Below are 57,671 nucleotides of genomic sequence, written 5' to 3'. Positions count from 1 at the left end.
TTGATGTCTACTTCAACTTCGGCAAAACAACAGCCGGTTGCAATCGTATTTTTCTTTACCTGTTCAGATACTTCTGCTGTCAGTACAGAAGAATTCGTCAGGCTGTAATAACTTTCTTCTGCCAAAGCAGCAAGTGAAATTACCTGTTCTTCGTCTGCCCAGATCCAGTTATCACGAAGACTTAATTCTCTGGTATCTATCTCCGGCAGTAAAGTCTTTGCATAAGCCAGAATCTTGTCTCTTAAAATTTCTGCACAGTGTTTCACTGCGGTTCCGGTTACAAAAGACTGTCTGGAAGCATAGGCTCCCGTATCAAACGGGGATACGTCCGTATCCTGCACAGTCTGGATGTGTACATGAGCCATATCTGTATGAAGTGTTTCTGCAACCATCTGTGAAAATACTGTATCCGCTCCCTGTCCGATCTCCGTTGCACCAAGCTGAAGCTGCACACTGCCATCCTGATTCAGCGAAAGACGTGCCCCTGCGATTTCCAGTGAGATCGGCCATACACCGGTTTTATACGAAAACAGAGCCATACCTACCCCTCTGCGTACCGCTCCTGTCTGCTTTGCATATTTTTTTCTTTTTTCATCCCAATGAATATATTCTGCACCCTTTTTCAAACATTCAAAAATACCGTTCGTATTTGCAGCGATCGGTTTCAGATAACGGTCTTCATAATATCCTTCAATTAAGTTTTTCCTGCGGAATTCCAGTGGATCCATGTGGATTGCCTCTGCCACATCATCCATAAAGCACTCTATTGCGAAGCATACCTGCGGAATGCCGTAACCTCGCATTGCACCGCCTACCGGTGTGTTGGTATAGATCGTATAAGCCTCTCCGCGGATATTAGGACAGGCATATTGCAGTCTCCATGAAGTCAGACCGTTCGCTGCGATCGCATGACCGTGTGATGCATAAGCGCCCTGATTGGAATAAGAGTGCATATCCTTTGCAACAAGCTTTCCTTCTTTATCCACGCCTGCGGCAAGATCAAATTCAATAGCATGACGGGTTCTCGTATTGCAGAAAGTTTCTTCTCTGCTGATATCCAGTTTGACCGGTCTGCCGCCCACCTGCGTTGTCAGGAAAGCATTCAGTGGTTCATATAAGACATCCTGCTTATTTCCGAATCCACCTCCGATATATGGCTTGATCACACGGACATCGCCCCACGGGATTCCCAGCGCCTGACCAATGACACGACGCACGATATGCGGAATCTGCGTAGATGTCACAACCACGATCCGCCCTTTTTCCATATAGGCATACGAAATCGGGTTTTCGATATGACAATGCTGTACGATTGGAGTCTTATATGTGCCTTTTACCATCGTTTCAGCTTCTTCCATACCTTTATCGACATCTCCGATAAAATAATTTGAACGTGCAAGTACGTTATCTTTTTTATCGAAATGAATCGGCGGTTTGCTTCCATACATGGATTTACGCGGATGAATCTCAACCGGATATTCCTCATATTCTACTTTGATCTTTTTCAACGCTCTGGATGCAATAATTTCATCCTCCGCAACAACCGCTGCAATATCATCTCCATAATAGCGCACACGACCGGTCAGCAGATTCCTGTCTGCCACATCCTGATGTGCCAGTTCCACAGACCATGGATGTCCCGGTGTCGGATAGCAATGATCCGGGACATCATGGAACGTCACAACCTTCACCACCCCTTCCATGATCTCGGCCTCACTTGTATCAATAGATTTTACGATTCCATTTCCAATTGTTGCATGCAACACTTTCGCCACCAGACATCTTTTCGGAAGTAGATCTTCTGTAAATTTTGCTCTTCCGGTGACTTTCTCATATGCGTCTACACGCGGAACACTTTTTCCGATCATGATTACTCACCTTCTTCATAAAATTTTCTCAATCAAATCTTTTGAATAGAAAAAAACTTACCTGTTAAAATACTTCTGTCATTTTATTTCTGTATATATTCCGCGCAGATCATAAATTGCATGCTGTGGACATTTCACCGCGCACATCCCACAGCTTAAACACAGTTCTTCATTGATCACGGCATGATTCTCTGTAATCTGAATGGCACCTGCCGTACAGGTCTTTTCGCAGATACCGCAGCCGATACAGCTTACTTCACACTGTTTCTTTGCCGCTGCTCCTTTGCTCTTATTAGAGCATTTTACAACAATATAGTTTGCACACTCGTGAATGTGAATAATCTCCTGTGGACAGACCTTTGCGCATTTCCCACAGGCAATACATTTCTCCTCATCCACTTCTGCCGCACCATATTCATTTAGAAAAATCGCCCCTAATTTACATGCCTGTATGCAGGCGCCACAGCCGATACAGCCATCAGCGCATCCCTGTCCGTCTTTTGCCGTCCGACACCCACCATTACACGCCACAAGGGCTGCACGGTACGGAAATCTTTTTTTCACAGCCATATCACCACTTCCTTTCGTATGGTGTATCTGTAAGCGGCAGACTGTATCTCCGTATTCCGTCATAGCGGAAATATGCGTCTGCAATCGCCGGTGCTGTAGGAATCGACGTGATTTCTCCGATACCGATTGCACCGCACGCTACATTTAATCCCGGCTTATCTACAACAATTGCTTTGATCTTCGGAACTTCATGAGAGCGGAACAAGCCGAGTGACCCATATTTCTGGATTGGCCTGCAGTTTTCGTCAATCGGATATTTTTCTCTGAGTGCATATCCCATCGACATTACAACACCGCCTTCAATCTGACCTTCGCAGGACAGCGGGTTGACTGCTTTACCGACATCATGTGCCGCAACGATATGTTCCAGCTCACCGGTCTTTTTATCCAGTATACACATCTGCGTTGCATATCCATATGCTACATGTGAAACCGGATTCGGTACATTGGCTCCAAGTGGGTCTGTCTTTGCAAGATATTCTCCGTAATACACTTTTCCCTTCATATCACTCAGACTTTTCCCTGATTTTCGGTCTTCCATCAGCTTTTCACAGGCTCTCCGGCATGCTTCTCCGGTGATCAGTGTCTGTCTCGAACCGGACGTCGTACCGGAATCCGGTGCGATCCAGGTATTGCTTCTTTCGTATACAATATCCTGATGTTTCAGATCAGTATTGGTCACAACCATCTGTACAAGAACCGTACCGAGTCCCTGACCGATGCAGGATGCTCCGGAATAGATATGCAGTTTCTCATCGTCTTCCACGATCAGCTTCACACGTCCGGTATCCGGGATGCCAACACCGACACCGGCATTTTTCATTGCACAACCGATTCCGACCGGTTTTCCCTCTGCCAGAGCAGTCTCATAATCCTCCCGAACCGCCTCCAGTGTCTCAATAAGACCGGTAGACTCATCTACAATCTGACCGTTCGGAAGCACTTCTCCCGGACGTATCGCATTACGGTAACGAATTTCCCACGGTGTGATTCCCACTCTATCTGCCATCATATTCAGAAGTGTTTCTGTTGCAAAACAGGTCTGGGTGACACCAAATCCACGAAAAGCACCCGCTGGCGGATTATTTGTATAATAGGCAGTCCCTTCAATTTCGAAATTCTCATAATGATATGGTCCTGCCGCATGCGTGCAGGCACGTTCGAGCACCGGTCCGCCAAGAGATGCATATGCTCCGGTATCAGAAACTACAGTAGCTTTTACTCCCATAATATTTCCATGTTCATCACATCCCATTGTCATATCCATATAGAACGGATGACGTTTCGGATGCACCAGAAGGGACTCTGCCCTGGTCAGTTTTACTTTGACCGGTTTTTTTGTCACATAAGTAAGAAGTGCTGCCAGATGCTGAACCGTCATATCTTCTTTTCCACCGAATCCGCCTCCGACCAGTGCATTCTGCACTTTTACTTTGTCCGTTCCAAGAACAAGGGAACATTCATGCAATGTCTGGTGTGCTGACTGGTCTGTCGAATAAATAAATACATCCCCATCCTCATCATAAAATGCAACCGCGCATTCCGGTTCCAGAAAAGCATGTTCCGTCCACGGTGTCTCAAAGTGATGCGAGATCACATATTTGGAATTCTGAATTGCTTCTTCTGCGTTTCCACGGCTGATATGTTTATGCGCGCAGATATTGTTTTCCTCTTCGTCAAACACCTTGTATGCGTCCGGTGCAGCTGCCTCTTCAATCGTGTGTACAGGTGGCAGTACTTCGTATTCTACTTTTATCAGTTTCTTTGCTTCTTCCGCTGTTTCTCTGTCCTGCGCGGCAACCAGCGCGATCGCATCTCCCAGATAATGTGTAAGGCCACCGACCGGAATCAGCGTATACTGATCATGTTTCAGATGTCCGATTTTGTTTTCTCCCGGTATATCTTCAGCAGTCACAACAGCTTCTACACCCTCAAGTGCTCTGGCTTTGGATGTATCAATGGAAAGGACTCTGGCACGCGCATATTTACTTCGAAGTGCCGTTCCATAAAGCATTCCATCAAGATAAAAATCATCCGGGTATCTGCCTGTTCCAAGCACTTTTTCCTCTACGTCGATCCTCGACACACGGTTTCCAAGTGTCCAGTTCTGATCTCCATCATCCGGAATGACACCGGTATCCAGAATTTTTGCAGCAAGTCGAACTGCATCCATGATCTTTACATAACCGGTACAGCGACAATAGTTATTTCGCAATGCATACCGGATTTCATCATCAGAGGGCGTTTTATTTACGTCCAGAAGCACCTTTGTACACATCACCATTCCCGGGATGCAAAAACCGCACTGTACAGCTCCCGCCTTTCCGTATGCATAGGTGTAAACCTGTTTTTCCCATTCCGTCAGCCCTTCCACCGTGATCACTTCCCTGCCTTCCAGCAAATCCGTATCCGGGACACATGCCTTGCAGGTCTTTCCGTCAATGATCACAGTGCAGGCTCCACATGCCCCTTCACTGCATCCATCCTTTACAGAAGTCAGATGAAGCTCATCCCGCAGAAATCGTAACAGTTTTTGATTTTTTTCAGTCTGAACAGTCCTGCCGTTCACCTTAAATGTTGCCATAGTGGCTCTCCTTTTCACTGCTCATATGATACCTGTGGAGTTTTTGCAATATGCTTTTCCCGCTATCACATAAACAGGTATGTATAGTCGTTTATCACAGTACAGATCAGTTTGCCGAGATCCTCATTAAGAATTTCTGATGGCTGGTCAGCTTTTACTTTTTCCTGTCTGTCTCCGATACGTACCAATACCTCTTTTGTTTCGGCATCAAGTACGGTAAATCCATTATTGGTGCTGTCCTCCATATCTTCTTCTGTTGCAAATAGCGTAAATTTGTCTTTATACGGTGCACCTGCATACTGACAGAAAGAACGACAGTTTCCACATTCGTTGCACATATAATCTATGTGAAGAATCTGCAAAAGTTCCATCTCCGGCACTTCAATCAGCACATTTGCACGGTTTGGACATACGTCTGCACAGTTTCCACAGACACGTTTATGTCTGGTAAATTCTTTTACTTTCGGTGCATCTTTTTTCTTCAGGCAGTCAAGAAGAGGTGATTTTTCCTCAGTTTGTTTAGCTGCCGCTTTTTTGACTGTTTTTTGATAATGTGCATCTGTAAGTGAATCCTCTGCAAGTTTCTTCAGTGTTTCAACCTGAACCTCTCCACATTTTCCGATTTCACAGGTATCTGCTTTCTCGGCAATACGCGTCAGCCATTTGTATCCGCCCGGTTTCAGAAGTACCGTTGCAACTGTAACCGGCCAGATGCCGCAGCCCACGATCTGATCAATGTTTTTCTGATCCGCCCCTCCCGAGAAAGACATCGGAAGTTTTCCGTCAAAGGATTCCGCAAGTCGTGACGCAACTGAAATAGACAGCGGGAACAACGCCTTGCCGGACATGTACATTTCTTCTCCCGGAAGTTCCTGCCTCTTAATATCAACAGGAAATGTATTGGTCAGCTTCACCCCGAAAGAAAGTCCTTCCTGTGAAGCGGTTTCCAGCAGACGTTTCAGCATCGGAACTGCATCCTCATACTGCAGGTCATCTTTGAAATGGAAATCCGTAAATGCCATATAATCATAGCCAAGATCATCCATTGCCTTTCTCACAAATTCATAGCCGAGAAGTGTCGGATTGCATTTTACGTAAGTGTTGATATGTTTTTCTTTCAGAAGATATGTCACAATATTTTCAATTTCCTGTGGCGGACATCCGTGCATTGTGGAAAGTGTGATCGAATTGCAGATTTCTGCAGGGACCGCCTCGATATCTTCTTTTGTCACATGTTCAAAAAGACTGATATGCTCCAGAAGCCACTGTTTGCATTCTTTGAAGATTGCCGTATCTCCGGCATCTTTCAGCCCTTCAATAAAGTCATCAATCTTTTTGTCTTTGATGCCCTCAAGGTTGTAGCCACAGGACATGTTGAACTGGAATCCGTCCGGACTTCCAAGTCCGAATTCTTTTGCGATCACATGAATAAGTATCCAGCCTTTAATATACTCTGCCATTGCCTGCGGTACATAAAGTTCTGTTGACCATTCGCAGTTGTATGCTTCATCTTCCGCCACGATACACGGCTTCGGAATGCATGCAGAAAGCTCCGGTCCATCCATTTTCTGTACAGTTTTTAATTCAAAAAATCTGGCACCTGCGACATATGCAGCCACAAGATTCTGTGCAAGCTGTGTATGTGGACCTGCTGCCGGTCCCACTGGATTTTCAAGTTTTCTTCCGAATATTTCGATTGTTTTTGACTGATCAGCCACATAAGCTTTCTGAATACCAAACACCTGACCTGTTTTTTTATATTCATTCAAGATCCATTCCGTCAGCTGTCCGAATGGAATACTTTTCATAATATCACTCATATTGTATCCTCCCTGAATTCCTGAACTGCTTCCCCATCCGTCAGGAAATTAATTATCCGTTGATATCCTCTGAAAGTTCCCCTGCCGCCTGACGGCAGTCTGCCATAATCTTTTTCTCATCACATACCAGCAATTCACGGTCTTTCATCAGAATTTCTCCGTTACATACGGTTGTCTGTACCATACTTCCATTTACCCCAAACAGGAGATGACTGTTGCAGTTGGACGCATCCATCGGTGTCAGCGGATCATAATCGATCACGATCACATCGGCAGCGGCTCCCACTTTCAGAATACCAAGAGGTTTCTTAAAATAACGATTCGCAATCTTTGCATTTCCCTCAAACAACATCTGCGGAATTTCACTCCATGCTGCTGTCGGATCACAGAGATGGTGTTTATGCAGAATGTTTGCCACTTTCCAGGACTCCATCATATCATGGGTATATCCGTCTGTACCAAGGCCCGTCAGAATGCCCTTGTGTACCAGTTCCATCGTCGGAGGACATCCACAGGCATTCCCCATATTCGATTCCGGATTGTGCACTACCATTGTATCTGTCTCTTTGATCAGATCCATCTCGTGTTCATTGATATAAATACAGTGTCCGAGAAGAGTCTTCGGACCAAGAATATTCCAGTCATAAAGGCGGTCAACAATACGTTTGCTGTGCTCTTTCAGGCACTGATGCAGATCATAAATCCCCTCTGCTACATGGATGTGATAACCGACACCTTCCGGTTTCAGCTCATTACAGAGAGCCATCGTCTCATCAGAGATTGTAAAAGATGCATGCATTCCCATCATGGCAGCCAGCATATCACTGTCATCTTCACTCGCATGCCGGATGAAGTTTACATTCTCCATCACAGATTCCCGTGATTTTTCCATTCCGTCTCTGTCAGAAATTTCATAGCAGAGACAGGTGCGGACTCCAAGATCTTTTGCCGCTTCTTCGATCATATACAGTGAGCCTTCGATATGTCCAAAACTTGCATGATGGTCAAATACCGTTGTCACACCATTCTTTATAGAATCAATGTATGTCGCATACGCAGAAAGCTTCGTCTGCTCCAGCGTCAGATGACGGTCGATGTTCCACCACATCCCATCCAGAATATCAAGAAAGCCTTTCGGACTGTAGCCGTTGACATTTAATCCTCTCGCAAATGCACTGTAAATATGTTCATGTACATTGATAAAAGCCGGCATAATAACTCCGCCATGTGCATCTATAAATTCCGCATCCGGATATGTGTTTTTTACTTCTTCTGTTGTCCCCACCATGGTTATGGTGTTCCCATCCATTGCTACTGCTCCATTTTCATAAAAAGCGTTGGATTCGTCCCGTGTGATCATTCTTCCGTTTCCAATAATCCGCATATGCGCCCTCCCTGCCTTGTGAAATTTTTCCAAACCGCGATGAAATCTTCCATAAGTTTTCGGTATTTTGTACTATATAATGTAACATATTTTCTATCTTATTTCAACTATATTCGCAAGATTAGTTTGGTGTTCAAATTTTTTTTGTACATTCAATATAAAAACAGCGACGGAACCCTGTCTGCTCCGTCGCTGTTTTTACTATATCATATTTTTTTCCTTCTGAAAAGCTATTTTTGCTCTCCCAGAAGCTTCAGATTTCTCCTGTCTTTTTTCCAAAGGACAGGATCAAGTTCCACAAGATAACCGCATCCATTCCCGATATGCCACTCATAAAATTCTTTTTTAGGAAGTGCATATTTTTCCATGATATTCATGATCGTACCCCCATGCACGACCAGTGCTGCCTCTGTAATTTCTTCCCGTATGCATACAGTAACCGCTCTCTGAAAACCTTCCAGATTTCGCGCTGCACACTCCTCTTTGCTTTCGCCTCCCGGGAAGGCCAGAATTCCATTGCTGTCTATCCATGCCTGATATCTCGGATCACCGGAAAGTTCTTTGTAATTTTTATTTTCAAATTCTCCGAAATTACATTCTGCAAGCTGATCAATGATCCGTACCTTCGGATCATCAAACAGAATTGCCGCTGTCTCAAGGCACCTCTTAAGTGGACTTACAAATACCGCCTGCGGCTTTGGATATGTAAACTTTCCGAGCAGTTTCCTGCCTTCCTCACACAAAGGTTCATCAGTCACACCAATATAACGCTGATGGCGGTTTCCCTCCGTCATGCCATGACGGATCAGCCAGATCTTAAGCATCTTTGATCACCGTCCCTATTCCACATACAACTCTCGTCACCTGCGTGCTGTATGCGGCAAGTTTCGTACATACTCTGCCAACTGCTTCACGATATGCCCTATCAAATGCATCAATGGGTACAATGCCATATCCCACTTCATTTGATACAAGAACTACCTGCGGATTGACCTGAATCAGCCGTTCTGCAAGTTCGCTGACATCATTTCCGGTTTGCATCTCTTTTCGGATAAATTCGTGAAAACTAAGGATTCCCTGTGCAGATGCAATCATCTCCCAGTCAGCATCCCCACCGTTTGCCCAGACAATCTCCGGGTATATTTTGTTTGCCAGAAGTGTTTTTCCCTGAAACGCTCCCCCTATGATCATCTTCATATTTTATCCTCACACTTTATAAATCACCATGACAACCGCCAGTACTAAAGGCATCCATGCCTCGCAAAGGCAAAGGAAATATCCCGAAAGATCGCCGGTCGTGCCGCCGAAATATTTCATTGCTTTATATCTGTAAAACGCAAATACAAGCAGGGCCGTCACAAACATGGAAGCGCCCCATACCGGCTGGATCCAAGTCATCACTGCCGTCAGAATCACAAGATAGATCACCAGTGTATTTCGCACTTTTTTATCTTCTGCCTTACGAGAAAACTCTGCAACCGTACCACTTGCATTCGCCTTTGGCAACGTGATCACACCAAGTCCTGAAAGACATCTTGAAACCATATAGTCACATGCAAGAAGGTACATTGCCGGCCGGTTGTCTGCTTCTGTAATCTGCATCATTGTCCCAAACAATACAAAAAAATATACACATGCCGTAATAACTGCAAATGCACCCGCATGTGAATCTTTGAGAATCTCCAGACGTTTTTCCCTGTCACGCCAGGAACTTAAGGCATCCGAAGTATCCAGAAGTCCGTCTATATGAATTCCACCCGTGAGGATCACCGGCACAAGAACCAGTACCATTGCCGTAAATGAATTTCCGAACCCCAGATATCTGCAGATCCATTCTGCCGCCAGAAGTACAATACCGATTGCCGTTCCGATGAACGGAAAAAAGCAAAGCATATATTTCATATTTTCTTCTGTCCATTCTGCCTGAGGCATCGGAATCTTTGAAAACATGGAAAATGCAATTTTAAAACTGTTCCAAAGACTTTTCATCGGATTTCTGACCTCCTGTCCACATCAGAAGCCTTATATTTTTTGTGGTAAACCGGAATTCCGTAAACGACTTCCACCACTTCATCCGCCATATCTGACAGCTTCTGATTGATCATTCCTAAATATTTCTGATAAAGTTTTGTATCACCCTGGTATTCTGCCGCTTCTGAAAAGATCTCATTTGTTACGATCACAAGATTTTCGGTCTGTTTTTGCAGAAACTCCACACCATCAACTACTGCTTTCACTGTATTTTCGTGTGCACCATTTTCCTGAAACATCTCATTTGCCACCAGATTAGACATACACTCCAGAAGTACCGTACTGCCTTCCGGAATCGCAGCCCGGGCAAGTCCGGTGTAACACTCCAGTGTATCAAATCCTTTGCCCTGACGCATAGCCTGATGACGTTTCACACGCTTCCTGCTCTCTTCGTCAAACGGGTACATAGTTGCTATATAAATGCGTCTGGCATTTCCAAAAGCAACAATACAGTCTTCCGCGAAGGCAGATTTTCCACTGCCACTGCCGCCAGTTACAAGTATCATCATTTTTATACAAGCTCCTCATACTGGTCCACATGGATATCCTCAAATGTACTCATCGATTCATAGACGGCAACTCCCATATCAAGGAACGGGAACAGCGCCACGGCTCCGCTTCCCTCTCCCAGACACATTTCTCCATGAAGTACTGCCTCTTTGCCAAGTGCTTCGAGAAGCAGATGCGCTGCCGGTTCTTTCGAAACATGAGACGCGATCATATAATCTCCCGTCTGCGGACAGATACGCTGCGCGATCAGTGCTGCCACACAGGAAATAAATCCATCGATCACGACCGGGACACCAAATGCCGCACCGCCAAGGAACATTCCAGCCATACCGGCAATATCAAATCCCCCGACTTTTGCCAGTACATCAATCGCATCTTCCTGATTCGGCTGATTAATCTCAATTGCTTTTTTGATTGCATGAATCTTACGATTCAGTCCGTCTCCGGAAAGCCCGGCACCACGTCCTGTCATTTCTTCAACCGGACGGTTCAGAAGTACAGATGCCACCGCACTGCTGGTCGTAGTATTACCGATTCCCATTTCTCCCGTTGCCAGAAGTCCATAACCATCTTCTTTCAGACGACATACCATTTCGATACCTGCCTCCAGTGCCTGTACAGCCTGTTCTCTTGTCATTGCCGGACCTTTGGTCATATTTGCAGTCCCACATGCAACTTTCAGATCTGTCGCAACCTTTGTGTCCACTGCCATACCGATGTCAACCGGAATAACTTTGGTTCCGCACTGTCTGCACATCACGCACGCAGAGGTATCGCCGGAAAGGAAATTTTCTGCGACGATTGCCGTCACTTCCTGTCCTGTCTGGGTAACGCCTTCCTCTACCACGCCATTATCTGCGCACATCGGAACCAGTGCCCTTTTGTTTATATGCATATCCGGATTTCCGGTGATTCCTGCAATCTGAATAACCATTTTTTCCATTTTGCCGAGTGAATGCAGAGGTTTTGCAATGCTGTCCCAGCGTTTCGCCGCAGTCTCCATCGCTCTTTCATCTAATGGTTTTATTTGAGCAAGAGTTTCTTCCAGTGTCATTTTTCCATCTCCCTGTTATCTCTGTGTATCCTGTAGTATTTATTTACCTGTAGTAAATACAAAAAATTTGCTGAATATGTAATTCAATGCCAGTACTATAAACTGAGTCACAAATTTTCCAATCATATCACTGAATCCCATTTGGGCTACCAGAAGCCAGACTCCTCCGACTTCAATCACCATAGTCAGCAGTCTTGCACTGACAAATTTACAGAAAGGCTGTACATGGTCCCTCAATGTCTCACATTTATCCAGAAATACAAACTTTGAATTTACTACATATGCAAATATAATCGCTGCAATAATAGAAATGATGTTTGCAATATTTAATCCAAGATTGCATTTACGAAGTACATAGAAACATACCAGATTTACCAGTGTCGTACAGCCTCCGAAAAAAATGTATCTGATCACATCATTTTCATAGAATCGCAGAATCAGATTGATAAGTTTTTTCATTATTTTCTCCTCTTACGCATCATCTCTGACAGAACCTGTCACATCTTTATTCCCATGGATGATCTGAGATACAATATATCTCGGACGACGTTTGACTTCTTCATAAATTTTTGCAAGATAATAGCCGATCACTCCGAGGCTCAGCATGATTGCGCTTCCGATCAGAAGTAGCAGCAAAATTGTCGTTGTATAGCCTTCAATTGCATGTCCCCGAAAATATTGTATCAGTGAATAAATAATCATGACAAGCGAACATACAAAACAAATACCTCCGCCAAACGACACAAACTGAAGTGGAGCAGTCGTAAATGCAACAATATTGGTAAATGCATATTTGATCAGCGACCAGGCAGACCACTTTGATTCACCTCCTTCCCGTTCATGCACTTCAAATTCCACATATGCCGTCTTGTATCCTACCCATGACGAAGTTGCACGAAAAAACATATTTCTTTCCGGCAGAGAAAGAATACTGTTTACCACCTTGCGATCCATCATTTTAAAATCAGAGGTATTTTGCATGTCTACTTTTGTTGCTTTGGACATAATCCCATAAAAAAATCCTGCGCACTTTTTATGAAGAAAGCTTTCATTTCCGCGGCTTTTCTTGATGCCTTCAATGACTTCATAGCCTTCTTCCCATTTCCGGTACATCTCAATCAAAGTTTCTGCCGGATGCTGCAGATCACAGTCCATAACAGCCACCACTTCTCCGGTCGCCTGTGCCATTCCGGCAAAAACAGCTGCCTCTTTACCAAAGTTACGTGAAAAATGCACCCCCAGAATATTCGAATCCTTTCCCCCTGCTTTTAGTATTTCTTCCCATGTATGATCTTTAGATCCATCATCCACAAGAACCAGCTCATACGAAATCCCGGCTTCTGCCAGAACCTCATGAAGAACCCTGCATGTTTTTCCAACCATCAGTTCCTCATTATAAGCCGGAAGTACGACAGATAATCTACTCATGTTTCTTTATTTCCTCTTCTCTTTTTGCAAACTAACACCACACAAATGTAGCACAATATCCCCACACACGTCAAGACAAGCCCTGTCTTCAGATATGGAGTATAGTATGTAATACGGATCTCATGATCCCCCTTCGTGAGTTCCAGTGCCATGTACATGGTGTTTGCCTGTTTTAACTCTGTTTTCTGACCATCTACATATGCCTGAAAGCCTTTGCTGTAAGGCAGTGAAATCACAAGGACTTTATCCTTCGATACAGAAATACTGCCTGTAAGTTCATGATTCTTTATCTTGACATCTTTCAGGCTTTCCGTGCCCAGTCTGCTGGTCTGACTCTCTATATTTTTCATCGGCTGGCATACAACTTTCATATCTTTATATGAGTATACACCTGTATTTTCAAAAGTGAGCGTAATGGATTTTTTCCCCTTTTCACTGTAACCGGTATTGCAAAGGAAATCTGATCGACCACTGTATGCATTGTATTTGTCTGTAAAAATACTGATCGTCTTGTCAAGGAATTGTCCTGTAACATCAATATATGCCTTCTGACTTTCTTTCCAGTATCTCCACTTACTGTTTTCGTATTGAACTTTTTTCTGCTCGTAGAGCGTCATTTTATTCCATTTCTTATCACTGATCAGCTCACGTGGAGAAAGCGCCTCATAGTCAACGCCTTCTGTAATGAGATATGTTTCACATTCATCCAGCCCGTCGAAAACCAGTTTTGCCTGTGCATTTTCCTTTGTAATGATCAGTTTCCCATCTTTTTCTTTGCAGCCTGAACCTGTCACCAGTTTATATGGCACTTCTCTGTCATTAAATTCCGGTGTCGTTTCCGGTACTGCGCTGTCTGCCAGTACCACTCCCTGCAACAGAGCCTGCTGCTTTTCAACAGTCGACATTTTCGCATATTTTTTTTCTGGAATATAGGAATCATAAGTATATCCTATTGGAAGTGCATTTTTGCATTCATATGCGCGATATAATCTATCCTTTTTTTCCGCTTCTGCTGCAAGTGTATCATACCCATACGGCAAATACTCTTCTTCGCCGGCTTTTACTACAAAATATTTTACTGCTGCAAGACGATCCAGAATCGTTCTGCTGTCCAGATTTTCATAATGATAATCCCATGGTGTATTCAGATCAACTTCATTAAAAAAATTTGTAATATCACCACTCGCCACGCTGAAATAATACGATGTACCGTTTGTACCTGTCTGCATGGAAGAATTTTCATAGCTGTGTGTTCCCATCTGGTCATAACGATAAACTGATTTATCTCCTGTTTTCAGTACCGCAAGATCCGTCCCCGTTTCCAGTTTGTCCAGTGCTTCTCCCTGACCTGAAAACTCCGAAAGATAATCTTTTTCGTAAGAATACTGATAATACATATTAAAGAGAACACCCGCAATTAAAAAGCCGCCTGTCATTAACATCAGGTTTTTTCTTTTTGTAAATACTGCGCCAAAAGATAATACAGTAAATGTCGCCAGTACCAGTAAAAGAACCGCCACCAGATTTCTCTGTGTTCTTGCCGCATCCGGCAAAAGTGCCAGTACACAATATCCCATCAGAAAAACAAAAATTGTACGTTTTTCCTTTAATGAAAGATTAAACAACTCCGGATATATCTTCACAAAAATATATGCCATAAGCATACCATATGCCCATATCCAGCGATTGGAAACATAAGAAAATCCATTAAGTACATGCCCCGCAAATGGAAACAGCAAAAAGAGATTTATCAGAATAAATCCTGTTTTTAACGTTCTGTATTTCTTTTTCTTCGCAAACAAAACAAATATTCCAGTCATTGAAACTGCTGAGAATCCGGCAACACCCCACTGGATCATGTTCTCACCGATCAGACAGCTCAGATATTTCTGGTAGTACACTTTGTCATAAAACAATGGTACATAGTTCTCCGCCTTAAAGCGGTCTGTTCCCAATACCGGAAAAATAACCGGAAGCAATATGACTGCCGCAATCAGAACGGCTATTACGGAATATATTGCAAAAACACCCAGCCATTTTCCGACATTTTTTAAAGAATGAACTCCAAACTGTTCAAAATACCGGAACACGGCATACAAAACCATAAAAATGCCCAACATGTAAAAAAAGTAAAAATTAGATAATCCAGCTACCGCCACCGACCAGATAAACAAATATGGTTTTTCTTTTTTGTATATCTTGTCAATTCCCATAAGGATCAACGGCAGATAGATCATCGGGTTTGAAAAATATGGATGTTTCATGGCTGCATAAATTGTCCAGCCCGCAAAGATATAGATCATGCATCCCATAAAAGTTGCCTGTCTGCTGTTTTTGTGATAAAAACAATATCTGCTGAACGCAATCCCAGCCAGATATATTCTCAGAAAGATCAGGAATTCATATAAGATCTCAGTTTTGGAAGAGGGACAAAACACTGCCAGCAACGTCAACGGATCTCCAATGACATAATAATTCAGTGTTGTCAGGATATCCGAACCATAGCCTATATGGAGATCCCACATTGGTATCGAAAAACGATGTTCTACAAATATCGTATATAAAATTCCTCTGAGATATCTTCCATAGTATGCCAGGGAATTCAAATGCTGCGGCACTCCGTCATGGCTCCACACAAGAGACTTTCCATTCAGATAAAATCTCAGATAGAGAAAACAAGCGATCAGCAGAAATGCCACCGTATATACAATATAAAATTCCGTATTTTTGCTATTTGTACTTCTGTTACTTCTTTTGTTTTTTTTGTTTTTTGTATTTTGTATGTTCATATTCTCTCTTATAAATTTTATGTCATATTTAATGCAAAAAGCCGCGGTACAAAAGTACCGCGGCTATATCTCTGAATTATTCCGTCACTGCACGCAGTAAGAATTATTCTTCTTCGCCGTACATTGCTACCAGTTTATTCAGATATGCATATCTAGCTTTTGCTTCAGACTCATTCTTAGCAAACAGTCTTGCAGCTTTTTCAGGATTCTGACGCTGTAAGGAGTTGTAACGAACTTCGCCGTTCAGGAAGTCCATGTAGTTCTCCATATCCGGTGTCTTGGAATCCAGAGCAAATTTCTTGTCTGCTGCCGGGTTGAAGCGGAAGTTGTGCCAGTATCCGCACTTAACTGCCAGTTCTTCTTCTGTCTGAGCTTTTGCCATACCTTTCTTGATACCATGGTTGATACATGGAGCGTATGCAATGATCAGAGACGGTCCCGGATAAGCTTCTGCTTCAGCGATTGCTTTAACAGTCTGGTTGAAGTCGGCACCCATAGAAATCTGTGCTACGTATACATAGCCATAGCTCATTGCGATGGAAGCCATATCTTTCTTCTTGGTTTCTTTACCGCCTGCTGCGAACTGAGCGATCGCACCTGTAGGTGTAGATTTAGAGGACTGTCCGCCTGTATTGGAATAAACCTCTGTATCGAATACCATAACGTTGATGTCACGTCCACTTGCGAGAACGTGGTCAACACCACCGAATCCGATATCATAAGCCCATCCGTCACCACCGAAGATCCACTGGGATTTCTTGGACAGATAATCTTTCTGAGTAAGGATCTCTTTAGCAGCGTCACATCCGCATGCTTCCAGAGCAGCGATGAGTTTGTCTGTTGCTGCACCGTTTGTTGCTCCAACAGAGAATGTATCCAGCCATTCCTGACCAGCTTCTTTAACTGCTTCGTCTTTTCCTTCTGCTACAACAGCTTCAACTTTTGCTTTGAGGCCATCACGGATAGCTCTCTGAGCAAGAAGCATACCATAACCGAACTCAGCGTTGTCTTCGAACAGTGAGTTAGCCCATGCAGGACCCTGTCCTTTAGCGTTGGTTGTGTATGGTGTAGACGGTGAAGAGTTACCCCAGATAGAGGAACATCCTGTAGCATTTGCAATGTACATTCTGTCACCGAACAGCTGTGTGATCAGTTTTGCGTAAGGTGTTTCACCACAACCTGCACATGCTCCGGAGAACTCAAGCAGAGGCTGTTTGAACTGACTTCCCTTAACAGTTGTTTCTTTGAATTTAGCAATAACGTCTTCTTTGATCGGAAGTTCTCTTCCATAATCGAAGAATTTCTGAAGTCCTGCGTTTGCTTCCATGTTTTCCATAGCAAGGGCTTTTGCACCTTTCTTGCCAGGGCATACATTAGCACAGGAACCACATCCTGTACAGTCATAAGCTGATACAGTCATGGTGAATTTGTAATCTTTCATGCCTGTCATCGGAAGTGTAGCCATTCCCTCAGGAGCATTTGCTGCTTCTTCTTCTGTCAGTGCTACCGGACGGATTGCTGCATGCGGGCAGACATATGCACAACGGTTGCACTGGATACAGTTTTCTGGCTGCCATACCGGTACGTTTACTGCGATACCACGTTTTTCGTATGCAGCTGTTCCGGATGGTGTAGTACCATCAACATATTCTGTAAATGCGGATACAGGAAGTGTGTTACCTTCCTGTGCATTGATCTTGCACTGGATGTTGTTTACAAAGTCCTGAGCTTCCTGAGCGCCGTGAGTTGCATGAGCCATGAAGAGGCCTTCATCTTCTGCATCTTTCCAGCTTTCCGGAACTTTAACTTCTACAACCTGTTTTGCACCTGCATCGATAGCTGCCCAGTTCTTCTGAACAACGTCATCACCCTTACGTCCGTAAGTAGCTTTCGCAGCTGCTTTCATCAGTTCGATAGCCTGATCTTCCGGAATGATTCCTGTAAGTTTGAAGAATGCAGACTGAAGGATTGTATTGATACGTGTTGGTCCCATGCCGGTCTCAATACCGATCTTCACACCGTCGATGGTGTAGAATTTGATATTGTGGTTAGCGATGAATGCTTTAACCTGTCCCGGAAGATGTTTTTCAAGACCTTCCATATCCCATGCACAGTTAAGAAGGAATGTACCGCCATCAACAAGTTCCTGAACCATGTTGTACTTATTTACATAAGATGGATTATGACATGCAACAAAGTTTGCTTTGTGGATCAGGTATGTTGATTTGATCGGTTTCTTACCGAAACGAAGGTGAGACATTGTAACACCGCCGGATTTCTTGGAGTCATAATCGAAGTAAGCCTGAGCATACATGTCTGTGTTGTCACCAATGATCTTGATAGAGTTCTTGTTGGCACCTACAGTACCGTCAGCTCCAAGACCCCAGAACTTACAGTTTGTAGTTCCTTCCGGTGTTGTAACAATCGGAGCACCTGTTTCAAGAGAAAGGTTTGTAACATCATCAACGATACCGATTGTGAATTTTTCTTTTGTTGTGTTCTCATATACTGCAACGATCTGTGCCGGTGTAGTATCTTTGGAACCAAGACCATAACGTCCTGTAAAGATCTTAACATCTTTAAACTTGCTGTCTTTTAATGCGGCAACAACGTCAAGATACAGAGGCTCGCCAAGTGCTCCCGGCTCTTTTGTTCTGTCAAGAACGCTGATCTGTTTCACTGTTTCCGGGATAGCATCGATGAGTGCCTGTGCGCAGAACGGTCTGTAAAGACGAACTTTAACAACACCGACTTTTTTACCTGCTGCTGTAAGGTAATCGATAGTCTCCTCGATTGTATCGTTTACGGAACCCATAGCGATGATGATGTGTTCAGCATCTTCTGCTCCGTAGTAGTTGAACAGTTTGTAGTCTGTTCCGATCTTTTCATTTACTTTGTCCATGTATTCCTGAACCACTGCCGGAAGGGCATCGTAGAACGGGTTACATGCTTCTCTTGCCTGGAAGAAGATATCCGGGTTCTGAGCAGAACCTCTCTGACATGGATGGTTCGGGTTCAGAGCATGATCACGGAATGCCTGAATTGCTTCCATATCTGCCATATCTTTCAGATCTTCGTAATCCCATGTCTCAATCTTCTGGATTTCGTGAGATGTACGGAAACCATCGAAGAAGTTGATGAACGGAACTTTACCTTTGATTGCTGCAAGATGAGCAACCGGTGTCAGATCCATAACTTCCTGCACGGATGATTCGCAAAGCATTGCGCATCCGGTCTGACGACAGGCCATAACGTCGGAATGATCTCCGAAAATGGAAAGTGCGTGAGAAGCAAGTGCTCGAGCAGATACGTTGATAACGCCCGGAAGCTGCTCACCAGCGATTTTGTAAAGGTTCGGGATCATCAGAAGAAGACCCTGAGATGCAGTGTAAGTAGTTGTCAGGGCACCAGCTGCCAGAGATCCGTGTACTGCACCTGCAGCACCTGCTTCAGACTGCATCTCTGTAACCTGTACTTCCTGTCCAAAGATGTTCTTTCTTCCCTGTGTTGCCCACTCATCTGTTGCTTCCGCCATAACAGATGAAGGAGTGATCGGGTAGATAGCAGCTACATCTGAATATGCATAAGAAGCATGAGCGGCTGCATGGTTACCATCCATGGTTTTCATCTTTCTTGCCATAGTTTGTTTTCCTCCTTAAAGGTATGATGAAAATTATAATTTATTTCAGGCCAGTGAAAGGGCCTAAAAATCCAATAGTTATTATAGCATAGCTATTTCGGATTGTCCAATCAGGATTATCTATTTCCTGTATCTATTTACATACAAAAAAGTTAGTAATAAGCAAGTTTTATGGGGTTTTCAGGTTTCTCCTCTTCCTAATTATATGTTTTTATGATTTAAGGCTTGCAAATTCCTGACTTTACTGTAAAATGGGAATGAATGGCCAAAACGGCCTGAACCAAAATGACTGAACGAAACCATAACGAAGAAAAGAGGTACCTTATGATTTCAGCAAATAATATTACACTGCGTGTTGGCAAAAAAGCACTTTTTGAAGATGTCAACATCAAATTTACCGAGGGCAACTGCTATGGTCTGATCGGAGCAAACGGTGCCGGTAAATCTACATTCCTTAAAATCCTGTCCGGACAGCTTGAGCCGACTAACGGTGATATCGTCATCACACCGGGACAGCGTCTTTCTTTCCTGCAGCAGGATCACTTCAAATACGATTCATACAATGTTCTGGATACCGTTATTATGGGAAATGCCAGATTGTATGAGATCATGAAAGAAAAAGAAGCCATCTACGCCAAAGAAGACTTCACTGACGAAGATGGTATCCGTGCCAGCGAACTTGAAGGTGAATTCGCTGAGATGAACGGATGGGAGGCAGAGTCCGATGCTGCCACTCTTCTGAACGGACTCGGAATCGAAACCGAACTCCATTATACTCAGATGGCAGACCTGACCGGCAGCCAGAAAGTCAAAGTGCTTCTTGCACAGGCACTTTTCGGAAATCCGGACATTCTGCTCCTCGACGAACCGACCAACCACCTGGATCTGCCGGCTATTGAATGGCTCGAAGAATTCCTGATCAATTTTGACAATACCGTCATCGTTGTATCCCATGACCGTTACTTCCTGAACAAAGTCTGCACACATACCGCAGACATTGATTACGGAAAAATTCAGCTGTATGCCGGAAACTATGACTTCTGGTTCGAATCCAGCCAGCTTCTTATCAAACAGATGAAAGAGGCCAACAAGAAAAAGGAAGAAAAGATCAAAGAACTTCAGGAATTTATTTCCCGATTCAGTGCAAACGCTTCCAAATCCAAACAGGCAACTTCACGTAAACGTGCCCTGGAAAAAATCCAGCTTGATGACATGCGTCCATCCAGCCGTAAATATCCATATATCGATTTCCGTCCGAACCGTGAAATCGGCAATGAAGTACTTATGGTAGAAAACCTTTCCAAAACCATCGACGGTGTAAAAGTTCTCGACAACATCAGTTTTACACTCGGACATGATGATAAAGTTGCCTTTGTCGGTGCAAACGAGCAGGCCATCACTACTTTCTTCCGTATCCTTATCGGAGAGCTCGAACCGGATGAAGGAAATTACAAATGGGGTGTTACAACCTCTCAGGCATATTTCCCGAAGGACAATACACAGGAATTCGATAACGACCTGACCATTACCGACTGGCTGACTCAGTATTCCGAGATCAAAGATGCAACTTATGTACGTGGTTTCCTCGGAAGAATGCTCTTCCCGGGTGAAGACGGAGTCAAGAAAGTCCGCGTTCTCTCCGGTGGTGAAAAAGTTCGTTGTCTGTTATCCAAGATGATGATCTCCGGTGCAAACATCCTGCTCCTTGATGAGCCGACCAACCACCTGGATATGGAATCCATCACCGCACTGAACAACGGTCTGATCAAATTCCCGGGAGTCATCCTTTTTGCTTCCCACGACCATCAGTTCGTACAGACAACTGCCAACCGCATCATGGAAATCCTTCCTGACGGAAGACTGATTGACAAGATCACCACATACGATGAATACCTTGCAAGCGATGAAATGGCGAAAAAACGTCATGTCTTCCAGGTCAATGAAGAAGACGCTGCCGATAACTAAATATGTATGACAAAAGCTCCCGGATTTGACAATTCCGGGAACTTTTCTTATGCGTATCGATAATATTTTGTTTAATTTTTCAGTTTATGTTCAATCTTTCATGGTAATATCTGCCAGTTTTCCATTTGTTACCTTAAGCAGAGACTCCAGATTTACTTTCAGCGTAAGTCCGATTCTTCCACCACTGACATAGATTTCGTCAAAGTTCTCTGCCGAAGCATCAAATACTGTCGGATATAATTTCTTCATCCCCAGTGGACTGCACCCTCCTCTGACATAGCCGGTAATCTTGAGAATGTCTTTTACGTGGATCATATCTACCGTCTTTTCACCGACTGCTTTTGCTGCCGCCTTCCTGTCCACTTCTTTTTCGATCGGTACGACAAACACATAGTAGCCGCCACTTTTTCCTTCCATCACAAGTGTCTTAAATGACTGATCATACGGTGCACCGATCAGGTCCGCACTGTGAAGTCCGTCAATAAATTCATCACATTCATATGTAAATGCTTCGTATTTTACTTTTTGTCGATCCAGCATTCGCATTGCATTTGTTTTTGCTTCTTTTGCCATGTTGTCCTTCTTTCCCGTCTTATCTCGTTGTATGTTTTTCTTTATTTTTGCGGTTTGCTTCACGTCTTGAGATTTTTTTCCAGAGTTCTTCGCCTTCACGGTCATCATCATCCATCATCTCTCTGACAATTTCTTCATCCAGGCGCTCCTCTTCCGCTGCCGACAGTGTTCTTCTGTTTTCCTGTCTTACAGGTCTTCTTTTGATTCTTTTCTGTGGAATGTATTCTTTTGGATCTACATAGTCAGAACTGTTTTCAGCCTCTTCATAAAATTCATCCTCATCTTCAGCCGCATCATCTTCATCCCTTTTACGACGGTTCGTTGCAAACTGAATCAGCATTCCGAGAATTGCAAATCCTGCACTCATCCCCAGTCCATAAGGAAAATCTGCAAGTCCGCCAAGCTTTGCTGCTGAAACACCAGCCATAGCACCACCCAAAAGAGAAGTCCCGACGATCAGAATTTCTCTCGCCTGCCGCATGGCAAGCACACCAAGACCAGCTCCCAAAAGCAGACAGAAGAAGAATACCAGTGAAGAAGTCGGATGAAAAATATAAATTCCAAGCCCGATCCCAATACCGGCTCCAAGAATAAAAATACCAATCTTATAGCTGACAAACGCGATCACCGCAAGCACTACACCAATTCCTACCATAATCACAGCATACATATATTTCTCAGTCACACCGCCAGAATAAGCTACTCCGAATCCAACTCCGGCTCCAATGATAAATCCACAGAGCATCATCCAGAACCGAAGCAGACGATATCCCAGAATACAGTTTATTGCGCCTAAAACGAGCAATACAGCAAACCCGATCATGGAAATATCAGTCAGAGCCGGTATTGTCCTGGTATTTTCAATCATATTCATTAACTGCTGTAACATATCGTTCATAATAGCCTCCTTTTTTAAAAGATAAAATATAATGTTTTCAGATTCTGCAGGATCCCGTAATGATACTGAACCGTGCTGAGGCCATGCAGACTCATATAATATCCTGCCACATCCTGTATTTTTTCTTCCTGTATATATTGCCGACAGGCAGCGTCAAAAGCCTCCTCTGATGCATATTTGAGGCGAATCACTGCTGCCCCGTTATCCAGCCGCATGCAACAGAAATCGTAAAACTCCTGTGCATCATATGTATCAAAACATGCCTGATTCAGCACATAAAAATTGTAATCCGTTGCTGTGCAGGCCGGCAACGAAAATTCATCCGATGCAGTATATATCTTCTCATATTCTTCCGGAAAAGGACACAGATAATCATAAATGATTGTCTTGTGTTCCGCAAGCTGTACGGCATCTCCCTGCAAAAATCCCGGCTGATCACCATTTGTCACATCCACATAATAATACTGTCCATCTATCTCTACAATATCCCAGGCATGACCTTCATCACTGTCTCTGCTGTCACCCTCTACGTAAATACAGGGGACATCCATCCGCTCCAGGAGATATTGTACAGCTCTCGCATAGCCGGCACAAACTGCTCTTTTCTTCCAGAAGATTCCGGCAATATTCTGGTCATCATCTGATGATTCATATTCCGCAAGATCAATAAGATATGAATAGACTATCTTTACTTTATCATATGTATCTGTCCCTTCCGTAATCTGTCCATTCACCTCGGTAAATGCCTGTTCCATTGCCGCCGCAATTTCCGTAATTTCTGCTTCTGTATAAGTATATCCCGGTGAAAAACAGCAGTATGCATTCCCTTTATAACTCGTTGTATATACATTTTCACGGTTATGCACCCAGAACAATTCCGAATGATCTTTCAACACTGCATGATATACCTTGCTGACCAGATTTTCATCCGCAGTGGTAAGATAAATATCCTCCTGTCGCTCCCGGATGCCATCAAGCATCTCCCGATATATTTTCTGCTCTTCTTCATCCAGAAGATGAAAATAGTATTCCTGATGTCCTGCATCCGTCTGCACAGTTTTTTTCTGCCGGAGTGATCTCACCTCTTCCGGCTCCAGATCCAACAGCCCCTTTGGGTTGCTCATACATAAGATGCCGGTAAATACCAAAACTGCAAAAACAAACAGAACTTTTCCTGTTTTTCGATGCCTTTGCCGCTTTCTACTCATCTGACGCTCCTTTGTCCTGCGTTCAAGAATCAAAACACCCGTGACAGGCCACGAAAGACCTGCACGGGCTGAACTTTAATCTTCAAATACGATTTCTATATCGCCGTCATCTGCATCCGGTTTCTTAGGAAGGATTTCAAATTCGCTCTCTGATGAATCAAATACATTCTGATCAAGGATTTCCTGAAGAACATCATTTACCGGAGCTGTCGCCATCGCGCTGCTGTCTGAAGTAAATGTCTCATCTTCGTCATCATCCACAATCGTGATTTCCATTTCATCACTACTGTCATCGGCAGTCTCATCTGCCGCTCCTGTCTCAGATGTAAGTGTTTCATCTGGCGCTGCAGTCAGGTTTTTCTCTGTATCTGCTGTCTCTGCAGCACTGGCTGCCTCAGCATTGCTTGCAGACGCTCCTTCGCTTTCCATCCGTGTAACTTCTTCCTGTGTCGGATAAAAAGATGGCTGTCTGATATAGCGGAAACTTGCACCATATGCTTCACCTACGGTAACTCCGTTCTTACTGGAAGAACAGTGCACTGCAATCCAGTCACCGGCATCGGTTTTTCCACAGATAATACCGACATGATTGTCGCTTCCTGCTTCCGGTCCTTTCTGGAAAACGAGATCGCCAGGCTGTGCATCCTGCTCGCTGACCACATTGGCCTTTTCCCACTGATCGGATGTACCGTCACCAACACTGTCCTGCATTCCCTGATTCAGATAACCATTGATCACAGACCAGGTAACAAATCCGCTGCAGTCAAGCCCGTACGCTCTGACTGTACCGGTGCTGGCACTGCCTGTGACAGAAACCTTCTCAGCTGTTCCCCAGCTCGGGTCTCCGCCGATTGTTGTAGATTTTCCACCCCAGAAATATCCGACTTCTCCCACCAGCGAATATGCAGCAGTGATAACATTTACTCGTTCTTCCGATACATCATCACCAACGCTCTGGCGTACAAACCCTTTTGCATCAGTAACGATCGCACAGAGAAGCTTACAGTCGGTTTCTACATATTTCTTGAGAACACTTCTGTCGTTCTGAGAAATATCATTCTGCTTAATGTAGTTGTTGATGTGATAGTTTCCATAGGAAACATGTGTAATATTGTCTTTGTCTCTGACAATCGGATTCATCTGTGCAAAAATCTTCGCAAGTTCATCCTTACTTGATGCATCCAGTGTAAATTCCTTTACTCCATTCTGACTCTGCTCATATACATATACTGCCAGAATATCCTGCCAGTTTCGTACAAGTAGTGAATCTGCAGAAGTAGTGAGTCCGTCTGATCTGTTGTCGCTCACGTCGGAAAGTTTATTTTTTTCTTTGTATTCTGCCTCGATTTCATTCATGACAGATGCAAAATCATCAGAAAATGTAAGCTGATAATTTCCTTTCAGGCTGTCCAGATAAAATTCCTTACCTGCATGGAGGTTAGAAACATAATAAACCGGTGTTCCGGTCTCACTTGCCTTACTTCCATCTGTAAAGTCTGGTATATCTGCATTCTGCTTCTTCTGAAGCTCGGCAATCTTGCTCTCAAAATCGACCAGTAAATTATAATTTGTCACAAGTTTCTTCTGATCTGCCGAAATACTGTTATATATCTCACGAAGTTCCTGAACCTTCGCGGCCTGATTCAGTGTCAGAGTCTGTCCTGCCAGAGCATTAATATCGTCGATCAGTTTCTGTACAGCCGCCGATTTCGAACCATCATCAAAATCCGGATCCGGTGTCGGTGTATCTGGGTTCGGCGTTGGTGTATCCGGATTCGTTGGTGTCGGATCTATCGGATCCGGATCTGGTGTCGGTGTATCTGTTCCGGGATCCGGTGTCGGTGTATCTGTTCCGGGATCCGGTGTCGGTGTGTCCGTTCCGGGATCCGGTGTCGGTGTATCTGTTCCGGGATCCGGTGTCGGTGTATCCGTTCCCGGATTGGTAATCTCACTGCCATCCCCCAGATTGTCTCCCTCGCTGCTTACCGCAACATCTTCCTCAGCCGCCATGACACTCAGCGGACTGGTCAGAACCATTGCAGATAATATAGTCATGCATAAACATTTGGTCAGATATTTGTTCTTCATTCTGGTAAAAAATTGCTCCCTTCTGTCTAAGAACACATCTTCATTCCTGTAAAATATGTTTCTTCATTCTAACTTACCCACACAATAACTGCCGTAATTTTATCATATTGATCTTCAAAAATCAACCGCCGGAGGAATCCTCCGGCGGTATTTCATACTTTTTTCATATTTTGCTTACATCACCACAGTTGCATATTCTGCCATCGGATCTTTCATACAAAGCTGAAAAAGGCCCTGAAATACTTGATAGCAGACGCTGAGAATATAATGAATGTCCTCCTCTACGCTGCGTTTGCAGTTCATATATCTGCGATGGTGAACTTTAATGTACTCGAGAAGCTGATTCAAGGTCTCAAAATGAATCACATGCTCCGCATAGGCTTCTGCCTTCCCCTCCTGAACAAATGTCTTCAATTCATTTTTCAGGTGTTTCTCATAGGAGTTATGCTGACGAAGCGTTCCGTCAAACGTCTTATTGTGCGGAAATGTAAAATAATCTGCAATATAATGCATAACCTCCCCCGCACGACGCCAGAACACACGGTCATTATAATTTTCTCCCACCTGAACGAGACGTCGGATTTTTCCCTGTACTTCATCGAATGTGCCAAAATATTCATGCCTTTTGGTTATAAATGACGGCTGAATGTCCGGAAGGATATTGCCCAGACAAAATGCTTTTCTATGTGACTGAAGACTTTCATTGGCAGGCATCTGATCTGCCAGATATCTTGCCAGTAATATATGTGACTTTTTTCTCAAACTAAACACTTCTTTCTTTATTCAAAGCACGTTTACCATAACCAACATATACTATAGCAGATTTGTAACTATTCTTCAAATAAAGTTTTTATAAAGTTCTGTTTTATATCCGTACCGGTTACTGTTCCAATTGCCATACTGTGTTGTGCTGCATGCCTTTTTTCCACAAGATCTCTCTCATAACCGATCACGCCATTGTTATCATACGGGTCATTGAAGTAATACTTTTCCTCATCATACCCCACCAGCAGCATACAGTGCTCATTCGAAGTCCAGCAGAAAGTATCTCCAGAATCCAGCAGTTTCCATTCCGGTCCCGGGATTTCTTTTCGCATATTGATGCATGCCCAGAACACCACCGGCATCCCCTGATCAATATATTTTTCCAAAAGTTTCTGTATCGGTGTGCCGGACTCATCTGTAAATTGAAAGTCTTTTCCTGCTGCTTTTTCAAGCGCTTTTAAAAGTCCTTTTGCATAAATCCCGAAAGAATCTTCATCATAAGGACTTCCACAGAAATATTCATTCGGATCCGGTCCATAAAGCTTTCCATCTCTCATTTCCATATCTCTGCATTCCAGACAGTTCTTTATAAATTCATCAACAGTGATCTCATATCCCAGATACTTAAGGAGCATCACCGCCGACACACTCTCACAGCCGGTCGGATATTTTACACTCTGATCAATATACGGTACCTCAATTTTATGCACGTTTTTTCACTCCGTCTTTCTCATCTGAAGTCACTGCTTTTATCACAAACAGTACCACAAGAAGCAATATAGCACTGATACCGAGAACCAGCCACCAGATATGTACGAAACCTGCGATCACATAACCGATTGCAGAAACAACTGCAACAACTACCGCATACTGCATCTGTGTGGTAACATGGTTAATATGGTTACTCTGTGCTCCTGCCGAAGACATAACCGTTGTATCCGAAATCGGTGATACATGATCACCACATACTGCTCCGGAAAGCACAGATGCCACTGCAATGATCATCATCTGCATATTATCCGTACCCGGGAACATTGCGATTGCGATCGGTACAAGAATTGCAAATGTTCCCCAGCTTGTTCCTGTAGAGAAAGAAAGGAAAATTGCTACAAGGAACAGAATTGCCGGAAGCAGAACACTCGCAGAAGCATTGGATCCTACCAGCTTCTCTACGAAAGAAGCAATTTCAAGCGCATCGCCCATTCCTTTCAGTGACCACGCAAAGATAAGAATTCCTATTGCCGGTATCATCATCTTGAAACCTTCCACAAAACTGTCCATAAATCCCTTAAATGTGATAACTTTACGCGGAAGATAGAGCACCAGCATAAACATTACAGTGATCAGTGTTGCAAAAATAAGACTTGTTTCCGCATCACATCCGGCAAAAGCAGTTACCACATCCGTAGCACCGCCAAGAAATCCGGTATAGATCATTGCGCCGATTGCAGTTACGATCAGAACCAACACCGGAAGCACCAGATCAATTACTTTTCCGTTTGAAGAAATTTCCTCTTCTTTTACCTGATCAAATTCTTCACCGCCCGAGGTAAACAGATCACCATTTGCTGCATTCTTTTCATGTTTCTTCATAAGTCCGAAATCAAGGCCCGACAGGATGACTGTAAATACCATAAGCAGTGTCAGGATTGCGTACAGATTATATGGTATCGTCCGAAGAAACAGCTGGAATCCGCTGATTCCCGCATCTTCAGGAACATAAGAGTTTACAGCCGCCGCCCAGCTTGAGATCGGTGCAATAATGCAGACAGGTGCTGCTGTTGCATCGATAATGTAGGCCAGTTTTGCACGGGATACTTTGAAGCGGTCTGTCACAGGACGCATAACAGAGCCAACTGTCAGGCAGTTAAAATAATCATCCACAAAAATCAGCACACCAAGTCCTGTTGTTGCCAGCATTGCACTCTTTTTGCTTTTAATCTTGGTTCCGGCCCATTTACCATACGCAGCTGAACCACCCGATTTCGACATCAGAACAATAATCATTCCCAGCAGCACATCAAATATCAGAATATTTAAGTTCATGCTGTTCTTCATGATATCAAAAAAAGCAACAAATGCATTCCACGGATGGAAACCTGTATAAAGCAGTGCTCCCATTGCAACACCGATAAAAAGTGAGCTGTATACTTCTTTAGTTGCTAATGCCAGCACAATTGCCAGCAACGGCGGCACCAGTGACCACCATGTTCCAATAAACATTGATCCGTCCATTTGAGTTCCCCCTCATATTTTTTAACAATTTAAACTATTATACACCACCTCTATTATCATGTATACAAAAAAATACGAAGTCCGAAATTTAATTTTTCAGACTTCTATTTTTCAGCACCCCCTTTTATGTTATTTTACAGACAGTCAACCAATATTTCAGATGCTTTTTCAAGCATGGCAGAAAAACGTTCCGGTTCTGTTAGGGCTTTTCCCTTATCAGCTTCAATACAGTTAAGAAGTTCACAATATGTTTTATTATCAGGGTCATTATTGCATATAATCCGACACAGTCTGGAAGCAGCTTCAGTAAGTCTGATTGAGCCGTAACTTGCCGGCTCTTCAGGAAGCGCTCTGGCACTGGTGATCAGATATACCAGTAATTCGAATTCAGGATTATTCATCAATTCTCTCCTCTTCCTCAATATGATCAAAATAGCATATCTGTTCTACCGGAGGACGCTTCGGGCAACGAGGGGTGCCATCCGGATAACCTATGGAGATAAGCATCTCAATACGATATCTGTCTGGAAGCTCCAATATTTTACGAACCGCTGTATCATTGTATGATTTGACCGCACATGTTCCAAGTCCTAATTCAGCAGCTTTTAGCATGAGATTCTCAGCAGCCATTGATGCATCCATAAGGCATCCGTACACTTCAGAATTTTTACCACCCTTTCTTGATGCCTTCTCCATATCTGAGCAGACTACAAGGATGACTGGCGGTTTGCCAGAAAGCCCCGGACTAAAAAGATCTACTTTTTCTTTAAGCTGTGGATCTGTAATAAACAGAAATCTCCAGGCCTGCAGATTACTGGCCGAAGGTGCCTGTTGAGCCGCATCTGCCAAAGTAAACAGCAACGCTCTGTCTACAGGATCAGGACGGAAAGACCGTGTGCTGTGACGGCTCAGAATAGCTTCATTTAATAACATATCTTTGCTACCTTTCTGACAGCATATAGCTGATCGTTATGAACTTGTATTATTATTTTTTTCTGAGATATTCGAAATAAGCGAACAATCCTTCTGCCATAACCGGATCAATAACAGGAAGCCCTGTTTCTTTTTCCAGATCTTTGGCTATACCAATCGTTGCAAGACCAGTGCAGGCAAGTGCAATTACTTCTGCGCCTTGTTCTTTTAACTTCAGGCCAAGTTTCAGTACACTTTCTTTTCCTTCTGGTGTCATCAGATCCAGTGTGCTGTGTACACCTTCAGGTCTGCCTAGTATCATCTGATCAGGAATCATTCTCCTATATGCCTGAGGTGCATAGTCTGTGATTCCAAGCACACCAATCCTGCTGCCATATTTAAGAGCCAGTGCTACAGTTGTCTCACCGCCGCCAGTAACAGGAATATCCGGGAGAACCTTACGAATCTCCGCAACACCCGGATCATCCGCACAGCTTACGATAATCATATCAACATCTGTGAAAGATTGAGCTGTTTTGACAATTTTGGGGATAGCCAGTTCACCGAGTTCAGGACTGTGTATTCCTTCATACTGATCCGGTATACATTTAGTTTCAACCTGAAGTTCAGGGAAATATGACATAATCTGTTTGCCATGTGCGGAAAGCACTTCTTCATCTTCTGTTGTAAGGACTCTAATCAGACCTATTTTAAATTTTTTATCCATTTTCAATTCCTCCTTTATCGAAAAAAATCAGATAAGAAAAACGCCATTTTCGATAACTTTAATATCATCCAGATATAATGTCGGACGCAGAACAATTCCGTCCATATGACATTCCGCTTTATTTACACCGCCAAATGACGTATTGGTTCCGAAAGCAATGTGTACGGTTCCATATACTTTTTCATCTTCAAGGATGATTCCATTCAGTATAGCTGCTTCGTTAGTTCCGATTCCAAGTTCACAGAGTGTTCCGTTGGTCTCGTTTTTAAGAAGGATATCAAGATTTTCGCTCTTATCTCCTTTTACTGAACGAAGCTTTCCTCCTGAAATTGTCATATGTAAAGGACTTGCAAGTTTTCCAATACCGACCATAGATCCATCAATGATCATCTCACCATCGGAACCATCTTCCAGCGGAGCAATGTAAGCTTCACCAGAGGGAAGATTTCCACATTTTCCGGCCTCCTTGTATACTCCGGGACTTGGAACTCCATTTCTGCCATCAAGATTGATTGTAAGAACATTTCCCTCTTTTTCGATCCGTGCTTTTGAAGCCTTAGTGAGCATTTCTGTTACTTTTGCAGTTAATTCTTCTACTTTACTGTAGTCGGCAGTCATGGCACCCTGTGAAAACATTTCGCTGGTAATACCTGGCATTGTTGCTACTCTTGTGCCTGCTTTCGCCGCCTCAATTCTGGCATTAGTATGAGTGAGTGACTGAGCTGTCGGAGCAATCACAACATCAGCCGCTTTCATGGCTTCAGCAATTACCTTAGGTGGCTCCTGCCCACTTACTTCTCTTTCTTTCATAACCATAAGGATTTTTTCGCATCCAAGATTTCCAGCTGCTTCATAGATTGCTTCACCGATTTCTTTTCGGCTGTCATCTGTAATAACCAGAATTTCCTCGCCAGGTTTTACAGCCAGACATGAAGTAAGAACTCCCTCTGCTATTTTAACTAAATTTTCCATTATTGCTTCCTCTTTTCGTTAATTTTTTTATTTTGTAAAAAACGGACATTCCGCCGGACTTTGATGGACCTGCGAAATGTCCGGAAAATACTGAACATATATAACTTATATGTCTATTCAGATGTCAGTTAATTCAGAGACAACTCTGGCCAGAAGTGTTCTTGGAAGAACAACTTTCTTACCGGTTTTTTCTGCAAACATTTTTTTCATTTCCTGTGTATAACCTATACAGTCAAGAACAATCAGATCCGCATCAAGATCTTTAATCTCTTCAGCTGCCTTTTCGAGTGCATCCCAGTCGCCATATGGTGAAGCCGCAATTGCTGTTACATGATCAACATAGTTTTTCCATTTTTCTTCACATTGTTCTGTCTGAAGTGGTGATGGAGTCATGCAGATTATGCTTGATTTCTTAGTCATCAGCGGAACAAGGCGATTGAGCAGCTCACATGGATAGATCATAGGAATATTCTTGGCTGAAAGTGTCTCCGGAAAACTTCCTGTACAGAACATCATGATAAGACTGCATCCCTCATCTTCCATGTGGTTAATAGCATCCTGAAGTCTTGGCAGGATATGACGCTCGGCAAATGTCACAGAACTCCCATCTGTCAATCTGGAGACAAGGACATAATCATCCTTGCCGGGAGCAAACTCAGCAATCTCTTCTTTTGTAAGTCCATCCAGACCGCCTGCCTGGACAAGTTCCAGTGAATCATCAAAGATTCTTAGAATGTCTGCTGTTACATCAGTTCGCGGAGCCTGACCGATGGTAATTGCACCTATTTTCATACCAAAACCTCCTTATTCGTTTCCGAGAGTCTGAAGATGTTTCATGCTTCCATATAATTTCTGGAGACGTGCATATTCATCAGCATCATAGAAACTACACTGTTTTCTTCCATATGCTTTGGCAACTTCTAACATAAATCTTGCAGCTTCCTCTACGTCTGTAGCATGAGTAGCGCCTGTAGCGCATCCAGGTACCATTGTCTCTGCTGTGATAGCTACACCAACAACAGGTGCATCTGTAGCTGTACATGGCTGAAGAATACTATTTAAGTGGTGCACATCATTTCCGTAAGGTGTGATATCCTGGGTAGCCAGTGGGAATACATATGGAAGACGTCCTGTAGTGATCTGCATCAGATCAAGAAGATCTTCAGAAGTTCTTAATACATATCCCTCTTTTACTGTTGGAGAAATTGCAAAACCTCTTGTATTGATAACGCGGTTTCCTTTTGTTGTATCAACAACAAGCAGAGCATCAAGGTCAGGAGATACTTCTTCTTTGTTTACCTGTGCCATTTCTACTGGTGAACCCATGAAAGGAACCGGATCATGCGGAGCTGTCGGAGCGTGTGGACAGATATGTGTGGAAATAAATACATCACCATCAAGATAGTCTCCTTTGTTTTGCATATCAAGCAGTTTTGCAGCGAGAGCTACCGCGCAGAGTGCGCCATCACCGTCAGATACAAAGCCAATACGTTCCGGACGTGCGCCAATTCCGCCAAGTCTGCCAAGGAGTCCGATTGTAGGAGCATCTCCACCATTTGTCTTGCCGTTTTTACCAGGAATACGCACTTTAAGCATATCTGTGCTTCCCTTAGGACCTACCAGTTCATAGACTTCTACATTGGCATCGGCTTTGATCCCGAGAAGATATTTTTTAACTTCTTCTCCTGTTACAAACGAACTGTCAAGTACATCATAAGCAGCAATAATTTCTTTCATTAACATGTTATTATTCCTCCCGACTATTTACTCAGATGACTGATTAAGTCTTTTTTAATTACATCTTCGGTTGCTTTCAGCAATTCCGGCGCATACATGGTCGGCGAAAGCTTCAGATTCTTTTTGTCTGTGGCAATTACATAAACATCAAGTCCCTCTTCCATCATGGCAGTTGTAACAGGCTCTCCTGTTTTGGCATTGATCGTCATAATTAGATCCGGGAAAGTTGCAAGACGCTCGCCATCTTTTTCGGCAGTAGCATATTCATTCCAGAATGTCATTTCACAGCCGTCAACAGCAGCATAACCTACATCGAAGCCACCAGTTGTCTCGATAGAAAAATTCTGTACAGGTCCTCTTGCAAGAACACGGCCATTCAGGAAAGTACATACACTGTTGACTGCATCCTCAACAGAAGATTCCAATCCTTTTAAGAACGCTTTTCCTGTATCGATTGCATAACTTACACCACCAAGGGCACAGTTTTCACGTGCATAAGACACTTTTACCGGATTTCGTGCTACTGCGACCAGTCCACCTGCTTCAATAGAAGCAAGACGCACCATCTTGGACGTATGATCGATCGTTCCTTCAAAGAAGCATTCGATATGATTTCCAGTATCTGGATTACCGCCAACACAGGCCTGTACTGTTGTATAATCTGCAAGTCTGTGAAGATTCATGCTTCCCATTACACCTGTTGGATGAGCTCGTCCGTTACAAGGGGCATCAACAACCGGAAGTCCTGTAACAGCAGCCTGAAGCCAGCCATTTACTGTTGCTTCTCCGCCCTGTTCGTTTGTAATAATTCCGCCAATATTAAAATCACAGTTTTTCTGAAGGATTTCAACAGTTTTTGCGATATCCTTCGGAGTCATGAACTGGGCTGGCGCATTTGGTGCACCTACCAGAGAAGCTGTCAATAGTACATCATTTTCATCCAGTTCATCGATTGTAATAAGTCTGAGATCGGTATAATCAACTGCAATCTCAGCGTATTTTCTGCCTTTTTTCGGATCGCCGCCACCACCGCCGCCGAGGATGGTTCCTCCGGCGAGTGCGGCATCAAGGACATCTTTTGTAAGACGGATTCCTTTAGTTTTCATTTTATTAGTCATCTCCCGTTATTATTTCTTTTTACCAAGTGATAATGTAGCTGTAAAGAAACTGTACAGAGCTGCTCCGGCAAGTGAACCGGCACCCAGAATATTGAGGGTCTGCTCGTTTTCTTTGTCCTTTTTAACAAGAATGTAGCGAATAAGCAATGCGATCAGAATTGTCAGACCGTTAATAGTGGAACCAACAAGAAGACCAGTTGCAAAAAGAATACCAATCTGTCTGGATCCGCCAAGGAACTGGATGATTGCTCCCGGAATTGCCCAGATAAGCAGCCATTTAGCTACATCTCCGCCGGCGCCAGCTTCAATCGTTGCTGCAAAAGTAGCATCAACCGGAGCAAAGAGTCCCTGCGCAAAGTACTGTTTTGCCATAATTGCCACAAGTATAAAAGCTACCACAAAACCTACAATTTCACTGATGTACTGCTGTTTTCTTCCTTCAAGCTCAAGTTCCTGATCTTTTCCGCATCCACGAAGGATGTAACCGCATTTAAGATCATATGCCATATCAGAGAAAGCAGGACCGGTTGCAGAAGTATAAGCAACAAGGATTCCAAGTGGAAGTGATGGGAATCCGATCAACATTCCAACGATCAGGAAAATAAGAGCTGTCGCAAATCCCGGGAACCATCCTGAGTACATTGCTGAAATACCAACGATCAGTTCAGAAGCAATAGCTGCAAAAGCTGAGAAGATAATCCAAATAATCAGCTGAACAACACCCATTTCTGACCAGATGCCTGTAATTATTGCCAATAAAATTGCTACTACCAGATATGCAACATATCCACCACCAAGGGCTTTTTTCATATTTGCCATGCTGGAGGTAAACTTACCTGCTGCACTGTCTCCGTCACCTTTCTTGAAAAGCATGCGGCCGCATTGGATAAGGGACACAAGACCTGCTCCGATCATAATACCATGAGGCATGTATTTGAACATGTTTGAAGCCATCAGATCAGCACCTTCACCGAAGATGTTTGTAATGATCGGAAAGCTACGGCCGAAGATATCAATAATAAATCCATTTGTCTTAATGATACCGATCACAATTGATCCTACACCAAGAGCTGTCATCGCTGCAAAATCGCCGAACCATGAAACACCAAGAAGATCCGTAGGAATACCGATCATTTTACCACCAACACCGATGACCATACCTACAATGAGCAAAAAAGCTTTCTTTCCTTTTTCAACAACTGCAAGGATAGATTCTGCAGATGCAACTCCCGGAGGCCATGCTCCTTCTGCCGGAAACATTTCGCTGTCAAATGTCTTATAAAGAATTGTTGCATCAATAATGGTTGCAAGAAATACACCAACAAGCATAGGATACATAAGATCCATTCTGCCCATAATAACCGGAACACCAATCGGAAGCAGGAAGCAGTTTGCTGCTGAGAATGTTGCTCCCGAAATTGATGTCTGAATCATATTCTGGCAGTGAATACTCTGATATTTCTTTAAAAATGCGATAGGCAAACGTGAAATGATGATTGCAAATAACGCTCCTACGATAGATGTGTTTGGTGCTACACCCGTACGCACGATCAATTCAAGACCGATGATAGCACCAAGGACACTCATCACAATATTCAGAATAAGAATATGCGGTGAATATGCTTTGGGATGTTCTGATGCTTTGATATGCATCTGTGTGTAATCTTTCTTTGTGTTACTAGCCATGTTATCTCCTCCATTTCCTGTAAAATATATGTGCTCGTATCCGGTTGACAGCAGGCCAGAGTACAAAATTAGCCGATGTAGGAACGCCTACATCGGCTTCACATATGTTGTTTTATATTATATCACTTTAATTCGTTAAAAGCATTGGTGATAACACACTTTTTTTGATTAAATATTGTGCATGACGCACATTTGTTTTTAATGTATATACATTTTTAATTTTATAGCAAATTCTAATCTATCCATCATATCCGGATCCTCCAGACTGCAATGTAGTATTTCTTCTATCTTGCTGATTCTGTGTGCCATGGTATTTCGATGAAGAAACAGTGCCTCTGCTGCCAGTTTACGTGAACAATTATTATGAATAAATGCTTCAAGAGTATCAAGAAGTTTTGTGCCATGTGCACGGTCATAAGTTACCAATGGACCTAGCTTCTTTTTGATAAATGTCAGTACTTCCTTATCAGCAGACATGCGTAACATAATACGATCATATTGAAGATTAGATAAAAAAGCCTGAGACCATTGCTGTTTTCTTATATTGCGAACAAAAAATCCCTCTTTTATCTGCTGATAGGTATTTGGAAGCGCAAGATAATCTTCTACTATATCGCTGATGATCGCAGAGCACATACAGTTATTGATTTCGCATGTCTTTTGAATCATATCTTCTGTCATTTTCTTGATCATGGACTCATTTATTGAAGAAGTTGTGATTGCATAACATATTTCTTTACCGCATATAACTACATTTTTGATATGATGATTATTAAGAACCCGGGATATACCCTTTATCTGGGATTCCTTCTTTATTTCCAAAAGAAAAGAATTCTCTGATGTTTCCAGAGAAAGGGCAATCACACGAAATGGTTCAGATGGCCACTGAAGAGAAGCGATTCTATATTCTACTTCCTCGGTCTGTGTAACTTTTCCATTAATAATATCAAAAAATAATTTTCGATCCAGTTCAGATTTATTCTGACGTCCGATCTGATAACGGGTATCAAGTGCAACATTGCTTCTGGATTCCACAATTGCAGTCATTATTGGAAAGGTAAGTTCTGTAAAGCCCGCATTATTGTCGAGAAAGAACAGAGGAAGTTTTAATTCATCTGCCAGCTGAAGAGCTTCCTTGGGAAAATCGTCAAAAAAACGTGTTTTTATTGCAAGAGCTGACGCATTCGCATCGTTCATATCTCTTATAATCTGAAGAAGAGCCTCTTTATCATTTCGTATCACATATCCGGTAGTTATCAAAATCAAATGTTCTCTGAGCCACGGTTTGATATTTGGCTGCTCCATCATATCAAATACTTCAACCTTACGTAAAATACCTTCTTTTCCTGCAACAAGCGAAGCTGCTCCATTATTCCAAATTTTAACTATATCTTTAACAAGTAAATCCATTTTTCTCTCCTATAATGATATCAGACAGAAAAGCAGCGGTATGATCAACATACAAAGCAGAGTTGTCGTTACCACAGCTGTAGAGGCATATTCTCCGTCCAGATTATATTGTTCTGCAATCATACTGGAAGTTGTCATTGCTGGTGCTGCACAGATCAGCATAAGGATCATACTTTCAATTTCTGAAAGAAAATGACGAGAAATGAAGTATATGATCAGTGGGAGTGCAAATGATTTTGTAAAAAACAGGACCAGTATGGACTTATATTTAAAAATATTGGTGAGTTTCATAAATCCAAGACTGCATCCAAGGTAAACCAGTCCCCAGCTGTAGCAGGTATTGCCAACAGAACCAATGGTACTCAAAATTATGTCCGGAACAGAAATATGAAAACTGGTCAGACATAAACCCAGCAGGATTGAAAGGAAAATTGGATTCATAATGATCTTTTTCCAGGGATTCTCTTTCGGTCCGATTCCATTTGTAAATAATGTAAAACCCAGAGTCCAGACCAGAGTCGTGTCTATAACGGAACATATAGGAATATATACATTGCCGCCTTGAGCACCAAACAGTGTCATGATCAGAGGAATCACCAAAAAACCATAATTGCCACCTACAGAACATCCACAATGAACATTGGCTGTAGCTCCTTTAAGATGACAAATGTGGCTTCCAAGGATTCCTCCTGCTGCCATAACAAAATACATAAGAATCTGTGATAGGACCATTTTTCCATATTGAGTCATTGTCTGAAATGTGGTCTGATTTTCCAGGATCAGACCAATCGTCAGTGCCGGCAGCGCAATCCTAAGTAAAAATCCGGAAATGGAGGGCATTGCTTCTTTTTTTATTATACCTGTGCGTGAAGCAGTAAAGCCTATGAGAACAAGTAAAAGGAAACCACCCATTTTAGGCAGAATCGCCATCATATAATTCATAAACTCCTCCTGTGACCCGTTAGTATCCTTTTAATAAGAATAACATAATCAATTACTTATGTTATTATACGAGACTGATTTTTCATTTTCAACCCTGTGTAGAATTTCATTACAACAGATATCGTAATTATTCAATTCTTGATTTATTTCAGTTCAAAAAAAGAGGATCGCCATGACCCTCTCTTTGTACTCAATCTATCTATTATTTTGCAAAATCTCAATTATAGCAGCAGACTTTACCACCCCATCTGCCACCCCATTTAGTACCCCATTTTTGTAGCGACTTATAAAAATATGCGGTGATTTACGGGGTTTTCCGCCATTTCCAGAAGTCCTTATTTTCCGTCGTTAATACTGTTAAAATCAGGCGTTCCGTACAGATCGAACGGTGTACTCTGGTATACATAATAATTCAGCCAGTTTGTATACAAATTGTTTGCATGTGCGCGCCACAGAAGCAGTGGTTTACTTTCCGGATCGTTGTCTTTGTAATAATTTTTTGGAAGATCGATAGGCAGTCCCTTACCCAGATCGCGCTTATACTCTCCATCCAGCGTGATGCGGTCGTATTCCGGGTGTCCCATTACAAAAATTCGGCGTCCGCCCTGTGCCATCGCAAGGAAAAGGCCTGCTTCTTCGGATTCTGCAAGAATGGTAATCTCTTTGCATGCACGGATATCTTCGATCGGCACTTCGGTATGTCTGGAATGTGGTGCCAGAAAAGCATCATCAAATCCTCTTACAAGCGGAATCTTACGGTTGAGGACTTTGTGCCAGAAAAGGCCGAACATCTTATGGTCAAGCTGTTGTTTCTGAAGTCCATAAAAATGGTAAAGACTCGCCTGTGCAGCCCAGCACAAAAAGATCGTTGAAGTTACATGGCTTTCTGTCCAGTCCATGATTTCTTCCAGTTCTTTCCAGTAGTCCACTTCTTCGAATTCAATCTGTTCTACCGGTGCTCCTGTTACGATCATTCCGTCAAATTTCTGGTCTTTTACCTCAGAGAAAGTCTGATAAAATTTATTCAAATGGCTGACAGAAGTGTTTTTGGCCTGATGGCTTTCAACCACCATAAACGTTACATCCACCTGCAGTGGTGTATTTGACAGAGAACGTAAAAGCTGAAGTTCTGTCTCCTCTTTCAGCGGCATCAGATTCAGAATCAGAATCTGAATTGGACGGATATCCTGATGAATTGCTCTTCCCTCATCCATCACGAATATATTTTCTCTTTCCAGAATTTCTTTTACAGGCAGATCACCCTGTATCTTAATCGGCATTTCCCGTTCCTCCTTTAGTTCATACTTCTATATTATTTCATTCTATTTTGATTCTTCTGTCAACTTCAGGAAATCTTCTTCGGAAAGAATCGGAATCCCAAGCTCTCTTGCTTTTTTGTTCTTTGAAGAGTTCGAAGTGACATCGTTGTTGATCAGGTAATTCGTCTTACCGGTTACAGAACCGGTCACCTTACCTCCCAGAGACTCGATCAGATTTTTTGCTTCTCCACGGTTACTGAAATGTTCCAGACTTCCCGTAATCACGAAATTCATCCCTGCAAAAATCTGATTGTCAGATTTTTCTTCTTTTACAATATGAAGATATCCAATCAGATGGTCAACCTTCTGATTGTTTTCCGACTTCGCAAAATATTTTGTCAGACTTCCTGCAATGACCGGGCCGATGCCGTCAATCGCACTGATTTCTTCCTCTTTTGCCGAACGGATCTTATCCAGATCATCGTCAAAATACCGACAGATGACTTTTGCATTCGACAGTCCGATATTGCTGATTCCAAGACTGTATATTACCTTTGCAAGTGTAGTCTCTTTTGCCTTCTCAATGCTGGATATGAGGTTGTCGAAAGATTTCTCTCCAAAACCGTCCATCGTAACTATCTCGTCTCTGTATTTCTCAATTTCAAAAATATCTCCGAAATTGTGAATAAAACCTTTTGCAATAAATTTCTCCAGAGTAGCTTCTGAAAGTCCGTCAATATTCATTGCATCCCTGCTGACAAACAGTGTAAATGCCTTGATTTTCTTTGCTACACAGTCCGGATTCATGCAGTACAGGGCTTCTACATCATTTTCACGAATCACCCTTGCCTCCTGACCGCACACCGGACAGGTATTCGGAATCTCCAGTTTTCCACTCTGTGTAAGGTTTTCCGCAATCTGTGGAATGATCATATTTGCCTTATAAACCTGAATTGTATCACCAATACCAAGTTTCAGCTCTTTCACGATGCTGACATTATGAACACTGGCCCGGCTGACCGTCGTCCCCTCCAGTTCCACCGGATCAAAGACTGCGACCGGATTGATCAACCCGGTTCTTGACGGACTCCATTCGATCTCCCGAAGTGTTGTTTCCCGCACTTCATCTGCCCATTTAAAAGCGAATGCATTTCGCGGAAACTTCGCTGTGCTTCCGAGGGACTCTCCATACGCAATATCATCATATAATGCTACAAGCCCATCCGATGGAAAATCATTGGTTGTGATCCTTTCAGCAAAATAATCCATTGCCTCATCAAGATTCTCTGATGTCACCACACGGTACTCCACCACTTCAAATCCCTGTGTCCGCAGCCATTCCATCTGGAACTCTCTGGAATTATGCATGTCCACACCCTGCGCAGATACAAGCGCAAACGCCAAAAAGCGTACATTCCTTTCTGCCGTAATCTGATTATTAAGCTGACGTACCGATCCACTGCAGAGATTTCGCGGATTCTTGTATTTAGCATCTACATCCTCAATAGAATTATTTATTCGTTCAAAATCAGAGTAAGTAATGATTGCCTCTCCGCGAAGCACCAGTCTTCCCTGATATGCGATTTTCAGTGGAATGTTTCGAAAAACACGCGCATTGTTGGTTATAACTTCTCCGACAATCCCGTTTCCCCTGGTAACTGCCTTCTGCAATTCTCCATTTTCATAAGTAAGAACGATAGTCAGACCATCCATCTTCCATGACAGAAGCGTCTTATGGCTTCCTACAAAACCTCTTAAAACTTCCTTTTCTTTCGTCTTGTCCAGAGAAAGCATCGGAGAATCATGTGTTTCCTTCGGAAGCGCGTTCACTGCCTCATATCCGACACGAACGGTCGGACTGTCAGCAAGAACGATTCCGGTTATTTTTTCTGTCTGCTCCAGTTCGTCGTACAGCGCGTCGTACTCCCTGTTGCTCATGATTTCTCTGTCTTCCTGATAATATGCCTTTGCCGCCTCGTTCAGCTTCTGAACCAGTTCTTTCATTCGGGTTACTTCTGCTGTTTCCATGATGGCCTCCTGTTTCTGTTATTGTTTCACTTGAGGAATTATGAATCAGCTCTTTAAGCTCACTCCACTCATCTCTCCGTATTTCACGATATGCCCCACATTTCAGTCCATCGAGTGTAAGATTCATGATCCGTACACGCTTCAGTGTACGTACATGATATCCATGATACTCACACATCCTGCGGATCTGTCGGTTCAGCCCCTGCGTCAGAACAATGGTAAAACTGTTCCTGCCAGTCTTTCGCACGATGCATGGGCGCGTAACAGTCCCAAGTATCGGCACTCCATTCTGCATATGACGTACAAATTCATCTGTAATTTCGTGGTCCACAGTCACCTGATATTCCTTTTCGTGGTAATTGCCTGCCCTCATGATTCGATTGACAAGCTCACCCTGATTAGTCATCAGAAGAAGTCCCTCTGAGTCTTTATCGAGTCTTCCCACCGGATAGATCCGTGTCGGATAATCAATATACTCGGTTACTGTTGTCTCCTGTCGCTGTTTTTTCGTGCTGCAGACGATTCCCCGTGGTTTATAAAAAAGAAGCAGTACCTCCTTTTCTTCTCGCTCCACTGGTTTGCCATCCAGACAGATCACCGCATCAACAGGTATTCTCTCTCCTGTGCCTATTTTTTTCCCGTTCATAGTAACTCTTCCGGCTTCTGTCAGACGATCCGCATCTCTTCTGGAACACACTCCGGCACTGCTCAGATATTTATTTATCCTTATTGTATTCTGATCTTCTGATTTCATTTTTTTGTCCATTGCTTTATTATATAGTGTTTTCAATTCGTCCGCAACCGGCAGTTTTATATTTTACACTCCTCTTGTATTTTTTTGCCATATCATGTATGATGAAGAAAACATATAATTGTACGCTTGTACAAAGGAGGGAAATTCATGTCAGATCATAATCGACAGACAAATCCCCTGCTGCTTATTATCGTCATTTTGCTTTGTCTTTCTTCTGGTTTTTTCCTGCGCCAGTCATCGTACGATCCGGATTATTTTACAAAAGAGTCCGTGGCCTCCAGGGAATCAGACAAAGCTTCATCAGCAAAGGATTCAAAAGAAAAAAACACCACTCAAAATTCAGATAAAAAGAAAACCTCAAGGAAAGCACCATCCGTAACTCCAAAAGCGACTCAGAAACCGACTGAAACACCGGCTGTTTCTGACGACAGTGACATTTCTCCGGAAGCATCCAAAGGTACTTGGACTGCAAGCGGAAGCAACTGGCTGTTTCTGGTTGACGGACAGCCTTACACCGGATGGCTTACCGACACAGATCATAAGAAATATTATTTCAACAAAGACGGAATCATGCAGACTGGTTGGATCGATGTAGACAAAAAGCGTTACTACATGGATCAGGATGGAATCATGCAGACCGGTACAATCACTGTAGACGGCGAAACATACGAACTTCAGCCGGATGGTTCTCTTAAGAAGTAGAAAAGACACAGGAAAATCTCCTGTGTCTTTTGTCTGTTCTTATTTACTGAAGCAATCCACTGTAGACATATCCCGTCTCGCCATCGTAATCGATCTGAATCCAGTCACCCTCCTGACCTACTTTCACAACCTGATCACCAGCGTCAAGACCACCTATGATATCACTGTCGCTGCTTGCTTCTGCCCTGACATTACATCCTTCTGTAACTGTCAGAGTCGTGCCGTCTGCACTCGTGCCGGAAGAAGTATCTACTTCTTCACCTAGTCCATTCAAAAACTGTGCCAGAGCCGGATCATCTTTCTGTGCCTGCTCATATGCTGCCTGCACTTCTGCAGTCAGCTTCTGCACATCTTCGTCTGACTTCAGTGAATCCATATACTCAGAAACCTGTGTGTTCTGCGCGAGATCACCAAGTATCTTGTAATTATTATCACTGTCTTTTACTACATAAGAACTCCACAAAGATGGTGCCGGTGTATCAATTCCTTTGCATACAAAACTTCCCCGTGTATACACTACAAAGGAATTATCGTCCAGACCTTTCTTTGTATAAACATTGCTGACCTGATATCCTTCGATGTAATCTTTGGCATTTGTGATCTTTGATTCATCTGAAGGTGTCAGATTGTTGACAACAGTTCTCAATGCGGTAATGTCTTTGTCCCCTAAAGCTTTGTAGTAACTGTTCATAAGCGCAGTGATTTCTTCACTGCCATCCTCCAAGGGATTCGTGTCTTCTTCTTTCTTCCCGTCGTTTGTCTCCCCATCATCTTCCGGAGAAGAAGGATCAGTTCCCTGGTCGTTGTCCTGAGCTGTTGTTTGTTCTCCGTCTGAAGTTCCCTTCCCACTTCCGACACAGGCGCGAACACCAACGAACAACACAGCTACGATCACCAGAATTGCTCCGCCAAGCATAAAATAGCGAAGGTTATCTGACAACCATTCCCTGAAATTATCCAAGTTCTTGTCCTCCTTAACTTACAACGCACCGAGGCAGACCCGTACCTCGTGCAACACACCTGAAGGGAATCGAACCCCCGCACATGGTACCGGAAACCACTGCTCTATCCACTGAGCTACAGGTGCAGGCCATTAAAGCTTTCTATAATATAACACATATTTTACTATTTGTAAAGTTTTTGAATAATTTGCTTTTTATAGACAACTTCCTCAATCGCCTAATATTTTTGTATTTCTGTAATCTGTGACATGATTTCCCAGACGGAATATGGTATATCTTCCAATGCTTCCAATCTCCTGATATCCTGCCTCAGCCAGCACTTCTTTTTGCTCATCTGCCGTAATTTTTAATGCCAGATAATTACACTTCAGTTTTTTTCCACCTCTAGCGATTATTCGGTAGTCTGGCTCCGGCGAATTAATCTCATAATAAAGCTTCCTTGCTCTGCCCTGTGTCGAACGTGCATTTCTTCCCAGCAAATTGTAAATAGACGGATCATATACACGCACATATGAACTTATATCGTCGTCTGATGCAAATGTGAATTTTTCGCCCTGCGCATCCGCCTGAATGAGCTCGCAAATTCCGGCAACCTCATCCGGCACCTGCTGATAATTATGAACACGTGTATAATTTCCAGCCAGATATACTTCCTTTCCACTCACTGCAACGATTCCTATACACAATACCACTAAAAGCATCTGCATGTTTTTCTGATGATCTTTTATCAATTCTGTCATTGCCAATGCAATTACAGGAGAAGAAGGAATCAGCCATAACACTCGCCAGTAAACGCTCTCACCAATGCATTTCTGAATAACAGCAGCTGTAAGAGGACAGAAAAACAAAAAGAGCATGATCAGAAGATAGTTGAGCACATATTTTACATTTTCTTCTTTTCTTTTAAAAATGAGCAAATAAGCAGCTGCAAGTATCAACAAATATGAGAAAAGGCTGTCCCCCCAGTAATTGCTCCAGAAATTCAATATCTGATTGATTAATTCTTTCATTCAAGTTTTCTCCTGTTTACAGAACATATAAAAAAATCAGTCCCAAAACCAATGTCGGAATGCAGCACAATGCGCACTTCCAAATACACATAAAATCTTTTTTATAAATCAGCTTCACGACTGCAAAGCTTCCGATCAACAATGGTGCCAGTATGATTCCCATAGAAGATACCAGACAACAGCTCAAATTTGCCATCAGCATCAATCCCCATGAATAATCCGCTTTTTCTTTCATAACTATCGTCAGGCACAGATACACCAGCATCGGAATCAGGATTGCTGCCAAAATCGCCTTTCCCTGCCACAGGCGAACCATCTGAAAATTACCTGCATTATAAACAGAATACGCCGAAAAACTACTGATCACCGCCACGAGCAGCAAATAAATATCCCGGGCTTTTCGGTCATTCGGAAACCAGCATCTGCTCAAAAGACTTTGAACCATATAAACCACAATCAAAAATACTGCCGGAAATACCATATGCGCCATAATCGCAGGGTGCAGTCCGGCACTCAACTGACTGACTACTGCAAGAAATACCGGAAACGGAGAAAGAATATATCTCTCCGGTAATACCATATAATATCTGCCTGTATCAGGGTTCACTTCAAAAATAGTGTCCGTATAAACATCTGTTGTTGCACTTGCCACAAAGAAACTGTCATCTGCATCCATATGTGCCAGAAGCGTACACATTACAATCTGGCATATAATAAGAAGAAGTGCCAACGCAAAGTAAAACGTAATCTTACTTTCTCTTTTTTGTACACTAATCATATTTTGTCTCTTCTCTTTATTTCCAACAACCGATACAACTCCCGCTGCTGCCAGAAGTACTGCCACCCCACCATACAATGCAGTCAGAATATGAAGGGGTGCCTTCAAAAAAGTCAATGGAAGTGTGAATATCTCCATCACTGAAAATAAGACCAGATATCCAAACGGCAGGCATGCTTCCGGACAGATGTCTTTTCTTTTTGACATAACCAGAATTCCGATTGCCGCCGGTACCAGCAGCAACCAGAATAATGCAAGTATTCCTTTCAGAATAATACTCATTTTATTTCTCCAATTTCTTTTTGAGGATTCCCATCGCAACCTTCTCCGGTGTGATCGGAAGTTCACGCACCCGGACGCCTGTTGCATTATAGATTGCTTCTGCGATTGCCGGACATGGAGTATCAATAACAAGTTCTCCGATAGATTTCGCTCCAAACGGACCACTCTCTTCATAACTGCTCTCGAATGCCACACGGATGTTGCCGAAATCTTCTCTGGTCGGAATTTTGTACTGCATAAAAGAATTGTTACGTACCTTACCTTTTTCAGTATACTGTACATCCTCAAACAGAGCCATTCCGATTCCCTGTGCAATACCGCCTTCTGTCTGCACGCGGGCAAGATTCGGGTTGATCGGAGTTCCGCAGTCCACTGCTGCCACATAGTCCAGTACCTCCACAGTTCCTGTCTCTGTGTCAACTTCTACTTCTGCCATACCAACCATAAACGGCGGTGGAGACAATGGGGAAGAATGCTGTTTTACAACCTGAAGTTCAATATTATTGAAAAATGTGCCTTTCAAGGCAACCTGTTCCAGAGATACGCGCTTCTCTTCGTCTTCTCCGTCACAGAAAACATACGATCCGTCAAAATCCACTTTTTCCTGATCTACTTCGAGCATCTGTGCACCAAGTTCACAGATCTTTTTTCGAAGCTCCTGGCAGGCTTTCATAACTGCCACACCTGTGGTATATGTGGTTGAAGAAGCATAAGATCCGGAATCATATGGTGAAATATCGGTATCCACACTGAATACAACAATATTTTCCATCGGTGTCTCAAGACAGTCTGCCGCGATCTGCGCCATGATGGTATCACATCCGGTTCCCATATCTGTACATCCGAGTGCCAGAGTATAAGATCCGTCTTCATTTAACTTGATATCTGCGCCACCAACATCAACACCGGCAATCGAAGAACCCTGCATTGCCATCGCTACACCAACGCCACGCACCTTACCATTACCCATATCACGGAACGGATATTTGGAATCCCAGTCCATCATCTCTTTGGCTCTGGCCATACATTTATCCATGGTACAGCTCTGTGCATACGGAACATCCGGATATCCCGGAAGTGGACCGCCCTCGATCGGCATGTTCAGCTCTTTGATTCTTACCGGATCCATGCCCATCTTGTGTGCCAGCTCATTCACTGCAGATTCGACAGCAAAGATTCCCTGCGTCGCACCATATCCACGATAAGCTCCTGCTGCCTGTACATTCGTATAAACTACATCAAACGCAAAACGGTATGCTTCTGTATGACGATAAAGTCCGATGGATTTGTGACCACTTAATCCAACTGTTGTAGAGCTGTGCTCTCCGTAGGCTCCCGTGTTGGACAATGTATAAACGTCAATTGCTTTAATGATTCCGTTTTCGTCTGCACCGGCACGCACTGTAATTTCCATCTCGTGACGCGGTGAAGAACAGATCATAGATTCATATCGTGAAAAGATCATCTTTGACGGTCGTCCGGTCTTCCATGTAACGATTGCCGGATAAATTTCACTGACGGATGTCTGCTTTGCGCCAAAACCACCACCGATCCTCGGCTTGATGACACGCACTTTAGATGCCGGAATGTCCAGCGCCCTTCCTACGATTCTTCGTACATGGAACGGAATCTGTGTAGATGAAAGTACAACCAGTCTGCCAAAATGATCCATATAACATGCCGTACGGAAAGTCTCCATCATAGTCTGCTGATTTGCTTTTGTGTGATAAGTCTGCTCTACTGTATATTTACACTCGCTCAAGACTTTATCCACATCGCCGTGCTCTTCAAGTGCTTCCGCGCACAGGTTACGCTTATTATTTCCACCAAGCGGGATTTTTAGTTTCCAGTCTTCTTCCGGATGAACCAGAATCGGATTGTCTTTTGCTTTATGCATATCAAGAACCGGTGCCTCGACACGATACTGTACTCTAATTCTTTTTAATGCCTTGTCTACCGCATCCTCAGTTTCTCCGGCAACGATTGCAACCACATCTCCGACAAAACGTACATGGCGGTCAATGATCAGGCGGTCATCCGGACTCATCTCCGGTGCGGTCTGTCCTGCAAGTGTAAAACGTTTCTGCGGCACATCTTTATAAGTAAGAATGCAGGCAATTCCGGCAACCTTTTCCGCATTTCCGGTCTTGATGTCCTCTACCCATGCATTTGCATGCGGACTTCGCAGGATTTTTACGATCAGGCAGTCTTTCGGTGCCAGATCATCGGTATATACCGGTTTGCCCATTACCAGTGCCATTGCATCTGTTTTCCGTACAGGCTGGTTTACATATTTCATTTTATGCCTCCTCCTGTGCTTTTTTGTATTTCAGAAATTTCAAAATACTCGCCGTCTGAGAAACAAATCCGGAACATCTGCACAAATTTCCGGCAAGATATTCTTTGATCTGTTCTTCTGTAGGTTCTTTGAGTTCATTCAGCATTGCGAATACATTCATAATAAATCCAGGGTTGCAGAATCCACACTGCTCCGCCCCCTCGTTTGCAAGAAAGCTTCCAAACTCCTGCGCCTCTCTCTGCATACCTTCCAGTGTTACGACTTTTTTGCCATCAATCCGTGCTGCAAGCATTGAACAGGAAAGAACCGGTCTCTCATCAAGTAATACGGTACAAAGTCCACAGTTTGCCGTCTCACATCCTCTCTTTACACTGAAACAGCCTTTTTCTCTCAGGAAATCAAGGAGAAGCATCCCCGGTTCTATCTCTTCCTGACGGTAAGCGCCATTCAGCCAGAAACTAATATTCATCTTTCATTCCTCCTATTGTTTCCCATGTTCTTTTTGTGAGCACTTCAACAAGAAGTGTTCTATATTCTGCGGAAGCACGCATATTTCCGGAAGTTTTGACATTTGCGGCCGCATATTCTGCAAACTTCCTGATAGCTTCCTCTCGCTGCTTTTTCGTCATATTTTTAAAATTCTTAAGAATATGATCTTTATCTTCAACCACAACAGCATGTCCCGGTCTTGCACCAATCACTGTCCGCGCCTCTTCTCCGATCATAGATGCTACGCATGTCAGCACCGGGAAATCCGTCTTTGTATTACGCTGGCTCATATAACAGACACGAAGAGGCTGTTTTTTTACAATAATATTGACCAGAATGTCATTGTCCTTCTTACGGTTTACAAATTCTGTCAGTGGAATCTTTCCCGCATCGTAAAGTTCTACCCATGTATCCATACCCAGAAACATGGTCAGCACATCAGAAAATCCATAGCGGCCCCAAATGCTTCCTCCTACTGTCGCACAGTTACGGAACTGCACTCCGACAATGTGGCGCAGACTTTCCTGTATTGCTCCATGTGTGTATTCATTCAGACTTTCATTTATCTCCAGTTCCCGAAGCGGTGTCATACAACCAATCACAAATTCATCATCAAACTCCTGAATCGTATCCAGCCCCAGTCCTGAAAGATCGATGGCCGTAGAAATATTACGGTTTCCCATTTTCAGCCACACCATTCCGCCAAGCACAAGTGCTGTCTTCTTTTGATTCAGTTCATACGCTTCTGCAACGTTTTTTACTTTCACATAGCTTTTAATCTTTAGCATCTGTGTATCGATTCCTTTCTGTTATCCAATTTCATAATGTATGTAGGCATACTTATTTTAAGTTTAGCAGAATTTTTTTTAAATTTCCATATCCATATCTCTGGTTTTTTTGTCTGTTTTCTGTGAAATATGCATAAAAAAGCCTTTTTTACCTCGACAGTTTCTTTTTACTATCGAAGTAAAAAAGGCTTATATTCAATAAAATCAGCGATTATTGATAGCAGTCACAAGGGCATCAATGGAAGCTCTGATGATATCCGAATCTACTCCTGCACCCCATGCAAGGGTTCCGTCCGGTTTCTGGATACCGACATATGCAATTGCTTTGGAACTGGAACTCTTTTCAAGTGCATGTTCCTGATAAGTTACCAGCGTAAACTTCATCTCATATGCTTTCTTCAGCGCATTGCTGACTGCATCCAGACGTCCGTTTCCGGCCGCTTCTGTTGTGATGGTCTTACCGTTAAAGGTAGAAGTTACCTGAGTTGTAATACCGCCATCTTTCTGCTGAAAATGAACTTCATTGATACTGTATGGTTCCACAACATTTTCAAATGTAGATTTGAACAGGTTAAAGATCTCATCCGGATGAAGTTCTTTATGGCTGTGATCAGAAACAGCTTTTGCTGCATATCCCATAGCTTCGCGCATTTTCGTAGGCAGGTTCAGACCGTATTTTGTTTCAAGAATATATCCGACTCCTCCCTTACCAGACTGGCTGTTGATACGGATAACATCAGCATCGTAGTTTCTTCCGACATCGGTCGGGTCGATCGGCAGATACGGAACCGTCCAGCGGCTCGGATCTTTTTCTTCTCTCCAGTGCATGCCCTTTGCGATGGCATCCTGATGAGAACCGGAGAATGCTGCAAATACAAGTGCACCACTGTACGGGCTTCTCTCATCTACTTTCATGCCGGTACATTCTTCGTAAACTTCACATACATGAGGCATATTTGAGAAATCCAGTTCCGGATCTACGCCCTGTGAGAACATGTTCATGGCCAGTGTTACAATATCCACATTACCGGTACGTTCTCCGTTACCAAACAGAGTTCCTTCGATTCTGTCTGCACCTGCAAGCAGTCCCATCTCAGAGTCTGCAACACCGCATCCACGGTCATTATGCGGGTGAAGAGATACAATTACATTTTCACGATATTTTAAATTGTCACACATGTACTCGATCTGGCTCGCATATACATGCGGCATGGAATGCTGTACAGTAACCGGCAGGTTGATGATTGCTTTGTTATCTGCAGTTGGTTTCCATACATCCAGAACTGCATTGCACACTTCCAGTGCATATTCCGGCTCTGTTCCGGTAAAGCTCTCCGGGCTGTATTCAAACTGGAAGTTTCCTTCTGTCTGGTCAGCCAGTTCTTTCAGAAGTGTTGCACCATCTACGGCAATCTTTAAGATTTCTTCTTTTGATTTCTTAAATACCTGTTCTCTCTGTGCAACAGAAGTAGAGTTATATACATGTACGATTGCCTTCGGAGCACCTTTGACTGCTTCAAAAGTCCTACGGATGATGTGCTCTCTGGCCTGTGTCAGTACCTGGATCGTTACATCGTCCGGAATCAGGTTCTGCTCGATCAATGTACGGATAAAGGTGTATTCTGTTTCAGATGCTGCCGGGAACCCAACTTCAATCTCCTTAAAACCGATCTCAACAAGCAGTTTGAAAAATTCCACTTTCTGCTCAAGGCTCATCGGGATTACCAGCGCCTGGTTTCCGTCACGCAGGTCTACACTGCACCAGATCGGGGCCTTATCTACGTATTCTTTTTCTGCCCATTTCATGCATTTTACCGGTGGCATAAAATACTGTCTTTTGTATTTTGTTACGTTTTTCATGATCATTCCTCCATTTTCGCTGAATGTTTTGCTATACAGAGCAAAAAAAAATCTCTCATCTCTACAGACTACTGTAAGAGACGAAAGACAACTGTTTTCGCGGTACCACTCTTATTTATGAACGGTTCATACACTCATGGGATACGGGACTAAAAAGTACTTATATCCTCTCCATATAACGGTGGATACCGTCTGCGCCTACTATCCATTATGGGATTCGGACAGATGCTCAAAGGCGAGTTCCATGAATTCCTTCTACTGTCTCACACCACCCGACAGTTCTCTGTGCTCCAGTCCTCACGTACTATTCCTCATCAAAGCATTTCGCATATTTTGTCGATGAGTAAAGACTAACATGTCAACGTATGATTGTCAAGTAGGAATTTCCTGCCATATATTCCTGCCTGTGCAAAAACGCCCTGCCATAAGCAGAGCGTCTCTACACTTTTCTGATATCAGCCTTTTAATCTGCACACCATATCCCAGAGCGCTTTTGCTGAATTGAAGTTGTCCGGAATGATATCTGCCGGAGTGATCGTGATATCAAATTCATCCTGTAATTCGCTTACGATAGACAGAATTGCAAAAGAATCCAAAATACCATCATCGATTAAAGTTGTACAGCTTTCATAATCTGCATCCGGCTGAATGTCTTCCAGAATTTCAATTAATTTTTCCATTTTAGTTCTCCCTTTAATTTTCTGAATTTAAAATATCGGTATGTATGCCATCCCGCACCAGGCAAAGTCCATCTGCCTGTGTCCAGAAATAGATTTTCGGAAGCGGACGGCTCAGAAACAGATAAATTCCTTCTGTTACAGAATATGCACCTACTCTTTCAAAAACCAGTATATCACAAATTTCCGGATTGCGCAGAGGAAATTGTTTTACGATTACATCACTGACTGTACAAAGTGCACCGCACAAATTCCAGTTTTCTTCTTTACCTTCAGTCTTTTCACTGCCTTTAGAATTCAACTGACTGCAGTATGGGCGTTTCATTGCCATTGCCTGTCCGTAATAGTTTAAATGATTGATTCCTCCATCCAGTATTGCATATGGCTGTTCTTTGTTGACTTTCATATCTACAATTGATGTGATGTAATATCCACAGGAGGCAGCCAGAAATCTGCCCATCTCAAGTACAATTTTGCCATGAAACTGCAATGCTTCAAGAATTTTCTTAAATTCCTCCAGCAAATCTTCTGTCCGTTCACTTTTATCTTTCACAAAATATGGCACAAAGAATCCCGGACCATATTCAAGTGTCCTGATTTCCATCCCATTAATGTCCTCTAAATCTCTGATAAAAGCATCCAGATGCTCCAGTTCCTCCTGCATCTGAGACAGATTTCTTTTCTGTGTTCCGGAATAAAACTGTATTCCCTCTATCTCTATACCAGCATATTTTTCTCTTTCTGAAATTATTTTACGTATTTCCGCTTCATCAATACCAAACTGATTTCCGCTTGTAACACGTATCAACACCGAAAGGATTATTCCGTGACGGACTGCAGTATCATTCAGCACTTTCAGATGCTGCAAAGACTCTACCGTATAAGTTCCGCTGTTTCCATATCTGTCCAGCATATAAGCTATATCATCCGGATTTTTGTATACACCTGAAAGTACAATTTTCTCCATTGGAATCCCGGCTCTTTCACAAATTCGAAATTCGCCCGGTGAGCATACTTCCAGAGAAGAAACAATCTCCAGCATTGGTTTTATCAGAAATGGATTTGCCTTCATCGCATAGCAGATTTCTGCTTTCCCGGTCAGACATCTTTTGACTTTTTCAGCGAATTCTTTCATTTCATCCAGATCAAAAACATATGCCGGTGTCGGTATTTGCTCTTTTTCTGTCAGTTGGTTCATAAATCTGTATTCTGACATTATCTGTTGTCCTCCTGATATTCTGTCATAAGTGTTTTGCGGTCGATTTTTCCGTTTTTAGTAAGCGGCATCTGTTCCACCTGACGAAATACATTCGGAACCATAAACGCGGGCAAATACTGCTTTAATGCTCTGACGATTTCTTTTCGCTCAACATTTCCTTCATAAAAAGCTACAATTTTACTTTTACCCTGATCGAACAGACAGCAGCTTCTTATTATCTCAGGGATTTTATCCATTGATGCCTCTATTTCTCCCAATTCAATCCGATGTCCCATGTGTTTAATCTGAAAATCTTTTCTTGTTGCAAAGCATAATTCGCCCAGATTATTATAATATGCCAGATCGCCGGTACGATACATCGGTTCCAGATATCTGTCATTAAGCGGGTTCTGTACAAAAGCCTTTGCTGTCTGCTCCGGATTTCTGTAATACCCAAGTGCAAGTGCACTTCCGGTTACACATACTTCGCCATTCTGATTTTTTTCTTCCACAAGGTGATTCTCTTCATCCAAAAGGAATACTTTTTCATTCGGAAAAGCTTTTCCCATTGGAAGGACATCGCCCGGCTGAAATTCTCTGTTTACAACGTAATATGTACAGTTACAGGTGATTTCTGTCGGACCGTAAATATTTACATACATCGTATCCGGCAGATATTTTCTCCAGATATTCAGATGCTTCACCGGCATGCTCTCACCTGAAAAAAGGATTTTATTTATCTTTTCCGGCACCTTATATTCAAATCCATTCAGAGTTGAAATAATACACAATGCTGAAACTGCCCATACTAATGTAGTAACTTCTCTCTCAATCAGAAAATCGATCAGTTTCGTCGGGAAAGAAAATAACTGCTTCGGTATAATCTGTACCGTCGCGCCGGTCTTCAGTGCGGAATAAATATCCTTTACAGATACGTCAAAATCCCACGGTGCCTGATTTCCGATAACATCCTTTTCTGTAATATTAAACAGTTCTGTAAAACAGTCAATAAAATCCAGAACTGAACGATGTCCCACAACAACACCTTTGGGAGTTCCGGTAGAACCCGAAGTAAAAATACCATACAGCGGATCTACATCTACTGCCTGATTTCTGACGGTCTCCAATATTATCGGATCTTCCTGTACAGCATTAAGCTCCGAAAGCATAAGAACCTTCCCCTCAAATCCCAGTTTTTCCAGATCCTTTAAATATTTTTCTGATGTGATGATGACTTCACTTTTCAGGATATCCAGAATCTGATTCAGACGGCTGGCCGGCTGTTTCGTATCAATCAAAACATAAAAACAGCCTGCATAGACAACTCCCATAAACGCTCCTATTGTCTCAACACTCTTTTCCATAAAAATCGGAATCGGATTTCCCGGAACAATATATCTGCTCAATGCTGTTCCTATCTTTCTGCCGGTGCATTCCAGTTCCTTAAAAGTACAGGAGGTGTTTTCATCTGCAAATGCGGTTTTATCTGGATATTTTTGTGCCGACTTCTCCAGATATTCCAGAATGTTTTTCTTCATTTTTCTCCCCTCTTTCTTTCAGTCAGTCTGCCGACTCTGTTTGGTTCAGTACCTGTGCAAGGACTTTTGAGTATGCTCTTGCAGCATCTCCGTTCATATGACCGTCATAATCGGTATATGCCTTTGCATTATGTGTGAATGCTTTAAAATATTGTGTATTAAAATTGATATAATCCACACCCTGTTCCTCAAAGAATTTACCGAAATATTTCCATGCGGCATTGTAATTGTCGCTGTGGTCTTTCAGTGCCGCAATTGGAACCGGTGTTGTTACTGCCACAAATTCAATATCATTCTCTTTGCAGAAATCTATCAGCTTCTTCAGATATTTCATATTGGACGGAGCGACTTTGCCATCTTCATATAATTTAATATCTGTCTTTTTCAGTTTAGAAGTGTCCACTGGATATCTCTCAATAAAACCGCTCTCATGATATTCCTGTGAATCGCTCTTAAGATCTGTAATGCTGTAATCCTTTTTTATTTTCTGAAGGAATGTTTCCTTCACTTTCGGCACTTCATAGCTCAGGGAATATTCATACCATGGAAACAGGATCGTACGGAAATTGCATTTTGCGATTGAGTTCCAGAAATATTCCAGTTTTGCCTTTGAAAAAGGAAATTCATGATAAAACAGCAGGTAATTGTTGCCTTCTTCTTTCTCAGAAACAAAATATCCCGGATCCACTTCATAAATAATTCTTTTCGGATTCTGTTTCTCAGCAACCAGTCGGGCAAGATAATACGCATCAATTCCGTATTCTCCGCCAACGCATAAATTGTGTCCTGTTCTTCCGGTAATTTCTTCCATCACTTCAGGATCAATATCCATTTTTCCATGAGAGGTGCCCAGAATAATATCATCAAACTGTTCCGTGACGACAGCGTGAACATCATTTCTCATAAATGTACATGGATATAGTGCAGTATCCAGCCCTTTCAGGAGAATGCCACATATTACAAGTATAAGAACTGTTTTTAATATTTTTTTAGAACTGTGCATAAATAAAACCTCTCGCTACTGCTGTAGAACCAAAGAATCCGATGGAAATCAGCAGACAAAAATATACTGCAGCTGTAACAGGAAGAGGAAGTTTTGCCAGAGATTCCCTGATCTTCATACCTCTCTCCTGAAGTACACTGACTACAAACAAGATCACACATCCTACCGCAAGGATAAGAAGTGCATATGGTGTGAATGCGGTTCCCTGCTTGCCTGCCGGGATCAGCAGGATCTGTGACGGATTGAATCTGGTCACTGACAGCTTCATCATATGCAGTGCAACTCCCATATTGTCCGGACGGTCAAAATACATACTGATCACGGTAATAATAAATGTTCTGACCACCGTGAACACATAATACCATGTTTCTTTTCCGCTGATATGAAGTTTCTTTTTCCAGCTGCGGTAATTGCCCGCCATAAGACCACTGAATGCAATGATCAGTCCGTTATACAGACCATAAATAATAAATTTCCACGCTGCACCATGCCATACACCGACTACGAAGAAAACAACAATATTTGCAATGCAGATTGGAAGGGTACGTCCTGTCTTTCTGCCGAAGACTTTTTTGGCCCATTTGCTAAAACTTCCCATCCATCGTGACAATGTAACCGGATAAAAAACATAATCCTTCATCCATGTACCAAGTGTGATATGCCAGCGATGCCAGAAATCTGTAACGGAGACTGCAAAGAACGGGCGCTTGAAGTTTTCATCCAGTTCAATTCCAAACATAGATGCAATACCAATGACAACATCCATTCCTCCGGAAAAGTCTGCGTACAGCTGAAGTGTATACAAAAGAATCCCGATCAGCGCAAGTCCACTGTACTGATCTGGATTTGCAAAAATCTCATCTACAAATACCGCTGCCCAGTCTGCAAGGATCATCTTTTTGAAAAAGCCCCATAAAATACGTTCAAACCCTCTGGCAATATTTTTACCCTCGAATTTATGTGGCGCGTAAAGCTGATTTGCAAGACGGCTGTATCTTCCGATCGGTCCCTGAAGGATCTGCGGAAAGAAAGATACAAACAATGCATATTTCAAAGGATGTTTCTCTGCTTCGCAGCGTTTCCAGTAGACATCCAGAAGATAGCCGGATGACTGGAAAGTATAGAAGGAA

Annotated in this window: 47 protein-coding genes, 1 tRNA gene, 1 pseudogene and 1 other annotated feature (2 of these 50 cut by a window edge); of the genes and pseudogenes, 2 read left to right on the top strand and 47 right to left on the bottom strand. The window is 42.9% G+C overall.

What is annotated here, in order from left to right; all coding sequences use genetic code 11:
• The 14 genes from xdhA to nifJ form a co-directional block, all read right to left on the bottom strand.
• On the bottom strand, positions 1-1,868 hold the 5' portion of the coding sequence (gene xdhA / locus H8Z79_RS06900; protein WP_118039579.1) for a xanthine dehydrogenase subunit XdhA. It extends 409 nt beyond the left edge of the window; the window shows 1,868 of its 2,277 coding nt (coding positions 1-1,868); its start codon is at positions 1,866-1,868; its stop codon lies off the left edge, out of view.
• A gap of 78 nt (positions 1,869-1,946) precedes the next feature.
• Positions 1,947-2,438: a 4Fe-4S binding protein gene (locus tag H8Z79_RS06895; RefSeq protein WP_015543054.1), complete on the bottom strand. Its 492-nt coding sequence runs from the start codon at positions 2,436-2,438 to the stop codon at positions 1,947-1,949.
• Position 2,439: 1 nt separating this feature from the next.
• Complete coding sequence (xdh, locus tag H8Z79_RS06890; RefSeq protein ID WP_118039580.1) at positions 2,440-5,022, bottom strand: selenium-dependent xanthine dehydrogenase; 2,583 nt, start codon at positions 5,020-5,022, stop codon at positions 2,440-2,442.
• A gap of 65 nt (positions 5,023-5,087) precedes the next feature.
• Positions 5,088-6,842 carry a selenate reductase gene (locus H8Z79_RS06885; RefSeq protein WP_118039581.1) on the bottom strand — a complete coding sequence of 585 codons (1,755 nt, stop codon included), beginning with the start codon at positions 6,840-6,842 and terminating at the stop codon, positions 5,088-5,090.
• A 52-nt stretch (positions 6,843-6,894) separates the two neighbouring features.
• Positions 6,895-8,226 (bottom strand): putative aminohydrolase SsnA, encoded by a 1,332-nt coding sequence (gene ssnA, locus H8Z79_RS06880; RefSeq protein WP_072520956.1) that lies wholly within the window; start codon positions 8,224-8,226, stop codon positions 6,895-6,897.
• A gap of 230 nt (positions 8,227-8,456) precedes the next feature.
• The gene (locus H8Z79_RS06875; RefSeq protein ID WP_015543058.1) at positions 8,457-9,050 is read right to left on the bottom strand and encodes a histidine phosphatase family protein; all 594 of its coding nucleotides are present in this window, start codon (positions 9,048-9,050) and stop codon (positions 8,457-8,459) included.
• Positions 9,043-9,423 (bottom strand): bifunctional adenosylcobinamide kinase/adenosylcobinamide-phosphate guanylyltransferase, encoded by a 381-nt coding sequence (locus H8Z79_RS06870; protein WP_118039582.1) that lies wholly within the window; start codon positions 9,421-9,423, stop codon positions 9,043-9,045. The genes H8Z79_RS06875 and H8Z79_RS06870 overlap by 8 nt, the downstream gene beginning before the upstream one ends.
• Before the next feature lie 9 nt (positions 9,424-9,432).
• A complete protein-coding gene (gene cobS / locus H8Z79_RS06865) occupies positions 9,433-10,215 on the bottom strand; it encodes an adenosylcobinamide-GDP ribazoletransferase (protein ID WP_015543060.1) in 783 nt (260 codons plus the stop codon).
• The gene (locus H8Z79_RS06860) at positions 10,212-10,766 is read right to left on the bottom strand and encodes a bifunctional adenosylcobinamide kinase/adenosylcobinamide-phosphate guanylyltransferase (RefSeq protein WP_118039583.1); all 555 of its coding nucleotides are present in this window, start codon (positions 10,764-10,766) and stop codon (positions 10,212-10,214) included. Before H8Z79_RS06860 ends, cobS begins: the two co-directional genes overlap by 4 nt.
• A 2-nt stretch (positions 10,767-10,768) precedes the next feature.
• Positions 10,769-11,821, bottom strand: coding sequence for a nicotinate-nucleotide--dimethylbenzimidazole phosphoribosyltransferase (gene cobT / locus H8Z79_RS06855; RefSeq protein ID WP_015543062.1), 1,053 nt, complete (start codon positions 11,819-11,821; stop codon positions 10,769-10,771).
• A 39-nt stretch (positions 11,822-11,860) separates the two neighbouring features.
• Positions 11,861-12,280 carry a GtrA family protein gene (locus tag H8Z79_RS06850; RefSeq protein ID WP_015543063.1) on the bottom strand — a complete coding sequence of 140 codons (420 nt, stop codon included), beginning with the start codon at positions 12,278-12,280 and terminating at the stop codon, positions 11,861-11,863.
• A 12-nt stretch (positions 12,281-12,292) separates the two neighbouring features.
• Positions 12,293-13,249, bottom strand: coding sequence for a glycosyltransferase family 2 protein (locus H8Z79_RS06845; RefSeq protein ID WP_118039584.1), 957 nt, complete (start codon positions 13,247-13,249; stop codon positions 12,293-12,295).
• Entirely contained in the window at positions 13,246-16,038 is a 2,793-nt protein-coding gene (locus H8Z79_RS06840) for a YfhO family protein (RefSeq protein WP_118039585.1), read from the bottom strand. The genes H8Z79_RS06845 and H8Z79_RS06840 overlap by 4 nt, the downstream gene beginning before the upstream one ends.
• Before the next feature lie 103 nt (positions 16,039-16,141).
• A complete protein-coding gene (nifJ, locus tag H8Z79_RS06835) occupies positions 16,142-19,678 on the bottom strand; it encodes a pyruvate:ferredoxin (flavodoxin) oxidoreductase (RefSeq protein WP_015543066.1) in 3,537 nt (1,178 codons plus the stop codon).
• Positions 19,679-20,002: 324 nt separating this feature from the next.
• On the opposite strand from nifJ, the gene H8Z79_RS06830 reads away from it, so the two are divergent.
• On the top strand, positions 20,003-21,643 hold the full coding sequence (locus H8Z79_RS06830; RefSeq protein ID WP_015543067.1) for an ABC-F family ATP-binding cassette domain-containing protein: 1,641 nt from the start codon (positions 20,003-20,005) through the stop codon (positions 21,641-21,643).
• A 90-nt stretch (positions 21,644-21,733) separates the two neighbouring features.
• Here the strand turns inward: H8Z79_RS06830 and ybaK are convergent, their stop codons facing one another.
• The 20 genes and pseudogenes from ybaK to H8Z79_RS06730 all read right to left on the bottom strand — a co-directional run.
• Positions 21,734-22,216 carry a Cys-tRNA(Pro) deacylase gene (gene ybaK, locus H8Z79_RS06825; RefSeq protein WP_118039586.1) on the bottom strand — a complete coding sequence of 161 codons (483 nt, stop codon included), beginning with the start codon at positions 22,214-22,216 and terminating at the stop codon, positions 21,734-21,736.
• A gap of 19 nt (positions 22,217-22,235) precedes the next feature.
• Complete coding sequence (locus H8Z79_RS06820) at positions 22,236-23,114, bottom strand: TM7S3/TM198-like domain-containing protein (RefSeq protein WP_015543068.1); 879 nt, start codon at positions 23,112-23,114, stop codon at positions 22,236-22,238.
• 14 nt (positions 23,115-23,128) lie between these two features.
• A complete protein-coding gene (locus H8Z79_RS06815) occupies positions 23,129-24,322 on the bottom strand; it encodes a transglutaminase domain-containing protein (RefSeq protein ID WP_015543069.1) in 1,194 nt (397 codons plus the stop codon).
• 75 nt (positions 24,323-24,397) lie between these two features.
• Positions 24,398-26,410 carry a C40 family peptidase gene (locus H8Z79_RS06810; RefSeq protein ID WP_118039587.1) on the bottom strand — a complete coding sequence of 671 codons (2,013 nt, stop codon included), beginning with the start codon at positions 26,408-26,410 and terminating at the stop codon, positions 24,398-24,400.
• A gap of 174 nt (positions 26,411-26,584) precedes the next feature.
• Positions 26,585-27,181, bottom strand: coding sequence for a zinc dependent phospholipase C family protein (locus tag H8Z79_RS06805; protein WP_243008147.1), 597 nt, complete (start codon positions 27,179-27,181; stop codon positions 26,585-26,587).
• 59 nt (positions 27,182-27,240) lie between these two features.
• The gene (locus tag H8Z79_RS06800; RefSeq protein ID WP_118039589.1) at positions 27,241-27,885 is read right to left on the bottom strand and encodes a C39 family peptidase; all 645 of its coding nucleotides are present in this window, start codon (positions 27,883-27,885) and stop codon (positions 27,241-27,243) included.
• Entirely contained in the window at positions 27,878-29,410 is a 1,533-nt protein-coding gene (locus H8Z79_RS06795) for a Na+/H+ antiporter NhaC family protein (protein WP_118039590.1), read from the bottom strand. The genes H8Z79_RS06800 and H8Z79_RS06795 overlap by 8 nt, the downstream gene beginning before the upstream one ends.
• Positions 29,411-29,544: 134 nt before the next feature.
• Positions 29,545-29,811 carry a DUF6092 family protein gene (locus H8Z79_RS06790; RefSeq protein ID WP_015543072.1) on the bottom strand — a complete coding sequence of 89 codons (267 nt, stop codon included), beginning with the start codon at positions 29,809-29,811 and terminating at the stop codon, positions 29,545-29,547.
• A complete protein-coding gene (locus tag H8Z79_RS06785; RefSeq protein WP_015543073.1) occupies positions 29,804-30,343 on the bottom strand; it encodes a nitroreductase family protein in 540 nt (179 codons plus the stop codon). Before H8Z79_RS06785 ends, H8Z79_RS06790 begins: the two co-directional genes overlap by 8 nt.
• A 52-nt stretch (positions 30,344-30,395) precedes the next feature.
• Positions 30,396-31,049: an aspartate/glutamate racemase family protein gene (locus tag H8Z79_RS06780; protein WP_015543074.1), complete on the bottom strand. Its 654-nt coding sequence runs from the start codon at positions 31,047-31,049 to the stop codon at positions 30,396-30,398.
• A 27-nt stretch (positions 31,050-31,076) separates the two neighbouring features.
• The gene (locus H8Z79_RS06775; RefSeq protein ID WP_072520937.1) at positions 31,077-32,021 is read right to left on the bottom strand and encodes an aminopeptidase; all 945 of its coding nucleotides are present in this window, start codon (positions 32,019-32,021) and stop codon (positions 31,077-31,079) included.
• Between the two features lie 117 nt (positions 32,022-32,138).
• Positions 32,139-32,813 (bottom strand): AroM family protein, encoded by a 675-nt coding sequence (locus H8Z79_RS06770; RefSeq protein WP_072520936.1) that lies wholly within the window; start codon positions 32,811-32,813, stop codon positions 32,139-32,141.
• A 12-nt stretch (positions 32,814-32,825) separates the two neighbouring features.
• Positions 32,826-33,764, bottom strand: coding sequence for a DUF1177 domain-containing protein (locus H8Z79_RS06765; RefSeq protein ID WP_072520935.1), 939 nt, complete (start codon positions 33,762-33,764; stop codon positions 32,826-32,828).
• Positions 33,765-33,781: 17 nt separating this feature from the next.
• Entirely contained in the window at positions 33,782-34,864 is a 1,083-nt protein-coding gene (locus tag H8Z79_RS06760) for a DUF917 domain-containing protein (protein ID WP_118039591.1), read from the bottom strand.
• Between the two features lie 21 nt (positions 34,865-34,885).
• Positions 34,886-36,562, bottom strand: coding sequence for an OPT/YSL family transporter (locus tag H8Z79_RS06755; RefSeq protein ID WP_118039592.1), 1,677 nt, complete (start codon positions 36,560-36,562; stop codon positions 34,886-34,888).
• 198 nt (positions 36,563-36,760) lie between these two features.
• On the bottom strand, positions 36,761-37,972 hold the full coding sequence (locus H8Z79_RS06750; protein WP_118039593.1) for a PucR family transcriptional regulator: 1,212 nt from the start codon (positions 37,970-37,972) through the stop codon (positions 36,761-36,763).
• Between the two features lie 9 nt (positions 37,973-37,981).
• Positions 37,982-38,914, bottom strand: coding sequence for an AEC family transporter (locus H8Z79_RS06745; protein WP_015543081.1), 933 nt, complete (start codon positions 38,912-38,914; stop codon positions 37,982-37,984).
• Between the two features lie 335 nt (positions 38,915-39,249).
• Positions 39,250-40,194: a homoserine O-acetyltransferase MetA gene (metA, locus tag H8Z79_RS06740; protein ID WP_118039594.1), complete on the bottom strand. Its 945-nt coding sequence runs from the start codon at positions 40,192-40,194 to the stop codon at positions 39,250-39,252.
• 42 nt (positions 40,195-40,236) lie between these two features.
• A complete protein-coding gene (ligA, locus tag H8Z79_RS06735; RefSeq protein WP_118039595.1) occupies positions 40,237-42,201 on the bottom strand; it encodes an NAD-dependent DNA ligase LigA in 1,965 nt (654 codons plus the stop codon).
• 91 nt (positions 42,202-42,292) lie between these two features.
• Positions 42,293-42,955, bottom strand: a pseudogene (locus H8Z79_RS06730) (pseudouridine synthase); the annotation flags it as partial.
• A gap of 147 nt (positions 42,956-43,102) precedes the next feature.
• Between H8Z79_RS06730 and H8Z79_RS06725 the strand changes: the two are divergent.
• Entirely contained in the window at positions 43,103-43,657 is a 555-nt protein-coding gene (locus H8Z79_RS06725; protein WP_118039596.1) for an N-acetylmuramoyl-L-alanine amidase family protein, read from the top strand.
• Positions 43,658-43,700: 43 nt separating this feature from the next.
• Here H8Z79_RS06725 and H8Z79_RS06720 read toward each other — a convergent pair whose 3' ends face one another.
• From H8Z79_RS06720 to H8Z79_RS06660, 13 genes are all read right to left on the bottom strand, one after another.
• Positions 43,701-44,618, bottom strand: a complete 918-nt coding sequence (locus H8Z79_RS06720; RefSeq protein WP_225876933.1) for an SH3 domain-containing protein — start codon at positions 44,616-44,618, stop codon at positions 43,701-43,703.
• 54 nt (positions 44,619-44,672) lie between these two features.
• Positions 44,673-44,744, bottom strand: a tRNA-Arg gene (locus H8Z79_RS06715).
• 84 nt (positions 44,745-44,828) lie between these two features.
• A complete protein-coding gene (locus H8Z79_RS06710) occupies positions 44,829-45,629 on the bottom strand; it encodes a hypothetical protein (protein ID WP_015543086.1) in 801 nt (266 codons plus the stop codon).
• A gap of 16 nt (positions 45,630-45,645) precedes the next feature.
• A complete protein-coding gene (locus H8Z79_RS06705) occupies positions 45,646-46,689 on the bottom strand; it encodes a DUF6077 domain-containing protein (protein WP_118039597.1) in 1,044 nt (347 codons plus the stop codon).
• A 1-nt stretch (position 46,690) separates the two neighbouring features.
• Positions 46,691-48,988, bottom strand: coding sequence for a xanthine dehydrogenase family protein molybdopterin-binding subunit (locus H8Z79_RS06700; protein WP_118039598.1), 2,298 nt, complete (start codon positions 48,986-48,988; stop codon positions 46,691-46,693).
• 1 nt (position 48,989) lies between these two features.
• Complete coding sequence (locus H8Z79_RS06695) at positions 48,990-49,457, bottom strand: (2Fe-2S)-binding protein (protein ID WP_015543089.1); 468 nt, start codon at positions 49,455-49,457, stop codon at positions 48,990-48,992.
• Entirely contained in the window at positions 49,447-50,265 is an 819-nt protein-coding gene (locus tag H8Z79_RS06690; RefSeq protein WP_015543090.1) for an FAD binding domain-containing protein, read from the bottom strand. Before H8Z79_RS06690 ends, H8Z79_RS06695 begins: the two co-directional genes overlap by 11 nt.
• 204 nt (positions 50,266-50,469) lie before the next feature.
• Positions 50,470-52,125, bottom strand: a complete 1,656-nt coding sequence (locus H8Z79_RS06685; protein WP_118039599.1) for a 2-isopropylmalate synthase — start codon at positions 52,123-52,125, stop codon at positions 50,470-50,472.
• A gap of 73 nt (positions 52,126-52,198) precedes the next feature.
• Positions 52,199-52,452, bottom strand: a binding site (T-box leader).
• 128 nt (positions 52,453-52,580) lie between these two features.
• A complete protein-coding gene (locus H8Z79_RS06680) occupies positions 52,581-52,805 on the bottom strand; it encodes an acyl carrier protein (RefSeq protein WP_015543092.1) in 225 nt (74 codons plus the stop codon).
• 13 nt (positions 52,806-52,818) lie between these two features.
• A complete protein-coding gene (locus H8Z79_RS06675) occupies positions 52,819-54,018 on the bottom strand; it encodes a diaminopimelate decarboxylase family protein (protein ID WP_118039600.1) in 1,200 nt (399 codons plus the stop codon).
• Positions 54,018-55,538, bottom strand: a complete 1,521-nt coding sequence (locus tag H8Z79_RS06670; protein ID WP_015543094.1) for an amino acid adenylation domain-containing protein — start codon at positions 55,536-55,538, stop codon at positions 54,018-54,020. The genes H8Z79_RS06675 and H8Z79_RS06670 overlap by 1 nt, the downstream gene beginning before the upstream one ends.
• 22 nt (positions 55,539-55,560) lie before the next feature.
• Positions 55,561-56,541, bottom strand: a complete 981-nt coding sequence (locus tag H8Z79_RS06665) for a hypothetical protein (protein WP_015543095.1) — start codon at positions 56,539-56,541, stop codon at positions 55,561-55,563.
• On the bottom strand, positions 56,528-57,671 hold the 3' portion of the coding sequence (locus H8Z79_RS06660) for an MBOAT family O-acyltransferase (RefSeq protein ID WP_015543096.1). 368 nt of this gene lie beyond the right edge of the window; the window shows 1,144 of its 1,512 coding nt (coding positions 369-1,512); its start codon lies off the right edge, out of view — the gene reads right to left on this strand; it ends in the stop codon at positions 56,528-56,530. Before H8Z79_RS06660 ends, H8Z79_RS06665 begins: the two co-directional genes overlap by 14 nt.

The sequence above is a fragment of the Blautia intestinalis genome (assembly GCF_014297355.1).
Lineage (GTDB): Bacteria > Bacillota > Clostridia > Lachnospirales > Lachnospiraceae > Blautia_A > Blautia_A intestinalis.
Note: the sequence above shows the minus strand (reverse complement) of the source record. Positions and strands in the feature narration are given on the sequence as shown.

What these genes read in the sequence shown, in the direction of transcription:
- ybaK (WP_118039586.1), bottom strand. Translation starts at nt 22,216, where the DNA reads ATGGCAAAAGAAGCAAAAACAAATGCAATGCGAATGCTGGATCGACAA.
- H8Z79_RS06875 (WP_015543058.1), bottom strand. Translation starts at nt 9,050, where the DNA reads ATGCTTAAGATCTGGCTGATCCGTCATGGCATGACGGAGGGAAACCGC.
- cobT (WP_015543062.1), bottom strand. Translation starts at nt 11,821, where the DNA reads ATGACACTGGAAGAAACTCTTGCTCAAATAAAACCATTAGATGAAAGA.
- ssnA (WP_072520956.1), bottom strand. Translation starts at nt 8,226, where the DNA reads ATGCGGATTATTGGAAACGGAAGAATGATCACACGGGACGAATCCAAC.
- H8Z79_RS06840 (WP_118039585.1), bottom strand. Translation starts at nt 16,038, where the DNA reads ATGAACATACAAAATACAAAAAACAAAAAAAACAAAAGAAGTAACAGA.
- H8Z79_RS06775 (WP_072520937.1), bottom strand. Translation starts at nt 32,021, where the DNA reads ATGGAAAATTTAGTTAAAATAGCAGAGGGAGTTCTTACTTCATGTCTG.
- H8Z79_RS06860 (WP_118039583.1), bottom strand. Translation starts at nt 10,766, where the DNA reads ATGATGATACTTGTAACTGGCGGCAGTGGCAGTGGAAAATCTGCCTTC.
- H8Z79_RS06850 (WP_015543063.1), bottom strand. Translation starts at nt 12,280, where the DNA reads ATGAAAAAACTTATCAATCTGATTCTGCGATTCTATGAAAATGATGTG.
- H8Z79_RS06845 (WP_118039584.1), bottom strand. Translation starts at nt 13,249, where the DNA reads ATGAGTAGATTATCTGTCGTACTTCCGGCTTATAATGAGGAACTGATG.
- H8Z79_RS06690 (WP_015543090.1), bottom strand. Translation starts at nt 50,265, where the DNA reads ATGCTAAAGATTAAAAGCTATGTGAAAGTAAAAAACGTTGCAGAAGCG.
- xdh (WP_118039580.1), bottom strand. Translation starts at nt 5,022, where the DNA reads ATGGCAACATTTAAGGTGAACGGCAGGACTGTTCAGACTGAAAAAAAT.
- cobS (WP_015543060.1), bottom strand. Translation starts at nt 10,215, where the DNA reads ATGAAAAGTCTTTGGAACAGTTTTAAAATTGCATTTTCCATGTTTTCA.
- H8Z79_RS06700 (WP_118039598.1), bottom strand. Translation starts at nt 48,988, where the DNA reads ATGAAATATGTAAACCAGCCTGTACGGAAAACAGATGCAATGGCACTG.
- H8Z79_RS06815 (WP_015543069.1), bottom strand. Translation starts at nt 24,322, where the DNA reads ATGAGTAGAAAGCGGCAAAGGCATCGAAAAACAGGAAAAGTTCTGTTT.
- H8Z79_RS06755 (WP_118039592.1), bottom strand. Translation starts at nt 36,562, where the DNA reads ATGGCTAGTAACACAAAGAAAGATTACACACAGATGCATATCAAAGCA.
- H8Z79_RS06685 (WP_118039599.1), bottom strand. Translation starts at nt 52,125, where the DNA reads ATGAAAAACGTAACAAAATACAAAAGACAGTATTTTATGCCACCGGTA.
- H8Z79_RS06665 (WP_015543095.1), bottom strand. Translation starts at nt 56,541, where the DNA reads ATGCACAGTTCTAAAAAAATATTAAAAACAGTTCTTATACTTGTAATA.
- metA (WP_118039594.1), bottom strand. Translation starts at nt 40,194, where the DNA reads ATGCCGATTAAGATACAGGGTGATCTGCCTGTAAAAGAAATTCTGGAA.
- H8Z79_RS06895 (WP_015543054.1), bottom strand. Translation starts at nt 2,438, where the DNA reads ATGGCTGTGAAAAAAAGATTTCCGTACCGTGCAGCCCTTGTGGCGTGT.
- H8Z79_RS06810 (WP_118039587.1), bottom strand. Translation starts at nt 26,410, where the DNA reads ATGAAGAACAAATATCTGACCAAATGTTTATGCATGACTATATTATCT.
- H8Z79_RS06830 (WP_015543067.1), top strand. Translation starts at nt 20,003, where the DNA reads ATGATTTCAGCAAATAATATTACACTGCGTGTTGGCAAAAAAGCACTT.
- H8Z79_RS06795 (WP_118039590.1), bottom strand. Translation starts at nt 29,410, where the DNA reads ATGGACGGATCAATGTTTATTGGAACATGGTGGTCACTGGTGCCGCCG.
- H8Z79_RS06870 (WP_118039582.1), bottom strand. Translation starts at nt 9,423, where the DNA reads ATGAAGATGATCATAGGGGGAGCGTTTCAGGGAAAAACACTTCTGGCA.
- H8Z79_RS06750 (WP_118039593.1), bottom strand. Translation starts at nt 37,972, where the DNA reads ATGGATTTACTTGTTAAAGATATAGTTAAAATTTGGAATAATGGAGCA.
- nifJ (WP_015543066.1), bottom strand. Translation starts at nt 19,678, where the DNA reads ATGGCAAGAAAGATGAAAACCATGGATGGTAACCATGCAGCCGCTCAT.
- H8Z79_RS06725 (WP_118039596.1), top strand. Translation starts at nt 43,103, where the DNA reads ATGTCAGATCATAATCGACAGACAAATCCCCTGCTGCTTATTATCGTC.
- H8Z79_RS06695 (WP_015543089.1), bottom strand. Translation starts at nt 49,457, where the DNA reads ATGAATATTAGTTTCTGGCTGAATGGCGCTTACCGTCAGGAAGAGATA.
- H8Z79_RS06710 (WP_015543086.1), bottom strand. Translation starts at nt 45,629, where the DNA reads ATGAAAGAATTAATCAATCAGATATTGAATTTCTGGAGCAATTACTGG.
- H8Z79_RS06885 (WP_118039581.1), bottom strand. Translation starts at nt 6,842, where the DNA reads ATGAGTGATATTATGAAAAGTATTCCATTCGGACAGCTGACGGAATGG.
- H8Z79_RS06705 (WP_118039597.1), bottom strand. Translation starts at nt 46,689, where the DNA reads ATGAGTATTATTCTGAAAGGAATACTTGCATTATTCTGGTTGCTGCTG.
- H8Z79_RS06680 (WP_015543092.1), bottom strand. Translation starts at nt 52,805, where the DNA reads ATGGAAAAATTAATTGAAATTCTGGAAGACATTCAGCCGGATGCAGAT.
- H8Z79_RS06780 (WP_015543074.1), bottom strand. Translation starts at nt 31,049, where the DNA reads ATGGATAAAAAATTTAAAATAGGTCTGATTAGAGTCCTTACAACAGAA.
- ligA (WP_118039595.1), bottom strand. Translation starts at nt 42,201, where the DNA reads ATGGAAACAGCAGAAGTAACCCGAATGAAAGAACTGGTTCAGAAGCTG.
- H8Z79_RS06785 (WP_015543073.1), bottom strand. Translation starts at nt 30,343, where the DNA reads ATGTTATTAAATGAAGCTATTCTGAGCCGTCACAGCACACGGTCTTTC.
- H8Z79_RS06675 (WP_118039600.1), bottom strand. Translation starts at nt 54,018, where the DNA reads ATGTCAGAATACAGATTTATGAACCAACTGACAGAAAAAGAGCAAATA.
- H8Z79_RS06820 (WP_015543068.1), bottom strand. Translation starts at nt 23,114, where the DNA reads ATGAACGATATGTTACAGCAGTTAATGAATATGATTGAAAATACCAGG.
- H8Z79_RS06670 (WP_015543094.1), bottom strand. Translation starts at nt 55,538, where the DNA reads ATGAAGAAAAACATTCTGGAATATCTGGAGAAGTCGGCACAAAAATAT.
- H8Z79_RS06770 (WP_072520936.1), bottom strand. Translation starts at nt 32,813, where the DNA reads ATGAAAATAGGTGCAATTACCATCGGTCAGGCTCCGCGAACTGATGTA.
- H8Z79_RS06745 (WP_015543081.1), bottom strand. Translation starts at nt 38,914, where the DNA reads ATGAATTATATGATGGCGATTCTGCCTAAAATGGGTGGTTTCCTTTTA.
- H8Z79_RS06760 (WP_118039591.1), bottom strand. Translation starts at nt 34,864, where the DNA reads ATGAAAACTAAAGGAATCCGTCTTACAAAAGATGTCCTTGATGCCGCA.
- H8Z79_RS06765 (WP_072520935.1), bottom strand. Translation starts at nt 33,764, where the DNA reads ATGTTAATGAAAGAAATTATTGCTGCTTATGATGTACTTGACAGTTCG.
- H8Z79_RS06790 (WP_015543072.1), bottom strand. Translation starts at nt 29,811, where the DNA reads ATGAATAATCCTGAATTCGAATTACTGGTATATCTGATCACCAGTGCC.